General features: G+C 73.3%; 59 protein-coding genes and 1 pseudogene (2 of these 60 only partly in view). 27 read left to right on the forward strand and 33 right to left on the reverse strand.

The features are described 5' to 3' along the window. Window positions 1-1476 carry the 5' portion of an alpha/beta hydrolase gene (locus ACZ7MF_RS12050; RefSeq protein WP_471476172.1) on the reverse strand. Its footprint begins 177 nt before the window's first position, so 1476 of the gene's 1653 nt are visible here — the first part of the coding sequence; it begins with the start codon at window positions 1474-1476; its stop codon lies off the left edge, out of view. Between the two features lie 233 nt (window positions 1477-1709). Here ACZ7MF_RS12050 and chpB point away from each other — a divergent pair, with 233 nt between their 5' ends. Next, window positions 1710-2435, forward strand: a complete 726-nt coding sequence (chpB, locus tag ACZ7MF_RS12055; RefSeq protein ID WP_471476173.1) for an LAXTG-anchored chaplin ChpB — start codon at window positions 1710-1712, stop codon at window positions 2433-2435. 43 nt (window positions 2436-2478) lie between these two features. On the opposite strand, the gene ACZ7MF_RS12060 is transcribed toward chpB, so the two are convergent. Continuing rightward, window positions 2479-2964: a nucleoside deaminase gene (locus ACZ7MF_RS12060; protein WP_471476175.1), complete on the reverse strand. Its 486-nt coding sequence runs from the start codon at window positions 2962-2964 to the stop codon at window positions 2479-2481. A gap of 142 nt (window positions 2965-3106) precedes the next feature. On the opposite strand from ACZ7MF_RS12060, the gene ACZ7MF_RS12065 reads away from it, so the two are divergent. Continuing rightward, entirely contained in the window at window positions 3107-4066 is a 960-nt protein-coding gene (locus ACZ7MF_RS12065; RefSeq protein WP_471476176.1) for an SDR family oxidoreductase, read from the forward strand. 11 nt (window positions 4067-4077) lie between these two features. Here ACZ7MF_RS12065 and ACZ7MF_RS12070 read toward each other — a convergent pair whose 3' ends face one another. Beyond that, the gene (locus tag ACZ7MF_RS12070) at window positions 4078-4347 is read right to left on the reverse strand and encodes a GlsB/YeaQ/YmgE family stress response membrane protein (RefSeq protein ID WP_471476178.1); all 270 of its coding nucleotides are present in this window, start codon (window positions 4345-4347) and stop codon (window positions 4078-4080) included. A 153-nt stretch (window positions 4348-4500) separates the two neighbouring features. Beyond that, window positions 4501-4944: an SPW repeat protein gene (locus ACZ7MF_RS12075; RefSeq protein WP_385363186.1), complete on the reverse strand. Its 444-nt coding sequence runs from the start codon at window positions 4942-4944 to the stop codon at window positions 4501-4503. 262 nt (window positions 4945-5206) lie between these two features. Here ACZ7MF_RS12075 and ACZ7MF_RS12080 point away from each other — a divergent pair, with 262 nt between their 5' ends. The 6 genes and pseudogenes from ACZ7MF_RS12080 (at window position 5207) to ACZ7MF_RS12105 (ending at window position 9681) form a co-directional block, all read left to right on the forward strand. Then, entirely contained in the window at window positions 5207-5284 is a 78-nt protein-coding gene (locus tag ACZ7MF_RS12080) for a putative leader peptide (RefSeq protein WP_471477223.1), read from the forward strand. Window positions 5285-5499: 215 nt separating this feature from the next. After that, complete coding sequence (ssuE, locus tag ACZ7MF_RS12085; protein ID WP_471476180.1) at window positions 5500-6078, forward strand: NADPH-dependent FMN reductase; 579 nt, start codon at window positions 5500-5502, stop codon at window positions 6076-6078. Between the two features lie 172 nt (window positions 6079-6250). Next, window positions 6251-7141 carry a glycoside hydrolase family 19 protein gene (locus ACZ7MF_RS12090; RefSeq protein ID WP_471476182.1) on the forward strand — a complete coding sequence of 297 codons (891 nt, stop codon included), beginning with the start codon at window positions 6251-6253 and terminating at the stop codon, window positions 7139-7141. Between the two features lie 28 nt (window positions 7142-7169). Further along, window positions 7170-8068 (forward strand): annotated as a pseudogene (locus ACZ7MF_RS12095) (aldo/keto reductase). A 99-nt stretch (window positions 8069-8167) separates the two neighbouring features. Continuing rightward, window positions 8168-8563 (forward strand): VOC family protein, encoded by a 396-nt coding sequence (locus ACZ7MF_RS12100; protein WP_471476183.1) that lies wholly within the window; start codon window positions 8168-8170, stop codon window positions 8561-8563. A 38-nt stretch (window positions 8564-8601) separates the two neighbouring features. Beyond that, a complete protein-coding gene (locus ACZ7MF_RS12105) occupies window positions 8602-9681 on the forward strand; it encodes an adenosine deaminase (protein ID WP_471476184.1) in 1080 nt (359 codons plus the stop codon). On the opposite strand, the gene ACZ7MF_RS12110 is transcribed toward ACZ7MF_RS12105, so the two are convergent. Together ACZ7MF_RS12110 and ACZ7MF_RS12115 are read right to left on the reverse strand one after the other, a co-directional pair. Further along, a complete protein-coding gene (locus ACZ7MF_RS12110) occupies window positions 9663-10178 on the reverse strand; it encodes a mycothiol transferase (RefSeq protein ID WP_471476186.1) in 516 nt (171 codons plus the stop codon). The two genes, ACZ7MF_RS12105 and ACZ7MF_RS12110, sit on opposite strands and share 19 nt — an antisense overlap. Before the next feature lie 40 nt (window positions 10179-10218). Next, window positions 10219-11103, reverse strand: coding sequence for a LysR family transcriptional regulator (locus ACZ7MF_RS12115; protein ID WP_471476188.1), 885 nt, complete (start codon window positions 11101-11103; stop codon window positions 10219-10221). Window positions 11104-11231: 128 nt separating this feature from the next. On the opposite strand from ACZ7MF_RS12115, the gene mgrA reads away from it, so the two are divergent. Beyond that, window positions 11232-12224, forward strand: coding sequence for an L-glyceraldehyde 3-phosphate reductase (mgrA, locus tag ACZ7MF_RS12120; RefSeq protein ID WP_471476190.1), 993 nt, complete (start codon window positions 11232-11234; stop codon window positions 12222-12224). Between the two features lie 85 nt (window positions 12225-12309). Here the strand turns inward: mgrA and ACZ7MF_RS12125 are convergent, their stop codons facing one another. Beyond that, window positions 12310-12693 (reverse strand): nuclear transport factor 2 family protein, encoded by a 384-nt coding sequence (locus ACZ7MF_RS12125; RefSeq protein WP_471476193.1) that lies wholly within the window; start codon window positions 12691-12693, stop codon window positions 12310-12312. A gap of 334 nt (window positions 12694-13027) precedes the next feature. Here ACZ7MF_RS12125 and ACZ7MF_RS12130 point away from each other — a divergent pair, with 334 nt between their 5' ends. Beyond that, window positions 13028-13438: a hypothetical protein gene (locus tag ACZ7MF_RS12130; protein ID WP_003971870.1), complete on the forward strand. Its 411-nt coding sequence runs from the start codon at window positions 13028-13030 to the stop codon at window positions 13436-13438. A 25-nt stretch (window positions 13439-13463) separates the two neighbouring features. On the opposite strand, the gene ACZ7MF_RS12135 is transcribed toward ACZ7MF_RS12130, so the two are convergent. The 3 genes from ACZ7MF_RS12135 to ACZ7MF_RS12145 all read right to left on the reverse strand — a co-directional run bounded on the left by ACZ7MF_RS12135 (window position 13464) and on the right by ACZ7MF_RS12145 (window position 15885). Next, the gene (locus tag ACZ7MF_RS12135; protein ID WP_471476199.1) at window positions 13464-14645 is read right to left on the reverse strand and encodes a streptophobe family protein; all 1182 of its coding nucleotides are present in this window, start codon (window positions 14643-14645) and stop codon (window positions 13464-13466) included. A 245-nt stretch (window positions 14646-14890) separates the two neighbouring features. After that, window positions 14891-15304 carry a hypothetical protein gene (locus ACZ7MF_RS12140; protein ID WP_471476202.1) on the reverse strand — a complete coding sequence of 138 codons (414 nt, stop codon included), beginning with the start codon at window positions 15302-15304 and terminating at the stop codon, window positions 14891-14893. Then, entirely contained in the window at window positions 15301-15885 is a 585-nt protein-coding gene (locus ACZ7MF_RS12145; protein WP_471476205.1) for a PRC-barrel domain-containing protein, read from the reverse strand. Before ACZ7MF_RS12145 ends, ACZ7MF_RS12140 begins: the two co-directional genes overlap by 4 nt. Before the next feature lie 168 nt (window positions 15886-16053). Between ACZ7MF_RS12145 and ACZ7MF_RS12150 the strand changes: the two genes are divergently transcribed. Beyond that, window positions 16054-16509: an ATP-binding protein gene (locus ACZ7MF_RS12150; protein WP_356864610.1), complete on the forward strand. Its 456-nt coding sequence runs from the start codon at window positions 16054-16056 to the stop codon at window positions 16507-16509. A gap of 30 nt (window positions 16510-16539) precedes the next feature. On the opposite strand, the gene ACZ7MF_RS12155 is transcribed toward ACZ7MF_RS12150, so the two are convergent. Beyond that, complete coding sequence (locus ACZ7MF_RS12155) at window positions 16540-17427, reverse strand: RNA polymerase sigma factor SigF (protein ID WP_471476209.1); 888 nt, start codon at window positions 17425-17427, stop codon at window positions 16540-16542. A gap of 208 nt (window positions 17428-17635) precedes the next feature. On the opposite strand from ACZ7MF_RS12155, the gene ACZ7MF_RS12160 reads away from it, so the two are divergent. Next, window positions 17636-18064, forward strand: a complete 429-nt coding sequence (locus ACZ7MF_RS12160) for a helix-turn-helix domain-containing protein (protein ID WP_471476212.1) — start codon at window positions 17636-17638, stop codon at window positions 18062-18064. A 51-nt stretch (window positions 18065-18115) separates the two neighbouring features. On the opposite strand, the gene ACZ7MF_RS12165 is transcribed toward ACZ7MF_RS12160, so the two are convergent. Together ACZ7MF_RS12165 and ACZ7MF_RS12170 are read right to left on the reverse strand one after the other, a co-directional pair. After that, complete coding sequence (locus ACZ7MF_RS12165) at window positions 18116-18718, reverse strand: ClpP family protease (RefSeq protein WP_356864608.1); 603 nt, start codon at window positions 18716-18718, stop codon at window positions 18116-18118. Between the two features lies 1 nt (window position 18719). Next, the gene (locus tag ACZ7MF_RS12170; RefSeq protein WP_356864607.1) at window positions 18720-19373 is read right to left on the reverse strand and encodes an ATP-dependent Clp protease proteolytic subunit; all 654 of its coding nucleotides are present in this window, start codon (window positions 19371-19373) and stop codon (window positions 18720-18722) included. Window positions 19374-19580: 207 nt separating this feature from the next. Between ACZ7MF_RS12170 and ACZ7MF_RS12175 the strand changes: the two genes are divergently transcribed. The 5 genes from ACZ7MF_RS12175 to ACZ7MF_RS12195 all read left to right on the forward strand — a co-directional run bounded on the left by ACZ7MF_RS12175 (window position 19581) and on the right by ACZ7MF_RS12195 (window position 24031). After that, window positions 19581-20063: a VOC family protein gene (locus ACZ7MF_RS12175; protein ID WP_471476215.1), complete on the forward strand. Its 483-nt coding sequence runs from the start codon at window positions 19581-19583 to the stop codon at window positions 20061-20063. 68 nt (window positions 20064-20131) lie between these two features. Then, the gene (locus ACZ7MF_RS12180) at window positions 20132-20929 is read left to right on the forward strand and encodes a VOC family protein (protein WP_471476217.1); all 798 of its coding nucleotides are present in this window, start codon (window positions 20132-20134) and stop codon (window positions 20927-20929) included. A gap of 31 nt (window positions 20930-20960) precedes the next feature. Next, a complete protein-coding gene (locus ACZ7MF_RS12185; RefSeq protein ID WP_471476219.1) occupies window positions 20961-21668 on the forward strand; it encodes a ribonuclease H family protein in 708 nt (235 codons plus the stop codon). Between the two features lie 101 nt (window positions 21669-21769). After that, complete coding sequence (locus ACZ7MF_RS12190) at window positions 21770-23035, forward strand: FAD-dependent monooxygenase (RefSeq protein WP_471476221.1); 1266 nt, start codon at window positions 21770-21772, stop codon at window positions 23033-23035. 12 nt (window positions 23036-23047) lie between these two features. After that, on the forward strand, window positions 23048-24031 hold the full coding sequence (locus tag ACZ7MF_RS12195; RefSeq protein ID WP_471476224.1) for an aldo/keto reductase: 984 nt from the start codon (window positions 23048-23050) through the stop codon (window positions 24029-24031). A gap of 27 nt (window positions 24032-24058) precedes the next feature. On the opposite strand, the gene ACZ7MF_RS12200 is transcribed toward ACZ7MF_RS12195, so the two are convergent. Continuing rightward, a complete protein-coding gene (locus tag ACZ7MF_RS12200; RefSeq protein ID WP_471476226.1) occupies window positions 24059-24415 on the reverse strand; it encodes a hypothetical protein in 357 nt (118 codons plus the stop codon). A gap of 232 nt (window positions 24416-24647) precedes the next feature. Between ACZ7MF_RS12200 and ACZ7MF_RS12205 the strand changes: the two genes are divergently transcribed. Then, the gene (locus tag ACZ7MF_RS12205) at window positions 24648-25073 is read left to right on the forward strand and encodes a DUF6328 family protein (RefSeq protein ID WP_471477224.1); all 426 of its coding nucleotides are present in this window, start codon (window positions 24648-24650) and stop codon (window positions 25071-25073) included. 45 nt (window positions 25074-25118) lie between these two features. Here the strand turns inward: ACZ7MF_RS12205 and ACZ7MF_RS12210 are convergent, their stop codons facing one another. The 10 genes from ACZ7MF_RS12210 to ACZ7MF_RS12255 form a co-directional block, all read right to left on the reverse strand. Further along, the gene (locus ACZ7MF_RS12210; RefSeq protein WP_385362348.1) at window positions 25119-25547 is read right to left on the reverse strand and encodes an SsgA family sporulation/cell division regulator; all 429 of its coding nucleotides are present in this window, start codon (window positions 25545-25547) and stop codon (window positions 25119-25121) included. A gap of 93 nt (window positions 25548-25640) precedes the next feature. Next, window positions 25641-26618 (reverse strand): LLM class F420-dependent oxidoreductase, encoded by a 978-nt coding sequence (locus ACZ7MF_RS12215; protein WP_471476229.1) that lies wholly within the window; start codon window positions 26616-26618, stop codon window positions 25641-25643. Between the two features lie 57 nt (window positions 26619-26675). After that, a complete protein-coding gene (locus ACZ7MF_RS12220) occupies window positions 26676-28322 on the reverse strand; it encodes a serine/threonine-protein kinase (RefSeq protein WP_471476231.1) in 1647 nt (548 codons plus the stop codon). Window positions 28323-28463: 141 nt separating this feature from the next. Beyond that, entirely contained in the window at window positions 28464-29423 is a 960-nt protein-coding gene (locus ACZ7MF_RS12225; RefSeq protein WP_471476234.1) for a threonine/serine dehydratase, read from the reverse strand. A 25-nt stretch (window positions 29424-29448) separates the two neighbouring features. After that, entirely contained in the window at window positions 29449-30126 is a 678-nt protein-coding gene (locus ACZ7MF_RS12230) for an AIM24 family protein (protein WP_471476235.1), read from the reverse strand. Between the two features lie 11 nt (window positions 30127-30137). Continuing rightward, window positions 30138-31442: a CAP domain-containing protein gene (locus tag ACZ7MF_RS12235; RefSeq protein WP_471476237.1), complete on the reverse strand. Its 1305-nt coding sequence runs from the start codon at window positions 31440-31442 to the stop codon at window positions 30138-30140. A gap of 92 nt (window positions 31443-31534) precedes the next feature. After that, on the reverse strand, window positions 31535-34501 hold the full coding sequence (locus tag ACZ7MF_RS12240) for an ATP-binding protein (RefSeq protein WP_471476240.1): 2967 nt from the start codon (window positions 34499-34501) through the stop codon (window positions 31535-31537). Window positions 34502-34567: 66 nt separating this feature from the next. Next, window positions 34568-34921, reverse strand: coding sequence for a UBP-type zinc finger domain-containing protein (locus tag ACZ7MF_RS12245; protein WP_471476242.1), 354 nt, complete (start codon window positions 34919-34921; stop codon window positions 34568-34570). Then, the gene (locus ACZ7MF_RS12250; protein ID WP_471477225.1) at window positions 34918-36405 is read right to left on the reverse strand and encodes an ATP-binding protein; all 1488 of its coding nucleotides are present in this window, start codon (window positions 36403-36405) and stop codon (window positions 34918-34920) included. Before ACZ7MF_RS12250 ends, ACZ7MF_RS12245 begins: the two co-directional genes overlap by 4 nt. Before the next feature lie 11 nt (window positions 36406-36416). Next, entirely contained in the window at window positions 36417-38093 is a 1677-nt protein-coding gene (locus ACZ7MF_RS12255) for an NAD(P)/FAD-dependent oxidoreductase (protein WP_471476244.1), read from the reverse strand. 210 nt (window positions 38094-38303) lie between these two features. On the opposite strand from ACZ7MF_RS12255, the gene ACZ7MF_RS12260 reads away from it, so the two are divergent. Then, window positions 38304-39176 carry a universal stress protein gene (locus tag ACZ7MF_RS12260; protein WP_471476247.1) on the forward strand — a complete coding sequence of 291 codons (873 nt, stop codon included), beginning with the start codon at window positions 38304-38306 and terminating at the stop codon, window positions 39174-39176. A 16-nt stretch (window positions 39177-39192) separates the two neighbouring features. Here the strand turns inward: ACZ7MF_RS12260 and ACZ7MF_RS12265 are convergent, their stop codons facing one another. The 3 genes from ACZ7MF_RS12265 to ACZ7MF_RS12275 form a co-directional block, all read right to left on the reverse strand. Beyond that, window positions 39193-40425 (reverse strand): DUF4032 domain-containing protein, encoded by a 1233-nt coding sequence (locus ACZ7MF_RS12265; protein ID WP_471476251.1) that lies wholly within the window; start codon window positions 40423-40425, stop codon window positions 39193-39195. Window positions 40426-40434: 9 nt separating this feature from the next. Beyond that, window positions 40435-41181, reverse strand: coding sequence for an MBL fold metallo-hydrolase (locus ACZ7MF_RS12270; RefSeq protein ID WP_471476255.1), 747 nt, complete (start codon window positions 41179-41181; stop codon window positions 40435-40437). A 77-nt stretch (window positions 41182-41258) separates the two neighbouring features. Continuing rightward, on the reverse strand, window positions 41259-41891 hold the full coding sequence (locus ACZ7MF_RS12275) for an alpha-ketoglutarate-dependent dioxygenase AlkB (RefSeq protein ID WP_471476258.1): 633 nt from the start codon (window positions 41889-41891) through the stop codon (window positions 41259-41261). Between the two features lie 128 nt (window positions 41892-42019). Here ACZ7MF_RS12275 and ACZ7MF_RS12280 point away from each other — a divergent pair, with 128 nt between their 5' ends. Together ACZ7MF_RS12280 and ACZ7MF_RS12285 are read left to right on the forward strand one after the other, a co-directional pair. After that, window positions 42020-42643, forward strand: a complete 624-nt coding sequence (locus ACZ7MF_RS12280) for a TetR/AcrR family transcriptional regulator (protein WP_471476261.1) — start codon at window positions 42020-42022, stop codon at window positions 42641-42643. A gap of 38 nt (window positions 42644-42681) precedes the next feature. Further along, window positions 42682-44355, forward strand: coding sequence for an FAD-binding dehydrogenase (locus tag ACZ7MF_RS12285; RefSeq protein WP_471476264.1), 1674 nt, complete (start codon window positions 42682-42684; stop codon window positions 44353-44355). 62 nt (window positions 44356-44417) lie between these two features. On the opposite strand, the gene ACZ7MF_RS12290 is transcribed toward ACZ7MF_RS12285, so the two are convergent. The 3 genes from ACZ7MF_RS12290 to ACZ7MF_RS12300 form a co-directional block, all read right to left on the reverse strand. Then, window positions 44418-44771, reverse strand: coding sequence for a DUF488 domain-containing protein (locus ACZ7MF_RS12290; RefSeq protein WP_471476266.1), 354 nt, complete (start codon window positions 44769-44771; stop codon window positions 44418-44420). Between the two features lie 61 nt (window positions 44772-44832). Next, a complete protein-coding gene (locus ACZ7MF_RS12295) occupies window positions 44833-45084 on the reverse strand; it encodes a WhiB family transcriptional regulator (protein ID WP_003971835.1) in 252 nt (83 codons plus the stop codon). Window positions 45085-45209: 125 nt separating this feature from the next. Continuing rightward, complete coding sequence (locus ACZ7MF_RS12300) at window positions 45210-46121, reverse strand: LysR family transcriptional regulator ArgP (RefSeq protein ID WP_471476269.1); 912 nt, start codon at window positions 46119-46121, stop codon at window positions 45210-45212. 77 nt (window positions 46122-46198) lie between these two features. On the opposite strand from ACZ7MF_RS12300, the gene ACZ7MF_RS12305 reads away from it, so the two are divergent. Together ACZ7MF_RS12305 and ACZ7MF_RS12310 are read left to right on the forward strand one after the other, a co-directional pair. Continuing rightward, a complete protein-coding gene (locus ACZ7MF_RS12305; RefSeq protein WP_356864581.1) occupies window positions 46199-46813 on the forward strand; it encodes a LysE/ArgO family amino acid transporter in 615 nt (204 codons plus the stop codon). Window positions 46814-46919: 106 nt separating this feature from the next. Next, window positions 46920-48230, forward strand: coding sequence for an MFS transporter (locus ACZ7MF_RS12310; protein ID WP_471476272.1), 1311 nt, complete (start codon window positions 46920-46922; stop codon window positions 48228-48230). A 7-nt stretch (window positions 48231-48237) separates the two neighbouring features. On the opposite strand, the gene ACZ7MF_RS12315 is transcribed toward ACZ7MF_RS12310, so the two are convergent. The 3 genes from ACZ7MF_RS12315 to ACZ7MF_RS12325 all read right to left on the reverse strand — a co-directional run bounded on the left by ACZ7MF_RS12315 (window position 48238) and on the right by ACZ7MF_RS12325 (window position 50729). Next, on the reverse strand, window positions 48238-48693 hold the full coding sequence (locus ACZ7MF_RS12315; protein WP_356864579.1) for a cyclic nucleotide-binding domain-containing protein: 456 nt from the start codon (window positions 48691-48693) through the stop codon (window positions 48238-48240). A gap of 294 nt (window positions 48694-48987) precedes the next feature. Then, window positions 48988-50466 carry an aminotransferase class I/II-fold pyridoxal phosphate-dependent enzyme gene (locus tag ACZ7MF_RS12320; RefSeq protein ID WP_471476274.1) on the reverse strand — a complete coding sequence of 493 codons (1479 nt, stop codon included), beginning with the start codon at window positions 50464-50466 and terminating at the stop codon, window positions 48988-48990. A gap of 29 nt (window positions 50467-50495) precedes the next feature. Further along, window positions 50496-50729 (reverse strand): hypothetical protein, encoded by a 234-nt coding sequence (locus ACZ7MF_RS12325; RefSeq protein WP_471476276.1) that lies wholly within the window; start codon window positions 50727-50729, stop codon window positions 50496-50498. A 155-nt stretch (window positions 50730-50884) separates the two neighbouring features. Here ACZ7MF_RS12325 and ACZ7MF_RS12330 point away from each other — a divergent pair, with 155 nt between their 5' ends. From ACZ7MF_RS12330 to ACZ7MF_RS12345, 4 genes are all read left to right on the forward strand, one after another. Beyond that, a complete protein-coding gene (locus tag ACZ7MF_RS12330) occupies window positions 50885-51343 on the forward strand; it encodes an ATP-binding protein (protein WP_471476278.1) in 459 nt (152 codons plus the stop codon). 184 nt (window positions 51344-51527) lie between these two features. Continuing rightward, the gene (locus tag ACZ7MF_RS12335) at window positions 51528-52400 is read left to right on the forward strand and encodes a SigB/SigF/SigG family RNA polymerase sigma factor (RefSeq protein WP_471476280.1); all 873 of its coding nucleotides are present in this window, start codon (window positions 51528-51530) and stop codon (window positions 52398-52400) included. 55 nt (window positions 52401-52455) lie between these two features. After that, window positions 52456-52707 (forward strand): DUF5133 domain-containing protein, encoded by a 252-nt coding sequence (locus ACZ7MF_RS12340; protein ID WP_471476282.1) that lies wholly within the window; start codon window positions 52456-52458, stop codon window positions 52705-52707. A gap of 63 nt (window positions 52708-52770) precedes the next feature. Beyond that, on the forward strand, window positions 52771-53506 hold the 5' portion of the coding sequence (locus ACZ7MF_RS12345; protein WP_471476284.1) for a DUF1206 domain-containing protein. The gene runs 107 nt beyond the window's last position; the window shows 736 of its 843 coding nt (coding positions 1-736); it begins with the start codon at window positions 52771-52773; its stop codon lies beyond the right edge, outside the window.

Raw genomic sequence — 53506 nt, forward strand, 5'->3', positions numbered from 1 at the left:
CTCCGTCGTCCAGCGGTACGGCGTGGCCGGGTCGCCGCGGGTGCCGACCAGGAGCATTTTCGCCGTGTCGAGGTCCTTCACGTCGTCCCGGATGTAGTCCGTTCCCCTGGGCCGGCCGTAGCACATGAGCACCTGGGTGAGCCGGTACCGGCCGAAGACCGGCGAGACGTCCTCGTACCGTGCGCGCAGCCGGTCGAGGGACGCGGTGACCTGGGCGGCGGTGGGACGGTCGGGGTCGTCGGCGCAGTTGATCGCCATCAGGGCGGCGGGAAGGTTGTCCATGGGGACGTCCTCCTCGTCGGTGAGGCCGGCCGTCCTGTCGCCCCGGACCGGTGCCTGGACCGGTGCCTGGACCGGTGTCCGGACCGGGAAGGTGACGCCGCCCGACGAGAAGCCCTCCAGGCCGCGGGTGTCGCCGTCCCCGAGCAACTGCGCGAGTGCCCGCTCCAGCGAGGGCCACAACTCCCGGCTGTACAGGGCCTGGCCGATCGCGCCGACCATGTCCTGCCCGGTGAAGGGCTCGCCGAAGGCCGACGGCACCGGGTCGGAGTCGAGGGAGGCGACGAGCCGCTCGACCTGGTCCCGGGCGTCCCGGGCGTCCTGGCCGAACGGGCAGGCGATGTCCTCGACGCACCAGTCGAGGAAGTTCTCCAGCGCGGTCTGCTGCCCCCGCGCCCCGGCCAGCCCCTGTTCGGCCAGCGGTTCCGTCAGCGTGTCCACGCCGTCCAGGACCATCCGGCCGACCTTGTCGGGGAACCGCGCCGCGTAGACCGCCCCCAGCCGGGTCCCGTACGAGAAGCCCAGGTAGTTGAGCCGGTCGTCGCCGAGTGCCCGGCGCATCACGTCCATGTCGCGTGCCGCGTCGACCGTGCCTATGTGGGTCAGTACGGGGCCGGAGTACTTGGCGCACTCGGACGCCGCGTCCCGCAGCCGCTTCAGCACGTCCTCGGGGTCGCTCATCCCCCCGTCCCCGTCGGTCGCCTCCATGATCTTCAGGGTGGCCGGACCGCAGGAGACCGGGGAGGACCGGCCGACGCCGCGGGGGTCGAAGGTCACCACGTCGTAGCCGTTGGTGAGGTGCATGAACTCCTTGCCGCCCGCGGCGAGTTCATTGATGCCGGAGCCGCCTGGCCCGCCGAAGTTCAGCAGGACCGAGCCCCGTGAGTCGCCGGTCGCCCGGTACCGGGCGAGGGCCACGTCGAGGGTCCCGCCCCGGGGGCGCGCGTAGTCGAGGGGGACGGTGACCTTGCCGCACTGCAGGTCCTTCGGCATGTCCGTGCCCTCGCACGCCGTCCACTTGATCCGCTGGTCGTAGAACCGGGACAGCCCGGATCCGGCGTCCCGCGTGGTCGCGGTGGTCGCGGTGACCGCGCCGTTCGCGGCGGCAGGCAGTCCCGCGCCCAGCAGGGCCAGGCCGAGCGCTCCGGTGACCGCGCAGCGCCGGACCGAGGGCCGAGTCTCCAGCTTGGCCTGCATCGATGCCTCCAGGGCGCCCCGTCGCGGACCGGTGGTCGGCGCCCTCGCTCACCATAAGCGGGCCGCGCACCCGGCGCCTCCGGGCGGCATCGCACCGGACGGTGCGCCGCTTGTTCGATGAACCGCCCACTCGATGGGGTGAAAGACCGATAAGCCATAACTCGGATGGTGCGCCCGCGTTTTAGACGGTGCGGGCGACTGCCCGCGACCATGTCTGGAAGGCAGGGAGCCTCATGAGAAGGGTTACCCGAAACGGTGTGCTCGCCGTCGCCGCCTCAGGCGCGCTGGCCGTGACGATGCCGGCGTACGCGGCGTTCGCGTCCGACGGGGCGGGCGCCGAGGGATCAGCGGCCGGTTCCCCCGGGCTGATCTCCGGCAACACCGTCCAGCTCCCGGTGGACGTGCCGGTCGCCGTGTGCGGCAACACCGTGAACGTGGTGGGGCTCCTCAACCCGGCCGCGGGCAACGGCTGCGCCAACACCGGGGAGACGGACGTGTCGCACCACGGGTCGGAAGCTTCGGGCGACACGTCCGACAGCCCGTCCGGGGGTGCGTCGGAGGCTGCGTCGGGCGGCGCGTCCGCCGAGGGAAGCGGAAAGGATTCGCCCGGCGTGCTCTCCGGCAACGGGGTACAGCTGCCCGTGCACCTCCCGGTGAACGTCAGCGGCAACAGCGTCAACGTGGTCGGCATCGGCAACCCGGCCGTCGGCAACGAGTCGACGAACGGCTCCGGTGACCACCCGGAGCCCGTACGGCCCCCGGCGGAGCCGGAGCCGTCCGCCCCCGAGGAGGAGCGCGCCGGGCCCGGACCGGCCCCGCACGCCGACCCGCCCCGGGAAGAGGTGTCCCTCGCCCACACCGGGACGGACCGCACCCTGCCCACCCTCGCGGGCGGCGCCGCGCTCGTGCTGGGCGGCACCGTCCTCTACCGGCGCTTCCGGCCGGGCTCCGGGCACTGACCGCGCCGACCGGGGCATCCGCCGTCAGGGCGGGTGCCCCGGCTCAGGTGCGTCCCGCGTGGAAGCGCCGGTGCAGGGCGTGGATCTCCCGGGTGAGTTGCGGCACCGGGCCCTCCACGGTCACGCCGGGCGCCACCTCCCGCACCGGGAGCGGCCGCACCGGCGCGGCCGGTACGCCCAACTCCTCCAGCCAGCCCACCAGTTGCTCCGACGAGGCGACGTACACGATGCGTCCCAGGCCCACCCACGCGTGTGCGGCCGCGCACATCGGGCAGTGCTCGCCGGACGTGTACACCGTGGCCGCGGCCCGTTCCCCGGGAGTCAGGCGGGCGGCGGACCAGCGGGCGAGCTCGAACTCCGGGTGACGGGTCCGGTCGCCGGAGGCCACCCGGTTGTGGTCCTCGGCCAGCACCGTACCGTCGCCGCCCACCAGCACCGACCCGAACGGCTCGTCGCCGGCCTCCAGCGCCTCGGCCGCCAGCTCCACACAACGGCGCAGGTGTGGCAGTTCGGCGTCCTTCACGACCATGGCGCACCACCCTCCTCGTGACGTGATCCTTCCCGGCCAGCCTATGTGCCCCCGACCCGACCATCTTGCTATCCATCATCGCTGGCGTTAGAGTCTCTAACAGAAGCAAGTGACCATAGCGATTCGAGGCAAGAGGAGCGCCATGTCCGCCGCCACCCCGCAGCAGCCCGCCCCGCACGTCGTCCTGGGATCCGGTCCCGCCGGCACCGCGCTCGCTCGTGAGCTGGTGCGCAGGGGTCACCCGGTCCGCCTGGTGGACCGCAGGGCCGCCGGTCCCGCCATCGAAGGAGTCGAGCGGATCCCCGCCGACGTGAGCACGGCCGACGGAGCCCGCACCGCCATACGCGACGCGGCCGTCGTGTACCACTGCGTCAACGTCGCCTACCACCTCCAGGTCGAGGTGATGCCCCGGGTTCAGGAGGCCGTCCTGGCCGCAGTCGAGGCGAGCGGCGCCCGGCTGGTGGTGCTCGACACGCTGTACCCGTACGGCGAGACCGGGGGAGCGGTGATGACCGAGGACAGCCCCTGGAAGGCCACCAGTCGCAAGGGACGGATGCGTGCCGAGCTGGACGAGCGGTACCTCGCCGCCCACCGGTCCGGCCGGGCCCGCGTGGTCCTCGGCCGCAGCGCCGACTTCTTCGGGCCCGGCGTGCTCAACTCGTCCCTGGGCGCGGCCGTCTTCCCCGGCGCCCTCACCGGCGGGGACGTCGTGGCCATGGGGAACATCGATCTGCCGCACAGCTACACCGCCATCGAGGACGTGGCGGCCGCTCTCGCCACCCTCGGCGAGCGTCCCGACGGGGACGGTCGCGTCTGGCACCTGCCGACCGCGCCCGCCGTCAGCACGCGCGAGATCCACGCACTGATCGAGAAGCGCGTGGGCCGCCCGCTGAACGTCGTGGTACTGGAACGGCCCCGCCCCTACGGCCCCTTCGACGAACTGCTGATGGCCGAGTACGAGGAGATGTTCTACCAGCACACGGAGCCGCAGATCATGGACTCCGGTGCCTTCGAGCGGTTCTTCGGGGCGGCTCCGACGCCGCTGGCGGACGCCGTGGACGCGACCGTCACCTGGTACGAGGCATGGCTCCGCAGCCGGTGACGGTCGGGCCCTCAACGGCCCGGTCGTGACCGGGACCGGTCCAGTGCGGCCACGCCGACCGCGGCCAGGCCGATCTGGATGAGCCACTCGACCCAGTCGACGCCGTCCGTGTCGGCCACGTCGAACGCCGAGGCGACCCACGAACCGACGAGCGCGGCCACGATGCCGACCAGGATCGTCCACAGGACGCCGATGCGCTGCCGGCCGGGGACGACCAGCCGGCCCAGCACACCGATGACGACGCCGATGACGATGGCGCTGACAATGCCGTCGATCTCCATCTCCACCCCTCTTCCCGAGACCCCCGCAGACCCCCGCAGTGATGCGTCTGCCCGCTGCGCGCGGGTGCAGTCCGTCGGGCCGGCGGCGATGGCACGGGCGACGGGCCGGCCCGCGGGTGCGGGACCGGCCCGTGCCGTTTCCTTCCGGTGCGTCTAGGGCCTGCGTGGGGCGCTCCGCGCCGCCGTACCGGCGCAGACCATGCCCAGGAGCAGGGCCAGGGCGCCGATGACGATGTTGTTCCAGATGACACCGGCGTCCGGACTCGAGCCCACGATCCAGGGCGAAATGATCATCCAGACTCCGATCGCGCACATGGCCCAGCTGAGGCCGTACATGCGCTCCGGGGCGCGGGTGAACCCGAGGGCCAGCAGACCGATCGCGATGCCCACGATCAGATTGTGGGCCACCAGTGAGGGCTGGCTGGTGGTGAAGTGGAGTATCCACGGGGACACGGCACAGTAGAGGCCGAGCAGGAACACCGGGCCGTCCACGAGTGCCACGTCGCGACCACCGAGCACGCGCGCGTAGCGCGCCTGCATTTCCGGGGCGTCCGGGTGGCTGGTGATGTCACCTCGGGGGTGCGAGACGTTGGCCATGAGTCGTCTCCTTTGACTTGCAGGGCCGACCGCTTCGGATGCGGTGTGCGGTAGCGCCGCATAAGTGCATTCTGCTCTTATTTCTCCCTTATGTGTAGTGGTGCCAGGGCAGGGATCTCCCGATGGTGCGCGCGTCGCAGGTGGGCCGGGAGCTGCCGGTCCGCAGTGTCACGCCCATGTGAAATCCGGGGCCGGGTGGTGAGACCGGGCCGGTCCTCCTTGACCGTTCTCGGCGGCGGCTGCCACGATCCAAGGCATGACAATGCGACCGGATCTCACGCGGCGACGCCACGTCGACCTCGCGCGCGTCTCCAGCGCCTCCTGTCGCACCGCGGTCTGATCCCGCCGATCCGCCGATCCGCCGATCCGCCGATCCGCCGATCCGCCGATCCGCCGATCCGTCGCATCGTCCGCACGCCGCCGCATCGGCCGGTGCCGCCCTGCGCGTGACCCTCCACTCGCCCGAACGTGACGCTCCCCGCCGTCCCGACCCGGCCGCGACGCCCACCCGTTGCCGGGCGTCCCGCCGCGTCCGCCTTCCCGAAAAGAGACCCGATGGCCACCGTCCTGTCCGTCTCCGGCAGTCCCTCCGCCTCCTCGCGCACCAACCGGCTGCTGCGCCACCTCGACGACCGGCTGACCGCCCAGGGACACGAGGTGATCCCGCTCGACGTCCGCGCCCTCCCCGCACAGGCGCTGCTCGGCGCGGACCTCGGGCACCCCGCGATCACCGAGGCCGCCGAACTGTTCGCCCGTGCCGACGGCGTCGTCGTCGGCACGCCCGTCTACAAGGCGTCGTACTCCGGCGTTCTGAAGGCCCTGCTCGACCTCCTCCCGCAGTACGGGCTCACCGGCAAGACGGTGCTGCCGCTCGCCACCGGGGGATCCACCGCCCATGTCCTGGCGATCGACTACGCGCTGCGCCCGGTGCTGAACTCCATGGGCGCGGCGCACGTCGTGCAGGGCTGGTTCACCCTGGACCGCGACATCACGACGCACGAGGACGGCACGGTCACCGTAGCCCCGGGCGCCGCGGAGGCCCTCGCCCAGGTGGTCGACCAGTTCTCGGCCGCCCTGGCCGGACGTCCGGCCGCCCCCCGGCCGGCCTCCCCCGCGCTGGCCGCGGCAAGTTGAACTGGTCTACACCCTTGACTGGTACAGACCAAAGCGGTTGAGTGTGCCTCCACACCCCCCTCCACGGCCGCCCCCACGCCGTGGCCGGTCCGACCGGCACGTGCGCACAGGTTCCGCGCCCCACCCTGCCCCTGTACGGGAGCGGCCGTGCTCCGCAGAAGGAGACAGACCTGTGTCGAGGCGCCGTATATCCGCCGTGCTGACCGCGCTCGCCCTCGCCGGCGCAGTGCCGTTGCTCATGCCCGCCAACGAGGCCTCCGCCGCCTCGTGTTCGAGCTATCCCGCCTGGTCGGCCGACGCGAACTACAACACCGGCGACATCGTCCGCTACACCGACGGCAAGGCCTACGTCGCCGAGCACGCCAATCCGGGCTACGACCCGCTCATCAGCACCTGGTACTGGAACCCGTACGCCTGTGACGGCGGTTCGCAGACGCCGGTCGGCAACTTCGTGGTCAGCGAGGCCCAGTTCAACCAGATGTTCCCGGGCCGGAACTCCTTCTACACCTACAGCGGCCTCACCGCCGCGCTCAGCGCCTACCCCGGCTTCGCCAACACCGGCAGCGACACCACCAAGAAGCAGGAGGCCGCGGCCTTCCTCGCCAACGTCGGCCACGAGACCGGCGGCCTGGTGCACATCGTCGAGCAGAACACCGCCAACTACCCCCACTACTGCGACACAAGCCGGCCCTACGGCTGTCCGGCAGGAAACGCCGCCTACTACGGGCGCGGCCCGATGCAGCTCAGCTGGAACTACAACTACAAGGCCGCGGGCGACGCGCTCGGCATCGACCTGCTGGGCAACCCCTGGCTGGTGCAGAACGACTCGGCCGTCGCCTGGAAGACCGCCCTGTGGTACTGGAACACCCAGTCCGGGCCCGGCAGCATGACCGGGCACAACGCCATGGTCAACGGCGCCGGCTTCGGCCAGACCATCCGCTCCATCAACGGCGCCGTCGAGTGCGACGGCAAGAACCCCGCCCAGGTCCAGAGCCGCGTCACCAAGTACCAGCAGTTCAGTCAGATCCTCGGCGTCTCCCCGGGCGGCAACCTCTACTGCTGACCCGCGACGGGTGTGCGAAACTCCGCCGATGACCTCGGAAACGATCACCGCGGAGTCCTCCGGCACCTGGCACCTCGGCGACCTGCCCGTCCGCCTGTCGGCTTCGGCGCGATGCGGCTGACGGGCAGTGCCGCCTTCCACCTCGGCACCCCGAGCGACCGCGAACGCTCCCTCGCCGTACTGCGCCGGGCCGTCGAACTCGGCGTCAACCACATCGACACCGCCGCCTTCTACTTCTCCTCCCTGCGCTCCGCCAACGAACTGATCAACAGCGCGCTCGCGCCCTACGCCGACGACCTGGTCGTCGCCACCAAGGTCGGCCCGTACCGCGACTGGTCGGGGGAGTGGGGCACCTCCGCCCGCCCCGAGGACCTGCGCGCCCATGTCGAGGAGAACCTGCGCCAGCTCGGCCGCGACCACCTCGACGTCGTCTACCTGCGCCGCATGCGCCAGGACTCGGTCGCCGAGCACTTCGGCGCCCTGGCCGAACTGCGCGAGGCGGGACTGATCCGCCACCTCGGCCTCTCCGGCGTGGAGCCCCGGCACCTCGCCGAGGCGCAGGCCATCGCCCCGGTGGTGAGCGTCCAGAACCGGTACGGACTCGGCTTCCACGACCCCGCCACCGACGCGCTCCTCGCCCAGTGCCGCGCCCAGGGCATCGCCTTCGTGCCGTTCTACGCCATCGCGGGCGAGGCCGGGCCGCGGGGTGCCGGCACCGCCCACGAGGAGGAGGTGCGTGCGGTGGCCCGGGCGCACGGGGCGAGCCCCGCGCAGGTCAGGATCGCCTGGACCCTGCACCAGGGCCCGCACGTGCTGGCCGTCCCCGGCACCGGCGACCCGGGCCACCTCGTCGAGAACGTCGCCGCGGGCGCCCTGCGCCTCACCGACGCGGACCTGGCGCGGCTCGACGCAGTGCGCACGGGCTGACGTCCGCCGCACGGTCCCCGATCCCGGGGGCGGGGACTTGGCGTCCAGGGAGTTTTACGTATAACCTCTCCCGTCAATCGCCCGTCCCGGAAGGTGCCGATGACACGCATCGCCCTGGTCGCCCTCGTCGTCGACGACTACGACGAGGCGATCCGCTTCTACACCGAGGCCCTAGGCTTCCGCCTCGCCGAGGACACGCCACGCCCCGACGGCTCCCGCTGGGTCGTCGTCGAGCCCGGTGACCCGGGCCGGGGCGCCGCCCTGCTGCTGGCCCGCGCCAAGGGCGAGGCGCAGCGGGCCCGGGTCGGCGACCAGACGGGCGGGCGCGTCGGGTTCTTCCTGTACACCGACGACTTCGCCCGCGACCACGCCCGCATGACCGCGGCCGGCGTGACCTTCCTGGAGGAGCCCCGGCACGAGCCCTACGGCTCGGTCGCCGTCTTCCAGGACCTGTACGGCAACCGCTGGGACCTGCTCCAGCCCGCAGCTCCCTGATCGTCCCCCCCCCCAGAATCGCCGAGGAACCACCGCACATGTCATCTACGCGCATAGACACCGAGACTCTCCGCCGCCTTCCCAAGGCGGTTCTGCACGACCACCTCGACGGCGGTCTGCGCCCGGCGACCGTCGTCGAGCTGGCCGAGAGCGTCGGCCACACCCTGCCCACCACCGACCCCGACGAGCTGGCCGCCTGGTACTACGAGGCCGCCAACTCCGGCGACCTGGTGCGCTACATCGCCACCTTCGAGCACACCCTCGCCGTGATGCAGAACCGGGAGGGGCTGCTGCGCACCGCCGAGGAGTACGTCCTCGACCTCGCCGCCGACGGTGTCGTCTACGGCGAGGTCCGCTACGCACCCGAGCTGAACACCAGGGGCGGGCTGTCGATGCGGGAGGTCGTGGAGACCGTCCAGGAGGGTCTCCACGCCGGCATGGCCAAGGCCGCCGCCGCCGGGACGCCCGTCCGGGTCGGCACCCTGCTCTGCGGCATGCGGATGTTCGACCGGGTCCGCGAGGCCGCCGACCTCGCCGTCGCCTTCCGGGACGCCGGGGTCGTCGGCTTCGACATCGCCGGCGCCGAGGACGGCTTCCCGCCCGCCGACCACCTCGACGCCTTCGCGCACCTGCGCCGCGAGAACGTGCCCTTCACCATCCACGCCGGGGAGGCGCACGGGCTGCCCAGCATCCACCAGGCCCTCCAGGTGTGCGGCGCCCAGCGCATCGGCCACGGCGTGCGCCTCACCGACGACATCCCCGACCTCGCGGCCGGAAAGCTCGGCCGGCTCGCCGCCTGGGTGCGCGACCGCCGCATCGCCCTGGAGATGTGCCCGACCTCCAACCTCCAGACCGGTGCCGCCACCTCCATCGCCGAGCACCCGATCACCGCGCTGAAGGACCTCGGCTTCCGCGTCACCCTCAACACCGACAACCGCCTCGTCTCCGGCACGACGATGACGCGCGAGATGTCCCTGCTGGTGGAGCAGGCGGGCTGGGGCGTCGAGGACCTGCGCACGGTCACCGTGAACGCCCTCAAGAGCGCCTTCCTCCCCTTGGACGAGCGCAACGCCCTCATCCGGGACGTGGTCCTGCCGGGCTACGCGTCCGCGCTCTGAACGAGCCCGCGCACATAGGCGGCCTGTCCGACGTGCTGGAGATCGTCGGACAGGACGCTGACCAGCCGCACGGCGAGTGTGACCGGCGGGTCCCAGTTGTCGTCGACGACCCGCTCCAGGTCCTTCGCGGTCAGGGAGCGCAGGGCCGTGAGCGTCTGCTCGTGCACCGCGTCGTAGTAGCCGGTCAGCAGCTCGCCCGAGTCGACCCGCACCTTCGCGACCTCGGCGGTGCTGTGGCCGTACCCGGTGTCGTGGCGGGGCAGCCCGAGGCCGAAGCGTTTCTCCCACTCCCCGGAGAGCCACACCTGGTCGAGCCCGAAGGCGTCGGCGACGTGGTCGTCCTGGACGCGGGTGAGATGCCAGACCAGCCAGGCGACGGAGTTGGCGTCGGCGGCGGGGCGGGCGTTCAGGCCGTCGGGGTCCAGGCCCTCGACGGCGGCGTGGACTTCTTCCTGGATACGGCCGTAGCCCTCGATGAGGATGTCCTTCGCATGCATACGTCCACCATCGCGCAGTCCGCCCTCACGCGCCCCCCGTTCACGCGCTTCCCGTCTCCAGCAACCCCATCAGCGCCCGCGCCGCCGGGCTGGTCGCCTGCGCGGACGGGAGCAGCGCGATGGTCTCGTACTCCGTGCCGTCGGCGTCCTTGAGCGGCAGTGAGGTGAGGGCGGCCCGCTTGTGGCGGAAGTGCCGCGGCACCACCGCGATGCCGAGGTTCTCGTCGATCAGGTCGAGCAGCCCGTGCACGTCGTTCACCTCCAGCGGCACGGTCCGCCGCACGCCCGCCGCGGCGAAGACGGCGTCGGTGACGCGGCGTGGACCCCAGTCCGGGTGGAAGTCGACGAACACCTCGTCGGCCAGGTCGTGCGGGGTGAGCACCGCGCCGTCCGCCGCCAGCCGGTGGTCCGGGTGGCACAGCACCGTCATCGGCTCGCCCGCCAGCGAGACCGAGCGCAGCTGGTCCGTGTCCGCCTCGGTGCGGTAGGCGAAGGCCAGGTCGAGCCGCCCCGCCGCGACCTCCTCGGCCAGCTCCCCGGAGCCCGCCTGCCGCAGCCGGATCTCCACGTCCGGGTGGCTGCGCCGGAACGCGGCCAGCAGCCGGGCCACCGGCACCCCGGCGATGCACTGCTCGGCGCCCAGTGACAGCGTCCCGCGCAGCACGCCCTGCACCGCGGCGACCGCCTCGTGCGCCGAGCGCACCTGGGCGAGGATCCGCCGCGCCTCCTCCAGCAGCGCCCGCCCGGCCTCCGTCAGCGTCACCCGGCGGGTGGTGCGCACGAACAGCGGTGCCCGCAGCTCCCGCTCCAGCGCCCGGATCGACGCCGACAGCCCGGACTGGGACACCAGCAGCCGTTCCGCCGCGCGGGTGAAGTGCTGGTCCTCGGCGACCGCCACGAAATGCTGGAGATGACGCAGTTCCATGACTCAGAAGCCTAACCGCGCAATCCCATCGGATTCTTCTGTTGGACCACTGCACGCAGGTCACGCGAGAGTGGAGGACGGTTCCACCCAAGCCCCGTACCTCGGGGGCCAACCCCTCTGGAGTCGCGTTGTACACCGCACACCCCGACCGCTACGCGGAGATGCCCTACCGGCGCACCGGACGCAGCGGCCTGAAGCTCCCCGCGCTCTCGCTCGGCCTGTGGCACAACTTCGGCCCGGACCGCCCCGTCGAGACCCAGCGCGCCATCCTGCGCCGCGCCTTCGACCTCGGCGTCACCCACTTCGACCTCGCCAACAACTACGGGCCGCCGCCCGGCTCGGCCGAGTCCGCGCTCGGCGAGGCCCTCAAGGCCGACTTCGCGCCGTACCGCGACGAGCTGGTGATCTCCACCAAGGCCGGCTACCTGATGTGGCCCGGACCGTACGGCGAGTGGGGCTCGCGCAAGTCCTTGCTGTCGTCCCTGGACCAGAGCCTGTCCCGGATGGGCCTGGAGTACGTCGACATCTTCTACTCGCACCGCCCCGACCCGGACACTCCGCTGGAGGAGACGATGGGCGCCCTGCACACGGCGGTGCAGCAGGGCAAGGCGCTCTACGTCGGCGTCTCCAACTACTCGCCGGAGCAGACCCGCGAGGCCGCCCGCATCCTGGCGGAGCTGGGCACCCCGCTGCTGATCCACCAGCCGCGCTACTCCATGCTCGACCGGCGCCCCGAGACCAGCGGCCTGCTGGACGCCCTCGACGAGCTGGAAGTCGGCTCCATCGCCTACTCCCCGCTGGAGCAGGGCCTGCTGACCGGCCGCTACCTGAACGGCATCCCGGAGGACTCGCGGGCCGCGAGCGACAGCCCCTTCCTGAACTCCGACGCGGTCACCGAGGAACTCGTCGGCAAGCTGCGCGCCCTGAACGAGATCGCCGGGTCCCGCGGCCAGTCGCTGGCCCAGACGGCGCTGGCCTGGGTGCTGCGGCAGGGCAGGGTGACCTCGGCGCTGGTCGGCGCGAGCAGCCCGCGGCAGCTGGAGGACAGCGTCGCGGCCATCGGAAACCTGGACTTCGACGCCGACGAACTGGCCCGCATCGACAAGATCGTCCAGGGCTAGGCGGCGACCGGGCGGGACGTGCACGGCGGTTCCGGAGGCGTACGGCGCCTGCGGAACCGCCGTCGTGTGTGTGCGTCCCCGGTGCTCACGCCCCGGCGGGCACCCGGTCCAGGAAGCCGAAGACCGAGCGGATGCGGTCCTCGCCGTCCAGGGTGATCACGTCGAACCCGGCCACCGGCGCCCGGCCTTCCTCGGCGTCGCTCACCAGCTCCCAGGAGAAGCGCGCCGTGTCGTGGTGCCCGTCGACGGCGCCCGACAGCCGGAAGGAGAAGCCGGGGAACTGCTCGTGCGCCGCCCCGATCACGGCGGCGATCTGCTCGTGGCCGCGCACGTCGGCCAGGGGGTCGGTGTAGCCGCCGTCCTCCGTCCAGGCCGCGGCGACCGCCTTGGCCACCGCGTCCGGGCTCGCGTTCCAGGCCTCGAGGTAGCGGGCGACGGCGTCCTCGTAACGGCGGGTGGGTGCGGACATGGCGATCAGCCTCCAATGAGGTGGGTGTGCTGGTCAGGGACCGGGTCCCGGTCTCGGTGACCCGGTACGACCACCCTGCCCGCGCCCGCCGGCACCGTCGATTACCCGCGGGGTCATGGCACCCGGCGTGGCGGCGGCGCGGCATTTCGGCCAACCGGCGCCGCGAATATGCCAGGAGACTGGCCGGAAATTCATGGTGACAGTGGTTCAGTAGTGAACATACTCACCACTAGGGCCTTTCACACCATGCGACAGCGCCCTCACGCACAGCACACGAGCCGCACGGACGTCATGCCGGACCGGCAGACGGGCTGAGTGACGGGGGAGGGTCGCAGTGCACGACGAGTTCCTGTGCCATGTCACCGCCTACGGTGTCTGTGACGGTCGGCGCATCGGCGTCCCCCTGGGCACCTACCGGGCTCCCACCCTCGCGCTCGCCCTGTGGTGGCTGCGCGACCGGGCGATGTGGATCGCCGAGCGGCTGGACCCGCAGCCCGACACCCCCCACTTACCGCGCGGCGCCCTGACTCCCGTCGCCGACGACGCGCCCGACGTGCCGCTCAGGCTGCGCGCCTGGTGCGCCGACGACGTACAGCAGGAGCTGGTCGCCGACGAGTTGGCCGCGGGGAATCTGGTACGCCTCGCGACCAGTGACGAGACCACCGAGTACGAACTGATGGCCGAGTCCGTGGACGCGCTGCGGATGCAGCGGGCCGCGCCGCCCCTGGTCGTCCCCGTCGCCTGAACCTCGCCCCCCGGACCGGCACCCGTCAGAGCCGGACCCGGCGGGACCGCCCGCCCAGCCACCGTGCGAGCAACGCGCCCAGGAACCCGGCGACCAGCCCCCACAGCAGCGCGAGACCCACCGCACCCCACAGACGCGGCCGCAGGAACACCTGCCCGGCCAGCCCGCCGCCCAGGTCGCCGATGCCGAGCACCGACAGCCCGTAGTGGGCGGAGACCCGGCCGACCAGGCCGATCATGAGGACGGTGAGCGCCAGGGCGACGGCCAGGCGCACGGCGTGCAGCCAGGCGGGCAGCCGGGCCGGGCAGCGGGACGCCATGAGGAAACCGGCCGACAGGACCAGGACCGCCGCGGCGACCAGGAGCCACCACATCCGCCCGTCGTGCTCGGCGAGCGTGCCCACGTTCACGGTCGAGACGTCCGGCGTGCGCAGCACCTCGTCGAGCACCTGCGGCATCGGGAGCCCGAACGGCCCCTCCACCCGCCCGTTCCAGGTGGCCCCGAGCCCGATCGTCAGCGCGGGCCAGGCCAGGTTCGGCAGCCCGAGCAGCAGCACGGCGAAGGTGTCCGCCGGACGGTCCCGCGTCGCGGCGACGACCAGCGCGACGACGGCCCCGATCACCACGTACGCCAGCAGCAGCGCGACCATCGCATACGCGGCGGGCCGCACCGAGGTCCGCAGCCGCAGCAGCCGCCCGGGCAGCGGCGCCCGGTGCGAGACCAGCAGGGCGAGGACGAGTACCCCCGCCAGCCACAGCAGCCCGAAGAGGACGGTCAGCGGCACGTCCGTGGTGAAACCGACCGTCGGACGCACGCCGAACAGGTCGCCGAGGTCACTCAGCAGCCCCTCACCGAGGGAGACCTCGAACGTCTGCCGCGCCGCGAACCCCGCCCCGAGGAGGGCGAGCAGCCACAGGACCGCGATCCGCCCCGCCCATCCGGCCAGTTCCCGCGCGCCCGCGACGGCCCGGTGGCGCAGCGGCCGCAGGAAGCCCCGGGCGATCACCAGGGCACCGGTCAGGGTGACGGACAGCGGCATCACGGTCAGACCCGCGTCGGTGGTCGCCAGCTCACCCGCGTCGCCGGACATCTCCACCGCACCGCCCACGGACGTGACGACGGTCGCCACGACCACCCGGGGAAAGGCGCGGTCGGGCAGGTCCGCGGCACCGGCCGCCCACAGCCCGAGCGCCGCCACGCCCCCCATGGCGACCAGCCCGGCCAGTACCGTACCCAGGGCCTGCGCCCAGCCGTGCCGGGCGACCGCCCGGCCAGGAGATCCGGGAGGCCCCGGAGGTCCGGGGGAGCCGGGAGGCCCGGGAGGTACGGGTGGTACTGCGGGGGTTTGCGGACTCACGCTGCCACGCTAAGCAGCCCCCGCCGGGCACGCCCGCCGACAGGTCCGTACGCGTCGGACGGCGGGTCCGGCTCCGGCCACGGACCGGCCGGCGTTCAGACCACCCGCACGACCAGGGCATAGTCGCCGAGGCCCAGCAGACGGTCGGGCGGCAGCTCGCCGCGGGTGGTGAAGAGCGCGAGGAGGCGGGCGCTCAGGGTGTCGAACGCGACGTCCAGCACCGTGCCCCGCTCGGTTCCCGTCTCGGTGAGGATCCGGCGGCCCAGCAGGTCGTGGTGGGGTGGCACCGGTTCGGCGGTCGCGGACCGTACCCGCACCGCGCCAGGTCCGACGCTGTGCACGGCGTCCCAGGGCAGCACCGACTCCCGCCGGAACCGGCCGCCGCGCCACCGGACATGGCTGACGGAGCCGGAGACGACGTCGACGTCCAGGGACGTCACGGCGCCGAGCGGCGCGGTGCCCTCCTGCGGTACCACCGGCAGCCCGCACACCTCCGTGAACAGCATCACGGCAGCGACCCCTGCCACGGCCCGGGCACACCGCCGACCAGGGCGGTGAAGCCGGGCAGGTCGTCCGCGACGTGCCGGACCACGCCGTCGGGAAGCACCAGGGCCCGGCCGGTGACGGTGAGCGTCCGGCCGCGCGGCACGTACACCCGGCGCCGGTGCCGGGTGGGGCCCGGCACGAACCGCCGGCTCGCCGCCACCCGGAAGCCGACCACCCGGCCGCCGGTGCCGCCCTCCACCACGACGTCGAGCACCGTGCCGATCTCCGCCCCCGCCTCGGTCAGCACCCTCGCCCCCCGCAACCGGGCCCGGAGGTTCTGCTGGTGCGCCGTCATCGCCGCCGCGTTCACCAGGCCACGCCGGTCCCGGATCATCACCGCGTCATGGCCCAGCGCGTACACGGCCGACCACGGCAGGCCCTCCTTGAGCGGGCCGGACAGCAGGCCCCGTCCCGTCAGGGTGAAACCGGTGATCCGCTCCGCGTCGGCGTCGCATACGGTGTCCTTCACATGGGCGACGGCATCGCCGCCGAGGGTGACCACCGGCCGGGTGGTGAGGCTTCGCGCGGCCATCAGTTCGTCCATCGCACACCCTTCCCCCGTCCCGATCGCACACCTTCTCGCCCCCACGGGTTCCCCGGACCACTGTGACGATGCCCGCACTGCGAAGAGACGTGGACTGCGACGCGCGGCTCGGGGTACGAGGACAGGTGCAGCAGCGTCCGGCCAGTCCGGCTTCCGAGAGAGAAACGCATGACCGAGTACCTGGACGGGGCAGTGATACCGACTGGTTTCGACGTACCCGTTGAACCGCTGAGGCGGGCGGCACACTACTCCGGTGAGCCGGGATGCATAGCGCAGGCGCGTTCCTTCGCCTCGCTCTTCCTCGACCAGCTGAGGACCGAGTGGTGCGCCACGATCGGCCCCCGCGCCGACGGTGCGGTGCTCCTCGTGGTGAGCGAGCTGGTCACCAACGCGGACCGGCACAGCAGGGGGCCGTACATCCTGGAGCTGGAGGGCACGGGCAGCTCGGTCGCGGTGACCGTCTACGACAGCAGCGGCGCCGTGCCGGAGCGCTTCGCCAGGGACCCCGAGCGCGTCGGCGGCCACGGCCTGGAGATCGTGCACGCCCTGGTGGAGACGGTCGTCGTCGAACTCGTCCCGGTCGGCAAGCGGGTACGCGCGGTGGTGCCCCTCACCGAAGGGTGAAGGACACCGTCGCCACCGCGGGGCCTGGGCTCAGGCGCAGCCGAGCTCGCCCAGCATGCCCTCGCGCAGCCGGGTGATGATCCGCTTGATCAGCCGGGAGACGTGCATCTGCGAGCAGCCGAGCCGTTCGCCGATCTCCGCCTGGGTGGCCTCCTCCACGAACCGCAGATGGATGATCTGCCGGTCGCGCTCGCTCAGCTCGGCCATCAGCGGGGCCAGCGAGTGGAAGTCCTCGACGAGCCGCAGCCCGTCCTCCTCCACACCGATGAAGTCGGCCAGCACCGACTCGCCGTGCTCGGGTCCGTCACCGGTCAGCGCGGCGTCCAGCGAGGAGGAGTTGTAGCCGTTGGACGCGATCTGGCCCTCGATCACCTGGTCCTCGCCGATGTTCATCAGCGTGGCGAGTTCGGCGACCGTGGGCTCGCGGTCCAGGCGGGTGGAGAGCTCCTCGCGGGCCCTGGCCAGCTCCACACGCAGCTCCTGGAGCCGGCGCGGGACGTGCACCGCCCAGGTGGTGTCCCGGAAGAAGCGCTTGATCTCGCCGACGATGTAGGGCAGCGCGAAGGACGTGAACTCGACCTCGCGCGCCAGCTCGAAGCGGTCGATGGCCTTGATCAGGCCGATCATGCCGGTCTGGACGATGTCCTCCATGTCGTCCCCGCGACCGCGGAAGCGGCCCGCGGCGAACCGCACGAGCGACATGTTCATCTCGATCAGCGTGTTGCGCGCGAACTGGTACTCGGCCGTGCCCTCTTCGAGTTCCGTCAGACGCCGGAAGAACTGACGGGACAGCTGGCGCGCGTCGCGCGGTGCCACGCTGCGGGGGTCCATGACGTCCCGCGGAGATCCCGCACCCGTTTCGCTCCCGGCGGTCTTCCCGACAACCTGCGCTTGCGGACGGACCACGGCGGTCTGCATTGCCTCTCCCACGAAAGTCACGGTTCTCCCTAGGCTTTTCGCGCTTGCGGGTACCCGGGTCGCGACGGCGCATGCCCCCCATTTCTGCCCAGCCTAGTCCCGCCGACGGTCCGCGGCATCCGGGCCGCTCGGGGGAGCGCCGGCGGATTCTCCTGAGGGCGGAACGCCGCACCCTTCCGGGACGCGGTCGGAACCCTAGGCTGAGGAGGTGACCAGCCACGTGCCGAACGAAGCCCGCGTCATTCCGCTGCGCCCGCAGGCCGCCCGCCCGGGAACGCGGCCCGCCGCCTCACCGGCTCCTGAGGAGCGAAGGCCGCCCACCGTGCGAGAGCCCCTGTGGCGCGACCTGGTCGGAGACGTCCTGCGGCGTGAACGCCTCGAGCAGGAGCGCACGCTGAAGGAGGTCGCCGAGGCCGCCCGGATCTCCATGCCCTACCTCTCGGAGGTGGAGCGCGGCCGCAAGGAGGCGTCCTCCGAAGTACTGGCCGCCGCCGCGGGCGCCCTCGGACTGGGCCTGGGCGACCTGCTGGCCCGCGCGCAGGGCGAGCTGATCCGGCTCACCTCCCGGCACACCGGCGCGGGAGCGGGCCGGGGGACGTCCGGCGCGCGGTTCGACGGGATGTGCCTGGCCGCCTGAGGACGCGCACGGGCCGGCGCCCCCGCACCGCGGGGACGCCGGCCCGGCAGCTCAGACCCTCGCCAGGCGCCGCGCGAGCACCTCGTCGGCCAGCCCGTAGGCCACCGCCTCCTGGGCGGTGAACACCTTGTCGCGGTCCATGTCCGCGCGCAGTGTCCCGACGTCGTGGTGCGTGTGGCGGGCCAGCACCTCCTCCACCTGGGAGCGGATGCGCACCATCTCCTTGGCCTGGAGCGCCAGGTCGGACACCGTGCCCTGCCGGCCGCCGCTGGCCGGCTGCCCCAGCAGGACCCGAGCGTGCTCCAGCACGAACCGCCGCCCGGGGTCCCCGCCCGCCAGCAGCACGGCCGCCGTGGACGCCGCCTGCCCGACACAGAACGTCGAGATCGGCGCCTGCACGAAGGTCATCGTGTCGTAGATCGCCATCAGCGACGTGAACGAGCCGCCCGGAGAGTTGATGTAGATCGCGATCTCGCTCTCCGGGGCCGACGACTCCAGGTGCAGGAGCTGTGCGATCACGACGTTGGCCACGCCGTCGTCGATGTCGGTCCCCAGGAAGATGATCCGCTCCGACAGCAGCCGGCTGAACACGTCGTAGGACCGTTCGCCCTGCGGGGTCCGCTCGACGACGTTCGGAATCGTGTAGCTCCCCATGTCACAGTCCCATCCGTCGCCTGGTGGCGGCCGGGCGCACGTCCGCGAGGGACTGCACGACCTGGTCCACCATTCCGTACTCCCTGGCCTCCTCGGCCGTGAACCAGCGGTCGCGGTCGCCGTCCCGGGAGATGGTCTCGGGGCTCTGACCGGTGTGCTCGGCGGTGATCCGCTCGATGGTCCGCTTGGTGAAGTCCAGGTTGTCCGCCTGGATCTCGATGTCGGCGGTGGTGCCGCCGATGCCCGCCGAAGGCTGGTGCATCATGATCCGCGCGTTCGGCAGCGCGTAGCGCTTGCCCGCCGTGCCGACGCTCAGCAGGAACTGCCCCATGCTGGCGGCGAAGCCCATGGCGAGCGTCGAGACGTCGTTGGGGATCAGCCGCATGGTGTCGTAGATGGCGAGCCCCGCGTGCACGGAGCCGCCGGGACTGTTGACGTACAGGCTGATGTCGGTGCGCGGGTCCTGTGCGGACAGGATCAGCAGTTGCGCGCAGACGCGGTTCGCGGAGACCTCGTCGACCTGCGTGCCGAGCAGCACGATCCGCTGGTCGAGCAGCTGCTCGGCGAGCCGGTCGTCGAACCGGGTCGCGGGGGTGTCGCCCTCCTCGGCCCTGGGCGGTCGGGCCTGGGCCGGGCCGGCGGTGAATGGAGACATCGGCGCTCCTTGTCGAGTCGTGGCCAGTCGTGGCGGGGTGGTGCGGGATGCGCGGCCTGCAGCGCCGCGGTTCCTCCACTCTCGGCCCGCCGAGACCCGGACCGGGGCTTTCTCTGCCCGGGGCAGATTCGCCACCGGCAGAGCGATGAGTTCCGCGGTGCGTGCCGGTCGACAGTGGTGACCCTGTTCCGCTCCGAGGAGGCAGTCATGAGCACCGACGGATTCACCACGTGCCTGTGGTTCGACGGCGACGCCGAGGACGCCGCCCACTTCTACGTCTCCGTCTTCAAGAACTCCCGTATCGGCGCCGTCACCCGCTACCCCGAGGGAGCACCGCAGCCCGCCGGCTCGGTGCTCACCGTCGAGTTCACCGCCAACGGCCAGAAGTTCGTGGGCCTCAACGGCGGCCCGCAGTTCCGGTTCAACGAGGCGATCTCCTTCCAGATCACCTGCGAGGACCAGGACGAGGTCGACCACTACTGGACCAGGCTCACCGAGGGCGGCGGCGAGGACGGGCCCTGCGGCTGGCTCAAGGACCGGTTCGGCGTGTCCTGGCAGGTCGTCCCGCGCCGGCTCGAGGAGATGTTCCGCGACCCCGACCCCGCCAGGGTGGCGCGGGCCAACAAGGCCATGATGTCGATGCGCAAGCTCGACATCGCCGCGCTGGAGCAGGCGTACGCCGGGGGGTGACGCGCACCGACCCCCACCCCACCCCCACCCCCACCCCCCCACGCACGTTCGCACAGGAGGCGGCAGTCATGGCCGTGCAACCCGAAGGGGCCCCTTGCTGGGCCGACGCGATGTTCACCGACGTCGAGGGAGCCAAGCGCTTCTACGGCGACGTCCTCGGCTGGACCTTCGGCGAAACGTCGTCGGAGTTCGGCAACTACACCCAGTGCTACGCGGACGGCAAGGCGGTGGCCGCCGTGGTCCCGCCCCCGCCCGGTCACGAGGACCAGTCCCAGTGGTGCCTCTACCTCGCCTCCCCGGACGCCGCGGCGACCGCCGGGCGGATCCGCGAGGCCGGCGGCGAGCTGCTGCTGGAGCCGATGAAGGTCGGCGACTTCGGCACCATGTGTCTGGCCCGCGACCCGAGCGGGGTGGTCTTCGGCGTCTGGCAGGGCGACCAGCACGAGGGCTTCGAGGCGACGGCCGAGCCCGGCGCGTACTGCTGGGCCGAGGTCTTCACCCGCGAGCCCGCGAAGTCGGACGCCTTCTTCCCGGCGGTCTTCTCCTACCGGGCCCAGCAGATGCAGGACGACCGGGTGGACTTCCGCCTCTTCGACCTCGGCGACGACCCGGTCCTGGGCCGCATGGCCATGACGGAGGACTTCCCGCCCGAGGTCCCGCCCCACATCAACGTCTACTTCACCGTCGGCGACTGCGACGCGGCCGTGGCCCGCGCCACCGAGCGGGGCGGCGTCCTGCGGTTCGGTCCGGTCACGACCCCCTTCGGCCGGTTCGCGGCGCTCGGCGACCCGCAGGGCGCGAGCTTCTCGGTGATCGACATCACGACCGCCGAAGGGGAGATGCCCAAGGTCACGGACGTCTCCTGAACCCTGTCCGGACACCCCGCCGGGCCATGGCATGATCGAGCGCATGCGTGAACGTGTAGTGGCCGCGTGCGACGGGGCTTCGAAGGGAAACCCGGGTCCGGCCGGCTGGGCCTGGGTGATCGCCGACGCCTCGGAGAACCCCGTCCGCTGGGAGGCGGGTCCGCTCGGCCGGACCACCAACAACGTCGCCGAACTCACCGCGCTGGAGCGGCTGCTGGCGTCGACCGACCCCGAGGTGCCGCTCGAGGTCCGCATGGACTCGCAGTACGCCATGAAGGCCGTCACCACCTGGCTGCCCGGCTGGAAGCGCAACGGCTGGAAGACGGCCGCGGGCAAGCCCGTGGCCAACCAGGAGCTGGTTGTGCGCATCGACGAGCTGCTCGACGGCCGTTCGGTCGAGTTCCGCTACGTGCCCGCGCACCAGGTCGACGGCGACCGGCTCAACGACTTCGCCGACCGCGCCGCAAGCCAGTCGGCCGTCGTCCAGGAAGCCGCGGGCAGCGCCCTCGGCTCGCCGGAGCCACCGCCCGCGCCGGACGTCCCGGCGGCCCGCAAGGCACCGCGCCGGGGGTCCTCCGGAGCGGCCCGCAAGAGCGGCGGCGGCTCCTCGGCCCGCACCATCAAGGCGAAGTTCCCCGGACGCTGCCTGTGCGGCCGCGGGTACGCGGCCGGTGAGCCCATCGCCAAGAACGACCAGGGCTGGGGCCACCCGGAGTGCCGCACGGCGGTCGCCGGATAAACCGCACCCGCCCACGGCCGCGCGGCAGCGGCCGACGGCCCCTCCCTTGTTACTCTGCGGTCTCGAATAGCCGTAATGGCCGTTATGAGTGCATACCAGGGGTGCGTGTGAAGGTCGCCTGCGTCGGCGGTGGGCCCGCCGGACTGTACCTGTCGATCCTGCTGAAGCGGCAGGACCCGACCCATGACGTCACCGTGTACGAACGCGACCCGGAGGGCTCCACCTACGGCTGGGGCGTGACCTACTGGCGCGGACTGCTCGACCGGCTCCGCGACCACGACCCCGACTCGGCGCGCGCCGTCGAGGAACACTCCGTGTGCTGGCGGGACGGTGTCGCCCACGTGGGCGACCTGGCCACCCGGCACCACGGCGACGAGGGCTTCGGCATCGGCCGCCACCGGCTCCTCGCGATCCTCGCCGCCCGCGCCCGCGAGCTGGGCGTACGCCTGGAGTTCGAGCACCCGGTCACCGGCGCGAACCCGCCCGCCGCCGACCTCGTGGTCGCGGCCGACGGGGCGGGCAGCGCGCTGCGCACCCACCACGCCGACCATTTCGGCACCGAGATCACCGGCGGCCGCGACCACTACGTGTGGCTCGGCACCACCAAGGTCTTCGACGCCTTCACCTTCGCCTTCGTCGAGACCGACCACGGCTGGATCTGGGCGTACGGCTACGGCTACGGCCCCGAGGGCAGCACCTGCGTCGTCGAGTGCCCGCCCGAGACCTGGACCGGCCTCGGCCTGGACCGCGCCGACGAGGCCGAGGGGCTCGTCCTGCTGGAGAAGCTCTTCGCCGACGTCCTGGACGGACACCCGCTCACCGCGCGGTCCTCCGGCCGGGCCGGTGCCGCCTGGCCCGTCTTCCGCACCCTCACCAACCGCACCTGGTCCCGGGACAACCTCGTGCTGCTCGGCGACGCCGCCCACACCACGCACTACTCCATCGGCGCCGGCACCACGCTCGCCCTGGAGGACGCCATGTCCCTGGCCACCGCCCTGCGCGAGGGGGACAGCCGCCCGGACGCCCTCGCCCACTACGAACGCGAACGCCGGGCGGCCCTGCTGCCGGTGCAGAGCGCGGCCCGGCTCAGCGCCCAGTGGTACGAGCACCTGCCGCGCTACATCCACCTGCCGCCGGAGCAGATGTTCGCCCTGCTCGGCCAGCGCCACTCGCCGCTGCTGCCGCACCTCCCGCCCCGGCTGTACTACCGGATCGACCGGGCGGCCGGCCGGCTGGAGACCCTGCGCAGGGTCAAGCGCCGGCTGGGGCCCGTGATCGCGCGCACGGTCCAGGCCCGCAGGCTCGCCACCGGCGACGGGCGGGGCCGCTCCGGGCGTCCCGACGCGGTGCCCGCGCACCGCGGATGACAGACTGACACCATGGACGAGCGCACTTTCGGCAGGTCGGATCAGCACGCGTCGGTGGTCGGCCTCGGCACCTGGCAACTGGGCGCCGATTGGGGAGACGTCGACGACAAGGAAGCCCTCGCGGTACTGGAGGCGGCGGCCGAGTCGGGGGTGACCTTCTTCGACACGGCGGACGTCTACGGCGACGGCCGCAGCGAGCAGACCATCGCGACCTTCCTGGCGAGCAGGCCCGACCTGCACGTCCTGGTCGCCACCAAGATGGGCCGCCGGGCCGACCAGATCCCGCAGAACTACGTCCTGGACAACTTCCGGGAGTGGAACGACCGTTCCCGCCGCAACCTCGGCGTCGACCGCCTCGACCTGGTGCAGCTGCACTGCCCGCCGACGCCCGTCTACTCCAGCGACGAGGTGTTCGACGCCCTGGACACCCTCGTCGAGGAGGAGCGCGTCGCCGCGTACGGCGTGAGCGTCGAGACCTGCGCGGAGGCGCTGACCGCGATCGCCCGGCCGAACGTGGCGAGCGTCCAGATCATCCTCAACCCGTTCCGGATGAAGCCCCTGCGCGAGGTCCTGCCCGCGGCCCGCGAGGCCGGCGTCGGCATCATCGCCCGGGTGCCGCTGGCGTCCGGCCTGCTGACCGGCAAGTACACCAAGGACACCGTCTTCGCGGCCAACGACCACCGGAACTTCAACCGGCACGGCGAGGCCTTCGACCAGGGCGAGACCTTCTCCGGCGTGGACTACGCCACCGGGGTGGAGGCCGCCGCAGAGTTCGCCGCGCTCGCGCCCGAGGGATACACCCCGGCCCAGCTGGCGCTGCGCTGGATCGTCCAGCAGCCCGGCGTGACGAGCGTGATCCCGGGCGCCCGCTCGCCCGAGCAGGCCCGCGCCAACACGGACGCCGCCCGGCTGCCGGAGCTGTCCGAGGACACCCTGGCCGCCGTCCGCGACCTCTACGACCGGCGCGTCAAGGACCAGGTCGAGGGTCGCTGGTAGGCGGCCGACGGGTGAGCGGTCCCGGCCTCACGGCACCAGGAGCAACTCCCGCTCCCGCTCCTGGTCGCCCGAGGCCGCTCCCTCGTTCCGCGCGGTGAAGGCGCGGGACAGTGTCCCGCTCGCCGCCTCCACCGCCTGCGGCGTGCCCTGAACGGTGACCGTCACCGGTGCGGACAGCGCGCCGCCCGTCGTGCGCGCCGCCGAGGACGCGTCCGGGACGTGCGGGGCGCCCGGGACGTCGAAGGTCGCGGTGCGCACCGTCGCCCCCTCGTCCGCGGGCCGGCCGTCGGGAGCCCCGAAGACGCCCTCCAGTGCGCGGACGATCGCCCGCGCGTCGTCGATGCCGCCGCCGTCGAGCGTCACGGTGAGCCGAGTGTCGGACATCCTTTGCCTTCCTTGCCGCGCTTGGGTGGGTCCCGGCCCGTGTAACCGCCCGCCGATCACCCAAACCGGGTGTCACCGCCCCGGCCCGGCGCCTGAGTACCGGGATCCCGGGAACAGGGAAGAGGACGCAGGCGACGGGCACCGGGAGGACGACGTGAGGGACGCGGAAGCGGCTGAGGGCTCGGGCCGGCGCAGGGGCCGCAACGAGACCGAGGAAGAGCGGGCCGACCGGATGTGGACCGAGCTGATCCAGGAGGTCCGCGTCGCGCAGATGGGCGTGCAGATCCTGTTCGGCTTCCTGCTCACGGTCGTCTTCCAGCCGAAGTACGAGAGCCTCTCGGACACCGATCAGATGATCTACCTGATCACGGTGGTCCTCGGCGCCGTGACGACCGGCGCCCTGATCGGCCCGGTGTCCCTGCACCGGCTCGTCTCCGGACGCCGGGTGAAGCCCCAGGCGGTGCGGTGGGCCTCCCGGCTGACCGTGCTCGGCCTCGTGCTGCTGCTCGCCACCACGGCCTGCTCGCTCCTGCTGATCCTGCGGGTCGCGACCCACGACGGCTTCGTGCCCTACCTCGTCACCGGCGTGGTGTTCTGGTACCTGCTGTGCTGGTTCGGGATCCCGCTGTGGACCCGGCACCGCCACACGGCACGCTGAGGAGCCCGGGGCGTCCGAGCCCCCGGCCCCGCGGACCCCGGCGGTTCAGCCCTCGGCGGTCAGCTCGGCGAGGAAGTCGTCCACGCGCACCTGTTCCCGCCCCGGCCGGACCACCGCATGGGTCTCGCGCAGGAAGGCCTCGACGGCCGCGGCCCACACGAACACCACCGCGCGGTGGCGCTCCCCGTCGGCCCGGTCGTCGCCCAGCAGCTCGATGCGCAGCTCGTCCCACATGCCGCGCGACTCCGGCCGCAGCCGCACGTCGCCCACGCCCACCGGACGGGTGAGCCCCTCGGCGACCATCTCCCGGTCCAGCGTCCAGCGGGCGAGCACCCGGCCGTCGTGGCTGAAGACCGCCGTGAGGGCGAACGGGTCCGCCGCGTCGTACGCGAGGTGCGCGAGCACCGGGAACCGGTCGGCGGTCGCGCCCGCCTGGAGCTGCACGACCAGGGTCTTGTGCACGACGGTGTTCACGGGGGCCTCCAGGAGGACGGACGTAGAGCCCTCTAGTACCCCGCCCACCGGCAAGATGCTCAGTCATCCGGGTGATTCGCCCGTCCCCGGGTTTCAGTCGCGCCCGAACGCCTCTCGCAGGGCGGGCAGCAAGGTCCTCTCCGACCAGTCCAGGAAGGCGGGTTGCGAATCGCCGCCGATCTGCACCAGGGCGACGTCGGTGAACCCGGCCTCGACATACGGGCGTACGGCGGCCACGAAGGCGTCCGGGTCGTCGCCGCAGGGGATGGACTCGGCGACGTCGTCGGGGGTCACGAACTGGGTGGCCGCCTCGAAGGCGTCCGGATGCGGCAGTTCGGAGTTGACCTTCCAGCCGCTGCCGAACCAGCGGAACTGCGCGTGCGCCCGCTCGATCGCCGTGTCCCGGTCGGGGTCGTAGGAGACGGGCAGTTGGCCCACGCGCGGCTTGCCCGTGCCGCCGTGCCGGTCGAAGGACTCCAGCAGCCCGGCCTTCGGCTCGGTCGCGATCACCAGGTCGGCGAACTCGCCCGCCAGCTCGCAGGAACGCTCGCCGGAGACCGCGATGCCGATGGGGGGCGCGCTCTCGGGCAGGTCCCAGAGCCGGGCCGACTCCACGTCGAAGTGGGTGCCGCGGTGGTTCACGTGGCCGCCGGCGAACAGCCCCCGGATGATCTCCACGGCCTCCCGGAGCATCTCGTGCCGTACGTCGACGGACGGCCAGCCGCCGCCCACCACATGCTCGTTGAGATTCTCGCCCGAGCCGAGACCCAGCCGGAACCGGCCCTCGGACAGCAACTGAAGCGTCGCCGCCTTCTGCGCCACCACCGCCGGGTGGTAGCGGAACGTCGGACACGTCACGTACGTCATCAGCGGGATGCGCGAGGTCGCCTGCGCCGCGGCGCCCAGCACGCTCCAGGCGTAGGGCGAGTGGCCCTGCGCGCGCAGCCAGGGGAAGTAGTGGTCCGAGGTCACTGAGAAGTCGAATCCCACCTCCTCGGCCCGCACCAGATGGCCGACGAGCTCCCGCGGGCCGGCCTGCTCGGTCATCATCGTGTATCCGATGTGTGCCATGGCGGCCGGGTCCCCGCCCGGCCCGAGGGAAAACAGGTGTAAACGGGGTGGAAGGGGTCAGGTCGTCTCCTCCCGGAAGGTGCCGAGGAACGCGGCGAGCGCCCGCTCGTTGGCCCTGTCGTCCCAGTCGCCGGCCGGCGTCGTCCAGCGCAGCGAGAAGCTGCGTCCGCCGCCGAGCAGGAAGCCGCAGCCGAAGGTGCGGACCCGGGTGCCGTCGTCCCGGACCAGCCACTCCATGTCGGCCGCCGCACGCCCCCGGTAGGTGGTCGCGCGGATCTCGCCGATCCGCCGGTAGCCGTCCGAGCGCGCGAGGCCCGGCTCGACGTCGTCGCGCCAGACGGCCACCGGGTCCGCGCCCGCGCGCCTGCTGTAGGTGACGGCGAGCGTGCGGGGGTCGCCGGTCGCGCCGAAGACCACCCGGTACGCGCCGCCCGGCGCGCTCGAGGTGTCCAGGCGCCGCCAGCCCTCGGGGAGGGCGACGGAGAAGCCCTCCGGCGCGTCGTAGCGGCGGAACCCGGCCGGAGCGGGGACGCCCGGCTCCGACGGCGAGGCGCTCGCGCCCGGCCGGTCGGCGGGGGAGGAAGGGGCGGAGGGGGAGGCCGGGGAAGAGGGGGGCGCGGGGGAGGCGGCGGGCGCGGATCCGGTGGGCGGGGCGGCGCTCGGCGAGGGTCGCTGCCGTGCGCCCGTGGCGGCGCCGTCGCCCGTACCGGGGAGCCCGTCGGTGACGGCGAGGACCGCGAGGACGGCGACCGCGACCGTCACGACGGCCAGAGCGGTCCCGGCGGCCACGGTCCGCCGCGACCGGTCGCGGCCCGCCTTCCGGGCGGCCGCGTACACGCCGCGCAGCCCGGGCCTGGTGGTCACCTCGGCCACGGTGGTGCCGGGGTCCTCGGTCAGCGCCCGCGCGAGGGCCGCGCGCACCACCGGGCGGGTCAGCCGCTCCCGGGAGTCCTTGCGCAGCAGTCCCGTCACGGCCTGGGCGAGCGGACCGGCGCGCACCGGGGTGCGCAGCGGCAGCCGGTCCACCCCTTTCAGCGTCGCCTCGGGCCGGCCCCGGTCACGGAACGGCGGACGGCCCTCGACCATCGTGTAGAGGATCGCGCCCAGCGTCCACAGATCGGCCGCGGGCCCGATCCGCTGGTCGCGGGCCTGCTCGGGCGAGGCATACGCGGGGGCGGTCAGCCGTGGGGCGAGGGTGGCGCCGGCCAGCCCGAAGCCGGTGACGAGGACGGACCCCTCCTCGCGCACGAACACCTGCCCAGGGCTGAGCTCGCCGTGTGTCACCCCGTGGGAGTGGGCCGCCTCCAGCACCGCGAGCAGTTCCAGACCGACGCGTGCGGCCCGGGCGTAGCTGAACGCGCCCCGACGGTCGAGGAGGTCGCCGAGCGGTACTCCGGCGACCCAATCGGTGACCGTCCACAGCATGCCGTCCGCGACCACCGCGTCCAGCACCGGGGCGATCCGCCCGGGGCACAGCGACGCCATGGTCTCGCCGGTGCGGATCACCCGGCCCGGGGCCCTGCGGGCGGCCTCGCCCGCCCGGCCCTCCGGCAGCTCGATCCGCGTGACCAGGCACGGGCGGCCGGTCGTGGCGTCCTCCCCGGACCAGCAGACCCGGTTCGTCTCGCGCTGGACGACCTCGAACAGGCGGTAGCGTCCGGCGACCAGCTCGTGTGTGGAGACGTGCGCCCTGCCCATGGCCATCCCTCGCTCGCACCGCCGGTTCTTCGCTCGACCAGAGGTACGTCGGGGGCACCGGGGTGTGTTCAGCGACCGCGCGTCCCGGCCCCGTTTCTGACCCTTCTTCAAGAACCGGGGCCCGCCGGGTGCGGGCCCGGCCCGACGTCAGCGCAGGCCGAAACGGTCCGCCCACACCGCCATGTCGCCCACCGTGGCATTGCCCCCGCACACCACGAGCCCGATGCGGGCTTCGTCCCCCACCCGCTCCACCACCCGCCGGGCGGCCGGGAGCAGACAGCCGGCGGCCGGCTCGGTCCACACCTTGGCGTGCTCGGCGAGCGCGAGCGAACCCCGGACGGCCTCCCGGTCCGGCACCACGAGCACCTCGGTGACCAGCTCCGCCACATGGTCGTACGTCAGCTGCGAGACGGACGGCGCGCTGAGCGTGGTGACGACCGACGACAGGGGCACCGTGAGCGGCCCGCCCGCCACGAGCGCCCGTGACATGGCCTCGGCGCCCTCGGTCTCCACACCCCACACCCGCACCCCGGGCCGCAGCGCCCGCAGCGCCGCCGCCACGCCCGCGATCAGCCCCCCGCCGCCGATGCTCACCAGCACGTCGGTGAGGTCCGAGGCGTCCTCGGCGAACTCCAGCCCCACGGTGCCCTGCCCCGCGATCACCACGGGGTCGTCGAAGGGGTGGACCAGGGTCAGCCCCTCCTCCCGGAGCCGGGTGACCATCGCGAAGGCACTGTCCATGCCGTCGGTGAGCCGCACCAGCGCGCCCGCCTCCTCGGCGATCTCCACGGAACGGGCCGGCGCGGTCCGCGGCATGACCACCGTGGCCTTCACGTCCAGGGCGGCGGCCATCACCGCCACCGCGATGCCGTGGTTGCCGCCGCTGACCGCGACGACACCGGCGGCCCGCTCGGCCTCGGTCAGGGACAGCAGTTTCGCCGTGGCCCCGCGTGCCTTGAACGAACCGGTGCGCTGGAGCAGCTCCAGCTTCGCGGTGACCGGCACGCCGAGCAGCGCGGACAGACCCGGGCTCGGCACGGTCGGGGTGCGTACGACATGTCCGGCGATCCGCTCGGCGGCGGCTTCGATCTCCGTGATCGCGATCAAGGCAGTCTTCCTTCCGGGGGAGTGCTCAGTGCTGCTGCGGCTTCTGCGGGGTCGCCTCGCTCGGCCGTACCACGACGAAGCCCTCGCCCTGGAGCACCAGTTGCACGGCCTCGCCCGAACCGCCGCGCAGCATCGAGCCGATCGACTGCGAACGGTGCAGGGAGGTCGCGAGCCCCGCGGACCAGCCGACGATCGCGTCCGTGTCGACGTAGACCGGGTACTGGTGCGAGACCGGGATGACCAGCGGATTGCCCTCGCACACCAGGCCCAGCCTGCCATGTCCCGTGAAGACGCTGTTGAACAGTCCGCCCCCGGCGATCCCCGAGCCCTTCACGGTGGAGATGCGGTACGACAACGACGCGTCGAAGCACAGCACGTTGCGGCCGTTGACGGTGAACTCGTCGCCCGGCTCCACCTCGACGACGAAGCAGTTCTGCGCCTCGTTCGCGAACCAGGCCTCGCCCTGTCCGCGCACCGCCATCAGCGGCAGTCCCTCCCCGGTGACCGCGCGCTTGAGCATGCCGCCCACGCCCTGGCCCTTGCGCTCGAACTGCAGACTGCCGCGGTAGGCGATCATCGCGCCCTGCCGGGCGAGCATCTCGCCGTTCACGGCGTAACGGATGCACTTGGAGTTCTCGACGGTCATGCCCGGCGCCGTGGCGGGCTGCACCATGTGCTCGCTGGAAAAGAGGTCACCCTTCATGGGGTCATCCTTCAGCCACCGAAGAGTTGCGTCCAGTACGTGCCCGCCCGGCCGCCGCCGGCCAGACCGACGCCGATGTGGGTGAAGCCGGCCTTGAGGATGTTGGCCCGGTGTCCCGGGCTGTTCATCCAGCCCTCCACCACCGCGGCGGGGGAGCGCTGACCACAGGCGATGTTCTCGCCGACCGTGCGCCGACGGGCGCCCGCGGCGGCGGCCCGGTCCCACGGCTCGCCGCCGTCCGGATCGGTGTGGGAGTAGAAGTCGCGGGCCACCATGTCCGCGCTGTGGGCCTGTGCCGCGGCGGTCAGTCGGGCATCGACGGCCAGGGCGGGCAGCCCGGCCCCGGCCCGCTCCCGGTTGGTGAGGCCGACGACCTCCGCCGTCGTGCGGGCCAGGCCGTCCGGGGTGAGCGGCACGGCCCACAGCGCCGTCCAGTACGTGTCGCCCGAGGGTCCTCCGGTGACGTACGCCCACCCGGCGTGCGTGAAGGCGGTGTCGTGCAGCGTGCGCCGGGTGCGCTCGGCGCCGAGGCAGTACGCGACGAACTCGGCGGGCGTGCGCGGGCCCGAGACCAGGTGCTCGCCGACGGTGAGATACGCGAACCCGGCCGAGACGACGCGCTGATGGACCGAGACGCCGTCCCGGGTCTCGACGCTCAGCGTGCCCGCGGCGGCCATGGCGGCGGCGTGCGCGCGGGCCGCCGAGCGGAGCCGGGGATCGGTCCGTACGGCGGGCGAACCGGCCGCGGAACGGGCGGAGTTGACCAGATCCAGGAACCCGTCGGGGTCGGCACCGGGCATGGGCGGTCCCGGTGCCGTGACCGGCTCCGGCGGCGCGTCGTCGGTCACCTCCACGCCGAAGTCCCGGGCGAGACCGGCGAGTCCGTCCGCGTACCCCTGGCCCAGGGCGCGCACCTTCCAGCCCTCGCCGCGCCGGTAGAACTCCACGACCAGCAGCACGGTCTCCCGCCCGGGGCGCGCCGGGGCGAACCGGGCGACGGCCCGGCCGCGGGCGTCGGTGACGCGGACCGTGGGGGAGGGGAGCGCGCTCAGCGGGGTACCGGGGTCCGAAGGTCCGACCGCCACCGTCACGCGGGTGGCGCCCGGCCGCAGCCGCGCCGGATCGACGGTGAGCGTGTCGCCGTGCAGCCTCGCGCCGGGTGCCTCCGGCTGGTTGTAGAAGACGAAGTCCTCGTCGCCGCCGACCTTGCCGCCGTCGTCCGTGACGAGCGCCGACACGTCGAAGCCGCCGGGCACCCGTACGCTCACGGGGCCGCCCGGAAGAGGGACGTTGCCCCCGGGGACCAAGTCGCTCATCGTGCCGTCCTGTGTCGTGGTGGGCGCTCCGGGCGCGGCTGTCGGTGCCGGGTCAACGTCCGCCGGGCGGCCGGGGTTCCCCGGGGCCCGCCTCAGTGCGACGACGTCGGCTCCGGGGCGACCAGGCCCTGCCGGTGGGCGACCGCGACCGCCTCCGTACGGCTGCCCGCGTTCAGCTTGGCGAGGATGTTGGACACGTGGACGCTCGCCGTCTTGGCGCTGATGAACAGCTCCTCCCCGATCCGGCGGTTGCTGTGCCCGAGGGCGAGCAGCCGCAGGACGTCCTGCTCGCGGGCGGTCAGCACCGCGGCGCCCGCCCCGGCCCGTGCCGGGCCCGCGAGCCGGCCGCGGCGGACCAGGTCGTCGACCCGCTCGCGCAGCACCCTCGCGCCGAGCCGGTCGGCCTCCCCGCGAACGCTGCCCGCCTCGGCGGCCGCCTCCTCGCGGCGGTCGGCCGCCAGCAGCGCCTCGGCCAGCCGCAGCCTGCACCGAGCGCGTTCGTAGGCGTCGCCGTAAGTGAAGGCGGCCACCGCCCTCTCCCAGGCCGCCGGGTCCGGTGCGGCGTCGGCGACCCGGGACCACTCGGCCTCCGCGCGCGCCAGCCACGCCTGGCCCTCCGGCCCCTGCGGGACGTCGTCGTAGCCGTGCCCGGCGGACCAGCGGGCGTCGGCCAGCAGCTCGGCCGCCGTGTCCGACCAGCGGGCCACCCCGGCGTCGTCCCCGGCCCGGCGCAGCTCGGTCACGGTGTCGGCGACGGCGGACAGCGCGAGGGTGGCAAGCCGCAGGGTCACGGTGGGCCGGGTGCCCGCCTCGGTGAGCGTCTCGACGCTGGAGCGCATCCACCGCACGGCGTCCTCCGCGTCCCCGCGCAGCGCCGCCGCGTCGGTCAGCACGATCGCCGCGACCATCCGCGCCATCCAGTCGAACGGCCCGTTCAGCAGGCCCCGCGCCCGGTCGGCCACCCCCGAGTCGCCGCGCGCCAGTGCCACGTACAGCCCGGGCCCGAGGGCGTGACCGTCCACGGCCGAGCGCTCCCCGGCGTGCTCGGCGGACTCGCGCAGCACCTCGTCCCAGTGGCCCAGCGTGTACCGCACGAGCAGCCGCAGATACCGCATCTCCCGCGGGTACGGCGAGGACAGCAGCCCGGAACGGCGGGCCCGGTCCAGTCCCTCGGACGCCCAGGGCAGGCACTCCTCCAGGTCGCCGGACTCGAAGCAGCCGATGGCGAGGTTGAACAGGGCCCGCAGCTCCACGGGCGCGTTGCCCGCCCGCCGCGCCAGCTCGCGTGCCTCCAGGAGCCGCTCCCGGCCCTCGGGGGTGGCGCGGTTCTGGCCCTCCAGGCTCGTCAGCGAGATCAGCAGGTCGGCGCGGGCGTCGGTGACTGCCAGCTCCTCGGCGACCCGCAGCGCCCGGCGGGCCACCCGCAGCGCCGTCTCGTTCTCCCCGACCTGGCGGGCCGCCGTCACGTGCGTGGCCGCCGCCCACACCCACGTCGACGAGGGCGGCTCGGCGGGGATCAGGCCCAGCGCCTCGCTGCTGTAGGCGTACGCGGACTCCAGGTTGTCGACGCTCAGCAGATTGCCGGCCAGGGTGTAGCGGACGCGGGCGGCCAGCTCCAGGTCCGCGTCCTGGCCGAGGCCGGCCAGCGCGGAGCGGGTGAGGGAGACCGCGCGGTGCAGCTCTCCGGCGTGCACGGCGGCCGCGGAGGCGCGCAGGGTGAGCGTCACCGCGTCCGGACCGGCGGGCCGCGCGGTGGCGTCGACCGCGGTCCACAGGTCGAGCGCGGCCTCGACGTGCCGCAGCTCCTCGGCGGGCGCGCCGACCCGCTGGGCGTGGTCGGCGGCCTCCAGGGAGGCGGCGAGCGCCTCGGGCAGGTCGTGGCTCTCGCGGTAGTGGTGCGCACGCTCGGCCGCGCTGTCGGACCGGCGGTCGGGACCGGCGAGCAGCCGGGCGAACGCACCGTGCAGCCGGGCCCGTTCACCGGGCAGCAGATCGGCGTAGACCGCCTCCCGGGCGAGGGCGTGCCGGAAGGAGTAGGTGTCCCCGTCGCCGGAGACCAGCAACTGCCGCTCCACCGCCTCGCGCAGCGCCGACTCCAGCTCCTCCTCGGGCAGCGCGACGGCGTCCCGCAGCAGGTCGTGCCCCACCCGGCGGCCCGCCACGGCGGCGGTGCGCAGCACCTGCTGGGCGGTCTCGGACAGCTGCTCGAACCGGATGAGCAGGACGTCGGCCAGGCCGCTGGGGACGCCCCCGGCCGGCGCGTCCGTGGCGGCGACCAGCTCCTCGGCGTAGAAGGCGTTGCCCTCGGCCCGCTCCACGATCCGGCGCACGGTGCTGTCCGGCAGCCGCCGCTGACGCAGCGAGCGCACCAGCCGGGCCACGTCGGCGTCCGGCAACGGCCGCAGCTCCAGCCGCTCCACGCCGGGCAGGCGCACCAGTTCGGCCAGCAGCGGGCGCAGCGGATGGCGGCGGTGCAGGTCGTCCGCCCGATAGGAGGCGAACAGCGCGAGCCGGTGGCCGGGCGCCCCGCCCGCCGGGCGCTGCAGGACCCCCCGGCCGAGCAGGAACCTCAGCAGGTCCCGGGAGGACTGGTCGGCCCAGTGCAGGTCCTCCAGGACCAGCAGCAGCGGTGCGACGTCCGCCAGGTCGGTCAGCAGGGCGGCCACGCCCTCGAAGAGCCTGAGGCGTGAGGGCGCGGCGTCGGTCCCGTCGTCCGGGCCGCCGCCGAGCAGCCGGTCGGCCACCGGATGCCCGGCCAGCACGGCGGCGAACCGCTCGTCGGCGGCGAGCAGGCCCAGGATCTCGGTGAACGGCAGATACGGCAGGCCCACGTCGCCCAGGTCCACGCAGTGACCGGTGAGCACGGTCGTCCCGGCCGCGGCGGCCCGCCCGGCGACCTCGTCCAGGGTCCGGGTCTTGCCGACCCCGGCGTCCCCGGCGACGAGGACCGCGCGGGCCTCACCGGCGCGGGCGCGCTCCAGTACGCCGGTGAGACGCGCGAGTTCGTCCTCGCGGCCGACGAGCGGGCTGGTGAGTGAGGTCTGCGACACGCCGCCCATCCTGACACGCGGGTCCGACAGCGGGCTTCCCGGTTTCGGGGCCCGGCCGCCGGACCCGCCACCGGGTCAGCGGTGGAGCGAGCTCGCCCAGTCGGCCGGGACCCGGTCCGCCGGGCCCGGGGACGGCTGGTCGGCGGGGTGGCTGCCGGGCGGGGCGAGGTCCGGGCCCGACTCGCGCACCTCGTTGGTCGCGTAGTCCCAGTACCACTCCTCGCCCGGCTCGAAGCTCTGCACCACCGGGTGCCCGGTGGAGCGGTAGTGGCCGGTCGCGTGCTGTCCCGGTGAGCTGTCGCAGCAGCCGACGTGGCCGCAGCTCGCACAGCGCCGCAGGTGGAACCACCAGCCGCCGACCGCGTCGCACTCGGCGCACCCGGTGCCGCTCGGCGGGACGGTGGGATCGATTCCGGTGTCGCTGGTCATACCGGCTCCTCGGTCGGATCGGTCGGGTCGGTCGGGTCGGTCGGGTCGGTTGGATCGGTCTGGTCGGGTTCCGCGGCGGTGAGCGGCAGGAGGACCTGGAAACGGGTGTCGCCCGGCACGGACTCGACCTGGAGGCTGCCGTGGTGCTTGTCGACCACGATCCGCCAGGAGATGTCCAGCCCGAGCCCGGTGCCCTCGCCCACCGGCTTGGTGGTGAAGAACGGGTCGAAGATGCGCTCCCGGATCTCCGGTGCGATCCCGGTGCCGGTGTCCCGGAACTCCACCAGCAGCCGGTCGTGGTGCAGCGCCGTCCGCACGGTCAGCGTCCCCTCGCCGCCCGCGTCGTTCACCGCGGCGACGGCGTTGTCGATCAGGTTGGTCCACACCTGGTTCAGCTCCGCCGGGTACGCGGGGACCCCGGGCACCGTGCGGTCGTACTCCTTGACGACCTCGATCCGCGGGCCGATCTTGCCGGAGAGCATCAGCAGGGTGCTGTCGAGCAGTTCGTGCACGTCGACCGTCCGGTAGGGCGCCCGGTCCAGCTGCGCGTACTGCTTGGCGGCGTCCACCAGGTGGGAGATGCGGGCGGTGGAGTCCGCGATCTCGTTCATCAGCAGCTCGGTCTCCACCGTGTAGTTGAGCCAGCCGACCGCTCCCGGCAGGATCTCCTCGTCCACGGCCGCCGCGACCTGCTCCAGCCACTCGGTGTCCAGACCGGCCTGCACGAAGGTCGGCGCGAGCTGCCACCCGTGCTCGATGCCGTGGTCCTCCAGCCAGTCGCCGAGGTCGTCCTCCCGGTCGGCGGCCTCCAGCGGACTGAGCGAGGGTGCCTTGGCGACCCGCTCCGCCGTGCGCTCCTGGATCTCGATGAGCCCCGCGAGCGCCTCGCGGGAGAAGGGGCCCTCGGCGATCACGGCGAGCTTGTGCCGCATCTTCGCCACCCGCTCCCGCAGTGTCGAGGTGGCCCGCACCGCGGCCGCCGCCGGGTTGTTCAGCTCGTGCGTGAGACCCGCGGACAGCGAGCCCAGCGCCAGCAGCCGTTCGCGCTGCCCGATGGTGCGCTGGGTGTTCTTGGAGCCGAAGAACAGCCCCTCCAGCAGGTGCACCGCCATCGGGAACCACTCCCGCATGACGGCCGCGAACGTGTCCGCCGGAAGCACGAAGAAGCGCGTCGGCTCGGTGACCCGCATGGAGTTGTTGTAGACCTGCGGCACCCGGTCACCGACGTACGCCTGCATCGCGCCCGCGTACACCCCCGGCTGCGAGGTGCGGTTGGTCTCCACGTCGTCCCCGCCGACCCGGCGGGTCAGCACGACCGTCCCCTCCAGCATCACGTAGAAGCAGGTGGCGTCCTCGCCCTCGGTGTACACCGGACCCGGGCCGAACAGCTCCACCCGGCCCTCGGCGCACAGCCGGCCCAGCTGCTCGGGCGTCAGCTTCTCGAACAGGAACAGCTTCCCGATCTCCTCGGGGCTGCACGGCATCGGCCGCCCGCTCACGACTGCTCCAGGTACCGGTGGACGAGCATCACGGCCATGGCTCCCTCTCCTACGGCGGACGCGACCCGCTTGGCGGACTCCGCACGGGCGTCGCCCGCCACGAAGACGCCGGGGACGCTGGTCTCCAGGTGGTACGGCGGCCGGTCCAGCTCCCAGTCGGCCGGTGGCCGCCCGTCCGGGGTGAGGTCGGGACCGGCGAGGATGAAGCCGCGCTCGTCCCGCAGCACCGTGCCGTCCAGCCAGTCGGTCAGCGGGGCCGCGCCGATGAACACGAACAGCCACTGCGCGTCGACGAGTTCGGTGGCGCCGCTCGCCGCGTCGCGCAGCGTCAGCCGCTCCAGGTGGCCGTCCCCGTGCGCGCCCTCGACGAGGGTGCCGCAGCGCACCCGGATGTTGGGCGTCTCCTCGATCTGCTGGATCAGGTAGTACGACATCGACGCCTCCAGCGAGCCGCCGCGCACCAGCAGGGTCACCGACTTGGCGCCCCGGGCGAGGTACATCGCCGCCTGCCCGGCCGAGTTGGCGCCGCCGACGATGTACACGTCGTGGCCCTGGCAGGAGGCCGCCTCGGTGAGCGCCGAGCCGTAGAACACCCCGCAGCCGGCCAGGTCCTCGGTGCCCGGAGCGGTCAGCTGCCGGTAGGACACGCCGGTCGCCAGGATGACGCTGTGCGCGGCGATCGCCGAGCCGTCCGAGAACCGGACGACGCGCGCCGCGCCGTTCGCCTCCAGGCCGGTCACCTCGCGCGCGGTGAGGATCTCGGCGCCGAACTTCGACGCCTGCCGCCGGGCCCGCTCGGTCAGCTGCCCGCCGGACACGCCGTCGGGGAAGCCCAGGTAGTTCTCGATGCGCGAGCTCTGCCCGGCCTGCCCGCCGGTCGCCGACCGCTCCACCAGCACCGTACGGAGCCCCTCCGAGGCCCCGTAGACGGCCGCGCCGAGCCCGGCCGGGCCGCCGCCGATCACCACCAGGTCGTAGAAGTCCGAGGTCGGCGTGGTGGCGAGACCCACCCGCGAGGCCAGCTCGGGCGCCTCCGGCTCCACCAGCGGGGTCCCGTCCGGCGTGATCACCACCGGCAGCCGCTGTCCGTCCTGCCCGGCCGCCGACAGCAGCCGCCGCCCCTCCGGCTCGTCCGAGGAGTACCAGCGGTACGGCACCTGGTTGCGGGCCAGGAACTCCCGGACCTCAGAGGACCGCGCCGACCAGCGGTGCCCGACGACCTTGGTGCTGGGCACCGGACGGTGGTCGCCGGTGCGCCAGGCCTGGAGCAGGTCGTCCAGGACCGGATAGAGCTTCTCCTCGGGCGGGTCCCAGGGCTTGAGCAGGTAGTGGTCCAGGTCGACGACGTTGATCGCGTCGATCGCCGCGTTGGTGTCCGCGTAGGCCGTCAGCAGCACCCGCCGGGCGCCCGGGTACACGTCGAGGGCCTGTTCCAGGAACTCGATGCCGTTCATCTGCGGCATCCGGTAGTCGGCCAGGATGACGGCCACCAGATCGCCGCGCAGTTTCAGTTCCCGCAGTGCGCCGAGCGCCGACTCGCCGGACTCCGCGCGCACGATCCGGTACGTGGCGCCGTAGCGCCGCCGCAGGTCGCGGGCGACGGCGCGGGACACCCCCGGATCGTCGTCCACGGTCATGATGACGGTCCGTGTCTCCCCGTCGGCCTGTGCCATACGTCCCCCACGTCGAGCGGCCGGATTCACGGCACGGCGTCCCCGTCACCGCACCGGCCTGCGGCCATCGTATGTTCGATCGCGGGTCCTCGCTCGGGCGGCGGGGGCGGGCCGCCGGCGTCCGTCCGCTCCCCCGGCGCGGCCCTGCGGACGGCTTGGGGAAGACTGGGCTGCGAGAACGACGTTCCCGCGACCCAGGGAGGGACCCGCATGACGCGCCCGATCACGGCAGGCTCGGACGGTTCGGAGGAGAGCCTGGCCGCACTGGCCTGGGCGGCGAGGGAGGCGGTGCGCCGCGGCGCACCGCTGCACGTCGTGCACGCCTGGCGGTTCCAGGGGCAGGGCGTGGCCGGCTCGGTGGACCGGGACAGGCAGGAGGGCTGGGCGCGCGACGCGCTCTCCCAGGCGGTCGGGACGGTGACCGAACGGCACCCCGGCCTCACGGTGACCACCGACGTCCGCGAGGGGGACGCCGTCGCGGCCCTGCTCGGTGCCGCGGCCGACGCCGAGACGCTGGTCCTCGGCTCGCGCGGGCACGGCGCGGTCGTCGGTTTCCTGCTCGGCTCGGTCGGCCAGCAGGTGATCGCCGAGGCCACCCGGCCGGTCGTCCTGGTGCGGGCCGGTGACGAGGCCGCCGCCGAGGCCGGGGGCCGCGAGGTCGTCGTGGGCCAGCAGGGCGAGCCGGAGGACAGCGCCGACGTCATCGGGTTCGCGTTCGAGGCGGCCGCCGCGCGGGGCGCCACCGTGCGCGCCGTGCGGGCCTGGGCCCTGCCGACGGTCTTCACCTACAGCCCCGGCTCGATGGCCCTCGCGGACGAGGCCGGAGGCCTGGAGCAGTACGAGCGCAAGGCGCTCGCCGAGGCGCTCGCACCGTGGCGCGAGCGCTTCCCCGATGTTCCCGTGGTGGAGCACGTGGAGATGGGCAGCGCGGGCCAGGTCCTGCTGACGGTGGCGGCCAACGCCCAGCTGATGGTCGTCGGCCGCCGCGCCCGCCGTACGGCCGTAGGCGCGCGGATCGGTTCGGTGGCGCACGGCGTGCTGCACCACGCGGAGTGCCCGGTGGCGGTGGTCCCGCACACCTGAGCGGCCGCCGCGCCGCTCAGTCGGCCGTGGGCTGCAGGGTCTCCCGGGCCCTGGGCAGGATGTTGACGAGGTAGTCCTCGACGGCCGTGTCCAGGCCGATGTCGTGCTGGGCCCGCTCGGAGAGGTACCAGCGGTGCTCCAGCAGCTCGTGGTAGATCTCCGCCGGGTCCATCGCGCCGCGCAGCTCCACCGGCACGGCGCGCACGGTGGGCCGGAAGACCTCGCGCACCCAGCGGTGGGCGAGGACCTCCGGACGGGCGCCGAGCGGGTCGCCCGGGGCGTAGTCGTCCTGGGTGGCCATCCAGCTCTCCAGGTCGTTCAGCAGCCGTCTGGCCTGGTTCTCCTCGGCGTCCAGGCCGGTCAGGCGCAGCAGCTGGCGCTGGTGGTGGCCGGCGTCGACGACCTTGGGCACGAAGGTGACCGTGTCGCCGTTGGAGGCATGCTCGATCTGCATCTCGGCCACGTCGAAACCGAGGTCGTTCAGGCGCCGGATGCGGCGCTCGATGTAGTGGTACTTGCCCGCCGGATACACGGAGGTGCGGGTCAGCTCCTCCCACAGGGTTTGGTAGCGGGCGCAGATCTCCATGCCGAAGTCGACCGGGTCGACGGAGGGGTGCAGCGCCCCCGAGGCCTCCAGGTCGAGCAGTTCGCCGCTGATGTTCACCCGGGCCAGGTCGAGGTCGTAGTCGCGCTGCCCGTCGCTCAGCCGCGGGTGCAGGTCGCCGGTCTCGGCGTCGACCAGGTAGGCGGCGTAGGCGCCCGCGTCGCGCCGGAAGAGCGTGTTGGACAGCGAGCAGTCCCCCCACGCGAACCCGGCCAGGTGCAGCCGGACCAGCAGTACCGCGAGGGCGTCCATCAGGCGGTGCATGGTCGCCGGGCGCAGCGTCGTCTCGAACATCGACCGGTACGGCAGCGAGCCGCCCAGGTGCCGGGTGACCAGCACCGGTTCCAGCGCCTCACCGGCGGCGTCGGAGCGGCCGGTGACCACGGCCAGCGCGTCCACCGCCGGGATGGCGAGCCGGTCCAGGTCGCGCAGCAGCTGGTACTCGCGCAGCGCGGGCCGCTCGGCCAGCTCCTTGACGGCGATCACCTCGTCCCCGGCGCGCGCGTAGCGGACCACGTGCCGGGAGATGCCGCGGGGCAGCGGCACGAGGTACTCCTCGGGCCACTGCTCCAGCGGCAGCTGCCAGGGCAGTTCGAGCAGGAGCGCGGGGTGCTCCGGATTGGTGGCGCTGATCTGCAAGGCCATGCCCCGACTCTAGAACGCCCGTTCCCGGGCCCGTTGTGCGGCGTCCTTCACCGGTCCGCGGTGGACGGGACCGTGCCCCGGGAGCAGCAGGTCGCCCTCCAGACCGGCGATGACGTCGAGCGAGGCGACCGCGCCCGCCCGGTCGTGGTGGAACAGGTCGGGCAGCAGCTGCGGTCCCTCGATCCGGGAGATGGCGTGCCCGCTCACCAGCGCGTCGCCGGAGATCACCACCCCTGCGTCGGGGAGGTGGTACACGCAGTGCCCGTCGGTGTGCCCGGGGGTGTGCACCGGCACGGGCCGGCCGGGCAGGTCGAGGGCGCCGTGCGCCGGGAAGGCCGCGGGCGCGGTCACCGGGTGCTGCTCGGTGCCGCCGGTGCGCAGCACGTGCACCATCCACGGCAGTACGCCCGGCCGCCAGGCGTTGCGCAGCACCGTGCCCACCGACACCTGCTGGAGGAAGTCGCGCCGCGCGTGCGGCACCTCGGCCTCGTGCAGCAGGACCGGGGTGCCGTGCGCGGCGTGCAGGTACTCCGCCGAGCCCAGGTGGTCGTTGTGGGCGTGGGTGATCAGCACGGCCGTCACCGCCTCGGGCGAACTCCCGACGGCGGCCAGGGAGTCGAGCAGCGCCCGGCGGTCGCCGGGGTATCCGGTGTCGACGAGGGTCACCGCGTCGCCGTCGGTGAGGATGACCCAGTTGGTGTTGCCGCCGTGCACCAGATAGGTGCCGTCGGCCACTTGCCGTACATCCGCGCTCATGGTCTCCCGCGTTCCAGGTCTGTGGTCCCCGCGCGGGACAGCCAACCAGAACCCGGGCGCGGGCGGTTGCCCGGCCCTCAGCGCACGCCGTGCGGGCGGAACTGGACGCTGATGCGGGGCCCGGCGGCGCGGGTGCTCTTGGGGACGCAGTGCTCCCAGGTGCGCTGGCAGGAGCCGCCCATCACGATCAGGTCGCCGTGGCCCAGCGGGCGGCGCACGGTCTCGCCGCCCCCGCCCGCCGGGCGCAGCAGCAGGTCCCGGGGTGCGCCCACCGAGAGGATGGCGACCATCGTGTCCTGGCGCGCGCCGCGTCCGATCCGGTCACCGTGCCAGGCGACGCTGTCCCGGCCGTCGCGGTAGTGGCACAGGCCCGCGGTCGTGAACGGCTCGCCCAGCTCCTCGGCGTAGTGGGCCGACAGGGCGTCGCGCGCCTCGGCCAGCAGCGGGTGCGGGAGGGCGTCGCCCGCGCCGTAGAACGCCAGCAGCCGGGGTACGTCGACGACGCGCTCGTACATCTCGCGCCGTTCCGCGCGCCAGGGGACCTCGGCGGCCAGCCGCTCGAACAGCGCGTCGGCGCCGCCCAGCCACCCGGGGAGCAGGTCGATCCAGGCTCCCGGGCCGAGGTGGGTCCGGCGCAGACCGTCGAGCGGGCCCAGCCGGACCTCGTCGGTCTGGTCGAAGAGTGAGCCCTGGAGGTGGTGCGTGGTCATGGGACCAGCGTACTCCTCATTCGAAAATGTGTTCTATCGATGACATCGCCGCCGGTCCGCGACCGTCTCTTTCGATACGCTGGTGTATCCGATACATTCCCGTATCGAACCGAGCGAAGGAGCCGGACATGACGGCGAAGGCGACCACGGGGCGGGTGACCAGGCGGCGCGTGCGCACCCGTGCGAACCTCCTGGACGCCGCGTTCGCGGTGTTCGCCGCCAAGGGCTTCGGGCGGGTGTCGATCGAGGAGGTCTGCGAGACCGCCGGGTACAGCCGGGGCGCCTTCTACTCCAACTTCGACAGTCTCGACGAGCTGTTCTTCGCCCTCTACGAGCAACGGGCCGACCTGATCGCCGAGCAGGTGACCACCGCCCTCGCCGCCGACGGCCCCGGCCTGGACGTGCCCGCCGCCGTGGAACGCGTCACCGAGGTGCTGCTCCTGGACCGGGACTGGCTCCTGGTGAAGACGGACTTCCTGGTGCACGCCGCCCGCGACCCGGAGGTCGCCCGGACCCTGCTGGAGCACCGGGCCCGCCTCAGGCGGGCGATCGCCGACCGGCTCGCCCGGGCCCGCGGACACACCGCCCTGCCCGCCGTGCCCGGCGACGCCGAGGAGGCCGCGCACGCCGTGGTCGCCGCGTACGACGGGGTCACCACCCAACTGCTCCTGGACCGGGACGTCGCGGGCGCCCGGGTCTGGCTGGGACAGCTGCTCACCGCGCTGCTCACCGACGGCAGCACGCGTCACTGACCACAGGGTCACCGACACAACAGGAAGGGACGGTCGCCATGGATGCCGACGTCATCGTGGTCGGAGCGGGTCTGGCGGGTCTGGTCGCGGCCCACGAGCTGACCAGCCGGGGCAGGAGGGTCGCCCTGGTGGACCAGGAGAACGCGGCCAACCTCGGCGGGCAGGCCTTCTGGTCCTTCGGCGGCCTCTTCCTCGTCGACTCCCCGGAGCAGCGGCGGCTCGGCGTCAAGGACTCCCTCGACCTGGCCTGGAACGACTGGCAGGGCAGCGCCGGATTCGACCGGACCGAGGACGAGGACTCCTGGGCGGTGCGCTGGGCGCGGGCGTACGTCGAGTGGGCGGCGGGGGAGAAGCGGTCCTGGCTGGCCGGGCACGGCATCACCTTCCTGCCCACCGTCGGCTGGGCCGAGCGCGGCGACCTCAGGGCGGGCGGGCACGGCAACTCCGTGCCCCGCTTCCACATCGCATGGGGCACCGGCACGGGGGTCGTCGAGCCCTTCGTGCGGTACGCGAAGCAGGCCGCGCGCGACGGGCTGCTCACCTTCCACCACCGCCACCGCGTCGACCACCTGGTCGTCGAGGGCGGCACCGCGCGCGGGGTGCGCGGCACGGTCCTCGCCCCGGACGACTCACCGCGCGGCGTGGCCTCCCACCGCGACCCGGCCGGAGAGTTCGAACTCACCGCCCGCGCCGTGGTCGTCACCTCCGGCGGCATCGGCGCCGACCACGACATCGTCCGCCGCCACTGGCCCGAGCGCCTGGGCACCCCGCCCGCCGAGATGGTCACCGGCGTCCCCGCCTACGTCGACGGCCGGATGCTCGACATCAGCGCCGAGGCGGGCGCCCGCCTGGTCAACCGCGACCGGATGTGGCACTACACCGAGGGCGTGCGCAACTGGGACCCGATCTGGCCCGGCCACGGCATCCGCATCCTGCCGGGACCGTCCTCGATGTGGTTCGACGCGCTCGGCCGCCGACTGCCGGAGCCGTACCTGCCCGGCTACGACACCCTGGGCACCCTGCGCCACCTGCGCACGGCCGAGGGGCTCGCGGAACACGACCACTCCTGGTTCGTCCTCACCCAGAAGATCATCGAGAAGGAGTTCGCGCTCTCCGGTTCCGAGCAGAACCCCGACATCACCGCCAAGGACCGCGCCGGCTTCCTGCGCGAACGCGTGCTGGGCAAGGGGGCCCCGGGTCCGGTGGACGCGTTCCTGCGCAACGGCGCCGACTTCGTGACCGCGCCGGACCTGGAGCAACTGGTCGAGAAGATGAACCGGTTGACCGACAAGCCGCTCCTGGACGCCGCCGCGCTCCGGCGCCAGATCGAGGCCCGCGACCTCCAGCTGGCCAACCCGTACGCCAAGGACGCCCAGGTGCAGGGCATCCGCAACGCCCGCCGCTACATCGGTGACCGGCTCGGCCGGGTCGCCGGCCCCCACCGCATCCTCGATCCCGCGGCGGGTCCGCTGATCGGCGTCAAGCTGCACATCCTCACCCGCAAGACCCTCGGCGGCATCCAGACCGACCTCGACTCCCGCGCCCTGGACGCCGACGGCACCCCCGTCGAGGGCCTGTACGCGGCCGGTGAGGTGGCCGGTTTCGGCGGGGGCGGGGTGCACGGGTACAACGCGCTGGAGGGCACCTTCCTCGGCGGCTGCCTGTTCTCCGGCCGGGCGGCGGGCCGGGCCGCGGCACGGCAGACCGCCTGAGCGACGGACCGCCTGAGCGACGGACCCGCCGGCCGTCCGCTCCGCGCCCCTCACACCTCGTCTCAGACCTCGTCGAGGAGACGGAGCAGCACGGCGGCGTGGCTCTCGCCGGGCGACTTGGCCGCGGTCAGCAGTGTCACGTCGCCCGCCTCGGCCAGCTTCCGTACACGGTCGAGGAGTTCGCTCGCCTCCGGGGCGCTCAGCTCCGCCTCGTACCGGCGCGCGAACTCCTCGTACGAGCCCTCGCCCGCGTGGTACCAGCGGCGCAGCTCGGTCGACGGGGTGAGTCCCTTCGGCCACTCGTCCACCCGCGCCGCGTCCTTCGACACGCCCCGGGGCCACAGCCGGTCCACGAGGACCCGTACGCCGTCGTCCGGCTCCGCCGGGTCGTAGACCCGGCGCACACGCACGTTCATGGCGGTCCTCCCACGGCCGACGGTGCCCGCGCCAGGCTACCTCCGGCGCGGGCGGCGAGGGTCAGCCGGACCTCCGGCGCGCGGCCTCGCGCCGCTTGAGCGCCCGGCGTTCCAGCTCGCTGGTGCCACCCCAGACGCCGAGGGTCTGCCCGGTGTCGAGCGCCCAGCGCAGACACTGCTCCTGAACCGGACAGGTCCGGCAGACCGCCTTGGCCTGCTCGGTCTGCAAAGCGGCCGGACCGGTGGTGCCGATCGGGAAGAAGAGGTCGGGGTCCTCCGTCCGGCATGCGGCGTGCTCGCGCCAGTTGTCCATCAAAGTCACCTGCGATCGGTATCGTTCGCGCCCTCGTGCATGGCTTACTCCGTTGCGGGTGACCTGTCGACCGCGGGGCGAAACCGGGGTGGTGCTCGCGGGATGCCGTGTCCGTCGCCGTGCGCCTACCGGCTCAGCGCGTCCCCGGCCGCCGCCACCACCGCGTCCGCCACCGCGGCCAGCGCCGGGGAGTCGAGCTTCCACTGCTGCCAGTACAGCGTGACGTCCACCGCGAGGTCCGGCGCGAAGGTGACGAGCCGACCGGTGCGCAGCAGCGGTTCGGCCTGCGGCCCCGGGACCATGCCCCAGCCCAGCCCGGCGGCGACCGCCTCGACGAAGCCCTCCGAGGTCGGCACGTAGTGCCGTGCGGCGCTTGCGCCACCGTGACCGAGCCGGCGCGCGAAGGAGTCCTGGAAGTCGTCCCGCCGGTCGAAGACCACCACCGGGGCGTCGGCGACGGCCTCCCGCGGCGCGTCCAGATGCCGGGCGGCGAACTCGGGGGCGGCGCAGGGGAGATAGCGCATCCGGCCCAGCGCCCGGACCGTGCAGCCGGGCACCGGTTCGGGCGACGACGTCACCGCGGCCATCACCACGCCCTCCCGCAGCAGCGTCGCCGTGTGGCCCTCGTCCTCGCGGCGCAGTTCGAAGCAGAGCGGGGGCTCCGGGGGAAGCCGGGTGAGGGCGGGCAGGAACCAGGTCGCCAGCGAGTCCGCGTTCACCGCCACCGACACCCGGGTGGGCTCGCCCGCCCCCCGCAGGCCCAGCTCGGCCGACGCGTCCCGCTCCAGCCGCGCCACCTGGCGGGCCAGCCGCACCAGCACGGCTCCGGAGTCGGTCGCCCGCACCGGCTTGGTGCGCAGCAGCAGTACCCGGCCGGTGCGCTGCTCCAGTGCCTTCACCCGCTGGCTGACCGCGGACGGCGTCACGTGCAGGGCGGCGGCGGCCGCGTCGAACGTGCCCTCGTCCACCACGGCCAGCAGGGTGCGCACGTGGTCCAGCGGCAGATCCGCGAAGGCCGGCGCACAGGCCGACGTCATGTCGTCATCACATCGGCTAATGATACGTAAGAATCTTTAGCTGTACGTCCGGTGATCGTCCGCTTAGCGTCGAGGGCATGAACAACGCGCTCACGGCGGCCGCCGCCGGTTTCGGCACCGGCCTCTCGCTCATCGTCGCCATCGGCGCCCAGAACGCCTTCGTCCTGCGCCAGGGGGCCCGCCGGGACGCGGTGCTCGCCGTGGTCGGCATCTGCGCGCTGTCCGACGCCGTGCTCATCGCCCTGGGCGTCGGCGGGGTCGGCGCCGTGGTGGTGGCCTGGCCGGGCGCGCTGACCGCCGTCGGCTGGATCGGCGGTGCCTTCCTGCTCTGCTACGGGGCCCTGGCCGCCCGGCGGGTGTTCCGGCCGTCCGGCGCGCTGCGGGCGGACGGCGACGCCGCGGGCTCGCGCCGCCGGGCCGTGCTCACCTGCCTGGCGCTGACCTGGCTCAACCCGCACGTCTACCTCGACACCGTGTTCCTGCTGGGCTCCGTCGCCGCCGACCGGGGGCCGCTGCGCTGGACCTTCGGCCTAGGAGCCGCCGCCGCCAGCCTGGTCTGGTTCGCCGCGCTCGGCTTCGGCGCCCGCTACCTCGGCCGCTTCCTGTCCCGGCCGGCGGCCTGGCGGGTCCTCGACGGACTGGTGGCCGCCACCATGATCGTCCTCGGTGTCTCCCTCGTCGCCGGGGCCTGAGCGGCCGGATCGGGCCGGATCCGGCCGCACACGCCCCGACGAGCTCGAACGAAGCTGCGATAGTGATCCTCGCAATCGAAAGATGTATCGAGCATGTAGGAAGCGCGTGGACACCAGCGAGAGCAGCAGCGAGAGCGGCACCGAACCGGACGCGAAGGCCCCGGCGCCGGACGGGACGCGGCAGCGCGGATGGCGCCGCTGGGCCATGGACACCCGGCCCCTGCGCCGCCCGGCCTACCGCAGGCTGTGGTCCTCGACCATCGTCACGGCCGTCGGCAGCCAGCTCACCGCGGTCGCCGTGCCCAAGCAGATCTACGACATCACCGGCTCCTCGGCCTGGGTCGGCGCCGCGAGCCTCGCCGGGCTGCTGCCGCTCATCGTCTTCGCCCTGTGGGGCGGCGCGGTGGCCGACACCATGGACCGCCGCAAGCTGCTGCTGATCACCAACACCGGCATCGCGGTGACCTCGCTGCTCTTCTGGGTACAGGCGGTCACCGGCATGGCGTCGGTGGCCGCGCTGATGCTGCTGCTCGCGCTGCAGCAGGCCTTCTGGGGCCTCAACGCCCCGGCCCGCAACGCCTCCATCGCCCGCCTGGTGCCCGAGGACGAGCTGCCCGCCGCCAACGCCCTCGGCTCGACCGTCATGCAGACCGGGCAGGTGGTCGGGCCGCTGCTCGCCGGTGCGCTGATCCCGGTGATCGGACTGCCCGAGCTGTACCTGATCGACGCGCTGGCCCTGTGCGTCACCGTGTGGGCGGTCTACAAGCTCCCCGCGCTGCCGCCGCTCGCGGGCACGGCGGTCCGGCGCGCGGGCGTGCGCGAGGTGGTGGCCGGCTTCCGCTACATCGCCGGGCACAAGGTGCTGCTGCTGTCCTTCCTGGCCGACATCGTCGCCATGGTGTTCGGCATGCCCCGCGCCCTGTTCCCGCAGCTCGCCGCCGAGACGTACGCCCCGTACGGCGAAGGGCTCGCGCTCGGTCTGCTGTTCGCGGCGATCCCCATCGGCGCGGTGGCCGGCGGACTGTTCTCCGGCACCTTCTCGCGGGCCCGCCGGCACGGCTGGATGGTGATCGGCGCGGTCGTGGTCTGGGGGGCCGCCATCACCGGCTTCGGGCTCAGCGGCAGTCTGTGGCTCGCGGTCGCCTTCCTGGTCGTGGCCGGTGTCGCCGACATGGTCTCCATGGTGTTCCGCGGGGCGATCCTGCTGTCCGCCGCCACCGACGAGATGCGCGGGCGGATGCAGGGCGTGTTCACCGTCGTCGTGGCGGGCGGCCCGCGGCTGGCCGACGTCCTGCACGGCGGTGCGGGCTCCGCCCTCGGCGCCCGGCAGGCCGTGGCCGGCGGCGGTCTGCTCGTCGTGGCCGTGATGCTGGCCCTGGCCGTCGCGATGCCCGCGCTGCGCCGCTACCGCGTCTGACGGCGGCTCACAGGGAACCGCGCCCGTGCAGGGCGTAGTGCTCCATGAGCCGGCCCCTGGTGGACTCCAGCCGGTGCGCGAGGATCTCCGCGACCGACCGCACCAGCACGATGCCCAGCTGCGGGTCCCGCTCGCACAGGTCGAGCACCGCGGCCGCTTCGAACTCGTAGGCGCGCACCGGGCTGAACGCCTCGGCGCCGAAGTCCCACTCGTAGGGCGGGAACAGCCAGGACCAGCCGAGCAGGTCGCCCACGCCGAGACTGGCGACCGTGACCCGCTGCACGGACGTCACCTGCTGGGTCAGGGAGACCGCGCCGGAGCGGATGACCCAGAAGCGGTCCGCCCGGCCTCCCGCCTCGAAGATCCGGTCGTCCTCCGGGAAGGAGACCTCCTGGGCCAGCTCCATCAGCCGCGCGCGCTGGGGGAGGGGGAGAGCGTTCAGCAGTTTGATCGCTTTGGTCATGGCACGGGGCTCCTCGCCGGCGATTCGGTTCCGGGGCTTTCCCTATGCCCATTTCAGTCTCTGTCGCCGCGCTGAGCACCTCGGCGGACGGCGGGATCCCGTACGGATTCCGTGCCGGAACCGGGGACGGGGGTGCGAGGGCGTGAAAAAGCCCTGGCCGGACGGGGGAGGCCGGCCAGGGCCGTAAGCGGTGACCGCGGAGGACATTTCGATCGACTCCGTCGCCACGTATGGATGAACGCTAAACCATCTCTGGGCGTTCCGCGAAACCGACACGGGGACACGTGACCCGTTTCACTCGCGGTGCTCCGCGACGACCCTGACCCTCTCCAGTGCCGGATCGGTCGGGTCGGGGAGGTACATCCCCGCCTCCAGGCCGCTGCGCAGATAGCGCAGCACCGGCTCGGCCAGCCGCTCGCCCGGCAGCACGGCCGGAATGCCGGGCGGATACGGAGTGATCATCTCCGCCGCGACCCGGCCGGCGGCCCGGTCCAGGGGCACGTCCTCGGTGGGGCCGAAGAAGGCGTCCCGGGGCATGCACACCTGAGGCATCCGCAGCCCGGCCGGCGACGGCACCTCGACGCGCGGAGCGGACTTCAGGCCCGGGGCGGCCCGGGCGAGGTCCTTGAGGGCGGTGAGCAGCTCGTCGGCGGTCCCCCGGTCGTCGCCGTGGGTGATCTGCGCGCCGATGCGGCGGTGGTCGGTGAGGTGGGCGATCACACCGCGGTGCTCCCGCAGCCAGTCCGCCGCCCGGAAGCCCGAGACGCCGAGCCCGTCGAGGTCGATGACGACCGGCAGCGGATCGAAACCGTGGGCCAGCCCCGGACCGCAGAAGTCCTCACGGTCGTTGACGTGCATGCCGTCGATCTCCTCGACGGCCGCCCGGACTCCGGCCGCCAGCTCCAGCGCGCCGCTCATCAGCTCCTGCCCGCCGAGCGCCATCTGGCGGCGCCAGCCGTCGAGACCGGCGAAGATCAGCACCGACGGGCTGGTGGTGCTCAGCAGGTCGGCGCGCATGCCGAGCAGCTTGGGCGGCACCAGGTCGCCGCGCAGGTGGAACACCGAGCCCTGTTCGAGACCGCTGCCCATCTTGTGGATGCTGGTCACGCAGATGTCGGCGCCCGCGTCCATCGCCCAGGACGGCAGATCCGGGTGGAAGGGCAGATGCGCCCCCCACGCCTCGTCGACGATCAGCGGCAGCGAGCGCCGGTGGCAGACCTCGGCGACGGCCCGCAGATCCGCGCTCGCACCGTACGGCGTCGGGCTGGTGACCAGGGCACCCTTGGCGTCGGGATGTGCCACGAACGCCTCCTCGAACGACTCGGCGGACGGCGGATGGGCCAGATGCCGTTCCGCGTCCCAGAGCGGTTCGACCCACACCGGCTCGATGCCGGACAGGATCAGACCCGAGACCACCGACTTGTGGGCGTCGCGGCCGATCAGCAGCTTCTCGTGCGGCCCCGCCACCGCCAGCATCGCCGCCTTCACCGACAGGGAACTCCCGCACGTCGAGAAGAACGTGTGATCGGCGTGGACGGCGTCCGCCATCAGCTCCTGGGCGCGCTGGAGCACCCGTCCCCGGGTGAGCCGGTCGTCGAGGCCGGCGGTCGCCAGCACGTCCCCGTGGAACACGGCGTCACCCAGCACCTCGCGCACCGCGGGGTCCGCCCCGCGCGCCTGCTTGTGCCCGGGCGGCGTGAACGACAGCCGTCCCGCACGGCGGTATTCGACGAGGGCTTCCAGGACCGGTGCTCGGCGGTGGTCGACTGTCATGCCGACCCGGTTTCCCGTCCGGCGCCGCGTCAATCCGCCGGGGACCGCCACTCCGCGTTCCGGCCCGGCGTCAGCACCTCGTCCAGCACTCGCAGCACCGCCTCGTACGCCACCGTCCGTACGGCGGCCTCCCGGGAGCCCTCCGGGTCGGTCGACCGCAGCGCCTCGCTGCGTGCCCGCCAGCTCCGCCCCTCCTCCAGCGCGCAGGTCCTCGCGCGGTGCATCCGGCGCAGTAGTTCGTCCGCGTCCACAACATCTGTCATGCACTCCGCGTACCCCCGCAGGGCGCCCGGATGGCCCTTGGGCCGCACGGACGACCGGAGGTTTGCCCCCACCGGCAGAGGTCAGCCGAAGGTGACGGGCCGCACGCCGAGCGCAGGGCCGAACCGGACCGTCCGACCGACCAGGGAGCTGACCGATGCGTGACAGGGACACGATTCAACCCGTCGTCGAGCAGCACGGCAGGAACACCGGCCGCCGGTACCGGCCGTGCCGGCCCGCCGACGCGCGCGCGGCGGTCGAACGCGCCGTCACCGAGTGCCGGGGCGCCGGCGGCCGCGCGTCGTGCGACGCGGGGGCCCTGTCGGACGCCGTGCTCGTCGCCTCGGAGCTGACCACCAACGCCATCCTGCACGGCGGCGGCATCACCGACTTCCAGGTCGACGTCGTGGGACCGGGCGTGCGACCGGGCGTGCGCCTCTCGGTGTGCGACCGCAGCCACGACCTGCCGGTGGCGGTGCCGGCCACGGACGACCGGGGCCGTCGACGCCTCGGCGGCCGGGGCTGGCCGATCGTCTGCATGCTGGCCCGCGAGGTGCGGGTGGCAGATCTTCCCTCGGGCGGCAAGTGCATCACGGTGGTCGTTCCGCTGTCCTGATGACTTTTCGAAAAGCGGAGTTTGTTCCACCGGGCCGGGGGCAGTCGCAAATTCGTGCTTCGGACCGGAGGCGCAGCAGCGGGAGCGGTAGGGCTGCTTCGGTGCCCCGGCTGTGCCGGGGACGACCCGGACAGCGCCGTTCCCGCGGAAAGTCCCTGAGACCACCGTTCAGGAGCGGATCCGCATGCTCATAGAAACGCCCACCATCCGTCCCGGTACCCCCCAGCCCACCCAGCCCGCCCACCCCTCCACCGCCTCCGCACGCCGCCGCCACGACGACGCCCCCGACACCATGGTCCTCTTCGGCCGGCTGGCGGGGCTGGCGGACGGACCCGAACGCGACGCCGTCCGCGACGAACTCGTCACGGCCTGGCTGCCCATGGCCCACCGCATCGCCGGCCGGTTCCGGGACCGCGGGGAGTCCATCGAGGACCTCCGCCAGGTCGCGGCGCTCGGCCTGGTCAAGGCCATCGACCGCTTCGACCCTGAGCGGGGGGCCTTCGAGAGCTACGCCGTGCCCACCATCACCGGCGAGGTCAAGCGCCACTTCCGCGACCGGATGTGGGCCCTGAGGGTGCCCCGCCGGGTCCAGGAACTGCGCAACAAGGTGCGCGTCGCCCGCCGGGAACTCGCCCAGAGCCCGGGCAGTCCCGAACCCTCGGTGGCCGCCCTCGCCGCCCACACCGGGCTGAGCGAGGACGAGGTCGGCGCCGGGATGGAGGCGCTGGAGAGCTTCAGCACCCTCTCGCTGGACGCCGAACTGTCGGCGGGCGACGACGGTTACAGCCTCGCGGACACCCTGGGCGCCGCCGACGCCTCGTACGACACGGTGATCGACCGCGAGTCCGCCAAGGAGGGCCTGCGCAGGCTACCCGAAAGGGAGCGCGCCATCCTCTACATGCGTTTCTTCGAGGACATGACGCAGAGCCGGATCGCCGACTGCCTGGGCATCTCGCAGATGCACGTCTCGCGGCTCATCAGCCGCAGCTGCGCCCGCGTCCGCGACGAGGCGATGGGGCAGCGCACGGTCCGCCCCGGCCACCCGGCGCGGACCTGATGGGTGACACGGAGGACACGGAGGACACAGGGGACACAAGGAGGGGACGGGACGCATGCTGATGCCACACCCCGCGGTGCTGAGCAGACTCCTCGCGGAGTACGAGGCCGCCGCGGTGCACGAGCCCGCCGACGCGACGGGCGAGCCGGGCCCGCGGACCCGGGACCTGGCCTACACGCTGTGCGTGTCGACCGGCACGCGTGACGTACGGCGGGCCCTGGAGACCGCCCGGCGCCACCTCGCGGACGCCTCGGCGCCGGAGCCCGGGCCCGGCGCCGCACCCGCACCCGTGGGCGTGGCGGACTGAGACGGGAAACGGGCGGGCGCACGACGGCACCACCGCGTGCGGAGCCGGGGAGGGAAGGTCCACATGAACGCAGGCGTCGCGGGCGACCTGGCCCGTACCGGGCGAGGCCGCGCCCGGCGGGCGGCGAACGGATCGGCGGCCGAGGGGGCCGCCCGGGCGGGACTGGCCGCTCGCGGGGTCATCTACCTGCTGGTCGGCATCCTGGCCCTGCAGATCGCCTTCGGCGGCGGGAACCGGCAGGCGGACCGAGGCGGCGCCCTCGCCGAGCTGTCGGACCGGCCCTTCGGCGCGGTGCTGCTGTGGGCGCTGGGCGCCGGACTCGTCGGAATGGCCCTGTGGAGGCTGTCCGAGGCGGCCTTCGGAGTCACCGGCAAGGACGGACACAAGGCGAAGAAGCGCCTGCCCGCCGCGGCCCGCTGCGTCTTCTACGCGTTCGTCGCCTACTCCGTCCTGTCCTTCGCGGCCGGCGCGGGCGGCGGCGGCTCCAGCGACCGGCAGTCCCGGGACGTCACGGCCAGGGTGATGGAGATGCCCGCCGGCCGGTGGCTCGTGGGCGCCGCGGGTGTCGCGATCGTCGTCGCCGGGGTGGTGATCGGCGTACAGGCGCTGCGCCGCACCTATCGCAAGAAGATGAAACTCGGCGGACTGAACCCCCGAGCCCGGCTGCTGGTCGACGTCACCGGCGTCGGCGGCGGGACGGCCCGCGGCATCGTGTTCGCCGCGGCGGGCGCCTTCGCCGTACGGGCCGCCGTCGCCTACGAACCCGACCGGGCGAAGGGACTGGACGACACCCTCCGTT

Source organism: Streptomyces sp. NPDC111628 (genome assembly GCF_055635195.1).

Excerpts from the sequence above, each read along its gene's own strand:
- ACZ7MF_RS12290 (WP_471476266.1), bottom strand. The coding sequence starts at position 44,771 with ATGAACGTGCGTGTGCGCCGGGTCTACGACCCGGCGGAGCCGGACGAC.
- ACZ7MF_RS12170 (WP_356864607.1), bottom strand. The coding sequence starts at position 19,373 with ATGTCTCCATTCACCGCCGGCCCGGCCCAGGCCCGACCGCCCAGGGCC.
- ACZ7MF_RS12325 (WP_471476276.1), bottom strand. The coding sequence starts at position 50,729 with ATGACAGATGTTGTGGACGCGGACGAACTACTGCGCCGGATGCACCGC.
- ACZ7MF_RS12260 (WP_471476247.1), top strand. The coding sequence starts at position 38,304 with ATGACGCGCCCGATCACGGCAGGCTCGGACGGTTCGGAGGAGAGCCTG.
- ssuE (WP_471476180.1), top strand. The coding sequence starts at position 5,500 with ATGGCCACCGTCCTGTCCGTCTCCGGCAGTCCCTCCGCCTCCTCGCGC.
- ACZ7MF_RS12285 (WP_471476264.1), top strand. The coding sequence starts at position 42,682 with ATGGATGCCGACGTCATCGTGGTCGGAGCGGGTCTGGCGGGTCTGGTC.
- ACZ7MF_RS12315 (WP_356864579.1), bottom strand. The coding sequence starts at position 48,693 with ATGACCAAAGCGATCAAACTGCTGAACGCTCTCCCCCTCCCCCAGCGC.
- ACZ7MF_RS12080 (WP_471477223.1), top strand. The coding sequence starts at position 5,207 with ATGCGACCGGATCTCACGCGGCGACGCCACGTCGACCTCGCGCGCGTC.
- ACZ7MF_RS12115 (WP_471476188.1), bottom strand. The coding sequence starts at position 11,103 with ATGGAACTGCGTCATCTCCAGCATTTCGTGGCGGTCGCCGAGGACCAG.
- ACZ7MF_RS12060 (WP_471476175.1), bottom strand. The coding sequence starts at position 2,964 with ATGGTCGTGAAGGACGCCGAACTGCCACACCTGCGCCGTTGTGTGGAG.
- ACZ7MF_RS12335 (WP_471476280.1), top strand. The coding sequence starts at position 51,528 with ATGCTCATAGAAACGCCCACCATCCGTCCCGGTACCCCCCAGCCCACC.
- ACZ7MF_RS12235 (WP_471476237.1), bottom strand. The coding sequence starts at position 31,442 with ATGAGCGACTTGGTCCCCGGGGGCAACGTCCCTCTTCCGGGCGGCCCC.
- ACZ7MF_RS12300 (WP_471476269.1), bottom strand. The coding sequence starts at position 46,121 with ATGACGTCGGCCTGTGCGCCGGCCTTCGCGGATCTGCCGCTGGACCAC.
- ACZ7MF_RS12175 (WP_471476215.1), top strand. The coding sequence starts at position 19,581 with ATGAGCACCGACGGATTCACCACGTGCCTGTGGTTCGACGGCGACGCC.
- ACZ7MF_RS12275 (WP_471476258.1), bottom strand. The coding sequence starts at position 41,891 with ATGACCACGCACCACCTCCAGGGCTCACTCTTCGACCAGACCGACGAG.
- ACZ7MF_RS12155 (WP_471476209.1), bottom strand. The coding sequence starts at position 17,427 with ATGCAGACCGCCGTGGTCCGTCCGCAAGCGCAGGTTGTCGGGAAGACC.
- ACZ7MF_RS12255 (WP_471476244.1), bottom strand. The coding sequence starts at position 38,093 with ATGGCACAGGCCGACGGGGAGACACGGACCGTCATCATGACCGTGGAC.
- ACZ7MF_RS12125 (WP_471476193.1), bottom strand. The coding sequence starts at position 12,693 with ATGTCCGCACCCACCCGCCGTTACGAGGACGCCGTCGCCCGCTACCTC.
- ACZ7MF_RS12105 (WP_471476184.1), top strand. The coding sequence starts at position 8,602 with ATGTCATCTACGCGCATAGACACCGAGACTCTCCGCCGCCTTCCCAAG.
- ACZ7MF_RS12220 (WP_471476231.1), bottom strand. The coding sequence starts at position 28,322 with ATGGCCATGGGCAGGGCGCACGTCTCCACACACGAGCTGGTCGCCGGA.
- ACZ7MF_RS12145 (WP_471476205.1), bottom strand. The coding sequence starts at position 15,885 with ATGGACGAACTGATGGCCGCGCGAAGCCTCACCACCCGGCCGGTGGTC.
- ACZ7MF_RS12330 (WP_471476278.1), top strand. The coding sequence starts at position 50,885 with ATGCGTGACAGGGACACGATTCAACCCGTCGTCGAGCAGCACGGCAGG.
- ACZ7MF_RS12070 (WP_471476178.1), bottom strand. The coding sequence starts at position 4,347 with ATGGAGATCGACGGCATTGTCAGCGCCATCGTCATCGGCGTCGTCATC.
- chpB (WP_471476173.1), top strand. The coding sequence starts at position 1,710 with ATGAGAAGGGTTACCCGAAACGGTGTGCTCGCCGTCGCCGCCTCAGGC.
- ACZ7MF_RS12240 (WP_471476240.1), bottom strand. The coding sequence starts at position 34,501 with ATGGGCGGCGTGTCGCAGACCTCACTCACCAGCCCGCTCGTCGGCCGC.
- ACZ7MF_RS12250 (WP_471477225.1), bottom strand. The coding sequence starts at position 36,405 with ATGCCGTGCAGCCCCGAGGAGATCGGGAAGCTGTTCCTGTTCGAGAAG.
- ACZ7MF_RS12150 (WP_356864610.1), top strand. The coding sequence starts at position 16,054 with ATGACCGAGTACCTGGACGGGGCAGTGATACCGACTGGTTTCGACGTA.
- ACZ7MF_RS12200 (WP_471476226.1), bottom strand. The coding sequence starts at position 24,415 with ATGTCCGACACTCGGCTCACCGTGACGCTCGACGGCGGCGGCATCGAC.
- ACZ7MF_RS12320 (WP_471476274.1), bottom strand. The coding sequence starts at position 50,466 with ATGACAGTCGACCACCGCCGAGCACCGGTCCTGGAAGCCCTCGTCGAA.
- ACZ7MF_RS12215 (WP_471476229.1), bottom strand. The coding sequence starts at position 26,618 with ATGGCACACATCGGATACACGATGATGACCGAGCAGGCCGGCCCGCGG.
- ACZ7MF_RS12110 (WP_471476186.1), bottom strand. The coding sequence starts at position 10,178 with ATGCATGCGAAGGACATCCTCATCGAGGGCTACGGCCGTATCCAGGAA.
- ACZ7MF_RS12295 (WP_003971835.1), bottom strand. The coding sequence starts at position 45,084 with ATGGACAACTGGCGCGAGCACGCCGCATGCCGGACGGAGGACCCCGAC.
- ACZ7MF_RS12075 (WP_385363186.1), bottom strand. The coding sequence starts at position 4,944 with ATGGCCAACGTCTCGCACCCCCGAGGTGACATCACCAGCCACCCGGAC.
- ACZ7MF_RS12265 (WP_471476251.1), bottom strand. The coding sequence starts at position 40,425 with ATGGCCTTGCAGATCAGCGCCACCAATCCGGAGCACCCCGCGCTCCTG.
- ACZ7MF_RS12135 (WP_471476199.1), bottom strand. The coding sequence starts at position 14,645 with ATGGGGGGCGTGGCGGCGCTCGGGCTGTGGGCGGCCGGTGCCGCGGAC.
- ACZ7MF_RS12245 (WP_471476242.1), bottom strand. The coding sequence starts at position 34,921 with ATGACCAGCGACACCGGAATCGATCCCACCGTCCCGCCGAGCGGCACC.
- ACZ7MF_RS12185 (WP_471476219.1), top strand. The coding sequence starts at position 20,961 with ATGATCGAGCGCATGCGTGAACGTGTAGTGGCCGCGTGCGACGGGGCT.
- ACZ7MF_RS12205 (WP_471477224.1), top strand. The coding sequence starts at position 24,648 with ATGTGGACCGAGCTGATCCAGGAGGTCCGCGTCGCGCAGATGGGCGTG.
- ACZ7MF_RS12180 (WP_471476217.1), top strand. The coding sequence starts at position 20,132 with ATGGCCGTGCAACCCGAAGGGGCCCCTTGCTGGGCCGACGCGATGTTC.
- ACZ7MF_RS12230 (WP_471476235.1), bottom strand. The coding sequence starts at position 30,126 with ATGAAGGGTGACCTCTTTTCCAGCGAGCACATGGTGCAGCCCGCCACG.
- ACZ7MF_RS12065 (WP_471476176.1), top strand. The coding sequence starts at position 3,107 with ATGTCCGCCGCCACCCCGCAGCAGCCCGCCCCGCACGTCGTCCTGGGA.
- ACZ7MF_RS12165 (WP_356864608.1), bottom strand. The coding sequence starts at position 18,718 with ATGGGGAGCTACACGATTCCGAACGTCGTCGAGCGGACCCCGCAGGGC.
- ACZ7MF_RS12280 (WP_471476261.1), top strand. The coding sequence starts at position 42,020 with ATGACGGCGAAGGCGACCACGGGGCGGGTGACCAGGCGGCGCGTGCGC.
- ACZ7MF_RS12270 (WP_471476255.1), bottom strand. The coding sequence starts at position 41,181 with ATGAGCGCGGATGTACGGCAAGTGGCCGACGGCACCTATCTGGTGCAC.
- ACZ7MF_RS12305 (WP_356864581.1), top strand. The coding sequence starts at position 46,199 with ATGAACAACGCGCTCACGGCGGCCGCCGCCGGTTTCGGCACCGGCCTC.
- ACZ7MF_RS12195 (WP_471476224.1), top strand. The coding sequence starts at position 23,048 with ATGGACGAGCGCACTTTCGGCAGGTCGGATCAGCACGCGTCGGTGGTC.
- ACZ7MF_RS12340 (WP_471476282.1), top strand. The coding sequence starts at position 52,456 with ATGCTGATGCCACACCCCGCGGTGCTGAGCAGACTCCTCGCGGAGTAC.
- ACZ7MF_RS12100 (WP_471476183.1), top strand. The coding sequence starts at position 8,168 with ATGACACGCATCGCCCTGGTCGCCCTCGTCGTCGACGACTACGACGAG.